Origin of the sequence: Mesorhizobium sp. M1348, from assembly GCF_040317925.1 — a bacterium.
Taxonomy (GTDB): domain Bacteria; phylum Pseudomonadota; class Alphaproteobacteria; order Rhizobiales; family Rhizobiaceae; genus Mesorhizobium.
In genome coordinates, this window is sequence record NZ_JAMYLH010000004.1 from 1 (window position 1) to 57,403 (window position 57,403).

Genomic DNA, 57,403 nt, shown 5'->3' on the forward strand with positions numbered 1-57,403 from the left:
CGGTGAAATCCGGCATCCCGGTTAGCAATATCGTTCCGGTCTATCAGGCCTTCGGCGGCGGTAACTGGGAGACTTCCGACGGCGGAAGACAGGTCATGCCCACTCCCGAACAGATGCAAATTATGATCGATCATTGGGCCGCACTGGTGCCGTCACCTGCCTTCGACTACACCTATAAATGGGGAACGCAGAACGGCGACACCGCGCTTGAAAGCTCCCCGGAACTGCAGGCCGTTTTCCGGGAGCACAACCTCGCTACCTCCGGGACCGAACCGCCTCCCGTCGACACAAGCGACACCTTGTACGGCACCAGCGGTGACGATGTGTTCCACGGCGCCGGCGGCCACACGATGATCGGCTATGGCGGCAATGACACTTATTATGTCGAGGATGTCCGCGATAAGGAGATTGAGGCGGCGGGCGGCGGTGCCGACAAAGTGTTCGCGTCAGTAAGTCATGCGCTTGCGGCCGGCTCCGAGATCGAGCTTCTCGCCACCAACAGCCCGTCCGGCACGACGGCGATCAACCTGACCGGCAATGCGTTCGCCCAGACCATCCAGGGCAATGCCGGCGCCAATGTCATCAACGGCCTCGGCGGCGCCGACATGATGAGCGGCTATGGTGGCAACGACACCTATTATGTTGACAATGCCGGAGACAAGGTGGTTGAGGCGGTGGGCGGCGGTACGGAGTGGGTGTTGGCTGCAGTGAGCCATACACTTTCCGCCGGCGCGGAGGTCGAGCTTCTCGCTACCACGAACAAGGCCGGCACCGCGGCAATTAATCTCACCGGCAATGAGTTCGCCCAGTCCATCGGGGGCAATGAAGGCGCCAATGTCATTAACGGCGGCAGTGGCGCCGATACGATGGCAGGCTATGGCGGCAATGACAAATACTTTGTCGACAATGCCGGAGACAGGGTGTTCGAGGCGGTAGGCGGCGGCACCGAATGGGTGTTCACTGCGGTGAGTCATGCTCTTTTGGCCGGCGCGGAGGTCGAGCTTCTCACTACCACAAACAATGCTGGTATGACGCCGATCAATCTAAGCGGCAATGAGTTCGTACAGTCCATCGGGGGCAATGCTGGCGCCAATGTCATCAACGGCGGTGGTGGTGCCGATACGATGGCAGGCTATGGCGGTAATGATACGTTCTTTGTCGACAATACCGGCGACAGGGTGTTTGAAGCGATAAGTGGTGGTACTGACAAAGTGTTAACTTCGGTGAGCCATGCCCTTTTGGCCGGATCGGAGATCGAACTTCTCGCGACCAACAACCAGTCCGGTACGACGGCGGTCAATCTCACAGGCAACGGCTTTGCCCAGACTATCCAAGGCAATGCCGGCGCTAACATCATCAATGGCGGCGGTGGCGCGGACGTCCTGACCGGTAACGGAGGCAACGACGCATTTGTGTTCAACAGCGCTCTTGGAGCCGGTAATATCGACAAGGTCATCGACTTCAACAAGGTCCAGGACAAGATTCACCTCGACGATGCCGTCTTTGCCGGGCTTAAACTGGGAGGCCTTTCATCCGACGCATACTTTGCTGGTACGGCCGCGCATGACAGCTCCGACCATATCATCTACAACAGCTCAACCGGGGCGCTGTCCTTCGACAGCGACGGGATCGGTGGCGCAGCTCAAATACAGTTCGCCACTCTCTCCCCAGGTCTGTCGCTTGCAGCAGGTTCGTTTCTCGTGATCTGAACGACCCGGAACGGCGGACCTTCTGCTCGAGCCGGGTCCGCTGCTCTAAAATTTTGCCCGACGCTTCCGCGGAGATACGTCGCAACGGCTATGCCGTTGCCCAATGTGACACCGGACAGGCCGTTCTAAGGCGTTTTCCGTTGCGAGTGCGGATGCGAGGCAAGCGATCTTACGAACTCTGCGAGCGCAGATCGGAGAGGCCCTGATCGCGACAGGGCTTCCCTTGGGCGCACCGCGTTAACGCGGATGGACCTCCGGATAAACCCGTTCCTTTTTCTTCTCGCAACCAGCCCATGCCATTGTGGCCAAGCCGTTTTCGAGTGGCTTTTCTTGATGTAAGATGTAAGTGCGCGCCTCGCCTGACCTACGATTGTCGAGGAACACAATCATCTCCAAGTCACTCGCGCGGGTACCAGCTGTATGGGTCAGACGTGTCGCCGGACTTTGGCAATCAGTGTAGGAACGATAAGGCACTTTTGCCGTGACACGTTGATGACCAGCCAGTTGACGATTGCCAGGGATCACCGAGGCGTTTTTGAAGGCCAACTGCTATAAAATGGATTGGGAGTGCGGCAACTGCGCCTATGCTTTCGAACAGACCAGCCAGCAACGGCTGCGCCGCCAGCAAACGAAATCAGCGCCTGCGGTGAAGTGGAACACAGGTGCGGTGCACAGTCATTTGTCTTGTTAAGCCAGTACCACCCTCAGGCCGCGCCGAGGCGGAGATCGCCGGTCTCGACGTGCTCTAGAAACCAGGCATAGGTCTGTTCCAATCCGCTGCGCAGCGAATAGCGCGGGCGCCAGCCGGTGGCGAACAGGCGCGATACGTCCATCAGCTTGCGCGGCGTGCCGTCCGGCTTTGTCGGATCGAATGTGATCGTGGCATCGGCGCCGGCGACCGACACGATGGTGCGGGCAAGGTCGGCAATGGTGATGTCTTCCCCAGAGCCGACATTGATGTGGCTGTCGCCGGCATAATTCTTCAACAGCCAGACCAGGGCGTCGGCGGCGTCGTCGACATGCAGGAATTCGCGCATCGGCGTGCCCGATCCCCACACCTCCAGGCTCTTGCGGCCGGCGCGCCTGGCCTCGTGCGCCTTGCGCATCAGAGCGGGCACGACATGGCTGGAATTGAGGTCGAAATTGTCGCCCGGGCCGTAGAGATTGGTCGGCATCGCCGAGATGTAGTCGACACCGTATTGGCGCCGGTAGGCCTGGCACAGTTTCAGTCCGGCGATCTTGGCGATCGCATACCATTCGTTGGTGGGTTCGAGCGGGCCGCTCAGCAAGGCGTCCTCGGAGATCGGCTGCGCCGCGAATTTGGGATAGATGCAGGATGAACCGAGAAACAGCAGCTTCTGCACCTCGTTACGGAAGGCGCTGTCGATGACATTGTTCTGCATGACGAGGTTGTCCTGCAGAAAATCGACCGGAAGCCTGTCGTTGGCCAGGATACCGCCGACCTTGGCCGCTGCCATCACCACTGCATCCGGCTTGCGGTCGGCCATCCAGCGCCGCACCCCGGCCTGGTCGAGAAGATCGAGCTCGGCGCGCGAGGCGGTCAGGACCTCGCAATCCTCGTCGGCCAATCTGCGCAGGATGGCCGAGCCGACCATGCCGCGATGTCCGGCCACGAAAACGCGCTTGCCCTGAACGTCGAAGGTCATCAGCTTACCCCAAATGCAGAACGGCAGCTTTGCCGGTTGGCCGGCGGAGCGCCGGATCGGCTTCTCTGTTGGACGCATACCGCATACAGATTTGCCCAGACAAGCCAAATCGGAATCGTTGAAGCCGTACGACGTATCAGGAAGCAGAGGGCTGCTCAACGGCGAAGAGCAAAAGCTACGCCGGGCGCTCAGTGCAGAAAGCTACCAGTAAGAATACGTTGATAGCTGTTCGTCATCGTCCGTCGTGCGCGATGAAGATGTATCTCCCTCAACAGGGCTTTGGTGCGCTGCTGCGGCATATCTGATGTTTGTCATCGCACCCTTTGGGAAATCGATTAAAGAGGTGAGTTGGCCTGCGAGGCAGCTTAGCCTATAGTCCTTGGGCGACTTGATGACGCCTTTTTCTCGCGATCGGGCAGTGTTGTCATGCCAGTGCATGAACGCGATCATCTTTCGATCGGCTTGGTATGGTACGCTTCGCAGATGAAAACTGGCGCGACACCGGACGTGAGCTGTTCCGCGCCCTCGGGTGCGGCGAGTTCGTAGCGTTCCAAATTCAGCCTCACGCAGTCGGCTAGCTTGCCATGGTCGCGCGATAGCGATCAAGCCAAATTGAGACGGCTATTTGTTCAAGTGAGACATACTTCGGCTATTTGCCTGGGGTGTTGTTCAGCGGATCGCTAAATAAGTGAGCCCTATCATCACCAACAATATCATAACGGCCACACCGGTGGCGACCGTCCGCTGGCTCAGTCCTAGAGGGCTTCTGTCGTTCTCGTCTTTTGTAATCATCGCGAAGTCTCAACCGAAATGATAGATACGGTGATCTGGGAAAGCCAGCCGGATTCTTCGATCTGGCGTTGGAAGCGAACTTTAAGATCGGCAAGCTGTTCTTTGGTAGTCGACAATCGCTGCGAAGATGACAAGTCAATCATCCCTGAGCAGGGCGCCCAAAATCAATCAGGCTATTCCGAGCGAGGAACCCAGCATCTCGTGCGCCTGTCCTGAACTGGGTCAAGGAGGGTTAGCGTGTGCGAGCGACGGAGCTCTGTCTTTCCGCAAAACGCCAGAAAATGGCTTCGTGCACGGCACAGCAAACCATAGCGAATGGGACTATGTGAACGGCGCAGTTCGCACAGCAACTCGAGAATCCTTCTCATCAAACGCTAAGCGTTCGATTTTGCGGGATTTGCGTTTGGTCCGAGGACCGGGTCATCCGTCTGGTGAATGCCCTCCAGGGCAAATACGCGACGGGTACGAGGATATTCCATCGCCATGCTCGCGGCGTCGACCCAACCCCGGCCGGCTAGCGCTTCCTGGAGCGTCTGCGCTCCGTGCTGCTCGAGCTCGACAACACACTCACTCTGGCCAGGTCCGGCAGGAAAGATGACCAACAAAAGCTTTCCATCGGCTCCAACGGGATCATCCTCGCCGGGCGAGCCTTGGATGCAATCAACTGAGGTCGCTCTGGGTGCCACCCAGGTCGACGTGGTCGTGACCTCCCCCTCCGGTTTACCGGCGGCGCGTTCGAATTGACGCTGTGGAAAGACACTCTGGCTGTTGTTCTTGCCTCAAATCATTCCCTCGCCAGCCGTTCCGTCATCGAGTGGCACGACTTGTACCAGGAGACGTTGCTGGTGCGCAGGGGCGAAGCGTTTCAGCTCGCCGACGCTGTTGGACGCGGCGTGGAGCTCCCTCCAATCGTCGAACATCACGTCAGTGCGCATCCTTTTGCACCTTGGCCTGTCGTAAGCTGCGGATCGGCGGCAAACCAATCCAGATCTCCAGTTTGGCCCGTTGGCGCCCCAACGCCAATCCGGCCCTGCCGACCTTCATCTCATTCCTGCGCGATCGGTATTCGTGCTGACAGTCATCCGACCGGCATGACACGAACAGTCACCCGGTCTCAGAGTGCGCCGGGCCTGGCAAACGCACTGTCAGTTGTTATAACCCGAGTCAGGATCGAGGAGCCGACTGTGCCGGGTCGGCGACTTGCGGCCTAGCAATTCAGCATAGGCGACGAGACCGCGACGAACGGCGCCGGGCACTTCGATCGTGGACCGGACGGTCATCGGGAATGGCGGAGAGTTTCAGCCGGGTTACGATGGATCTTTCGAGGCCACCCGGTCAGCACCGAATGCTTCGGCGATGCGCACTAGATCGCTGAACGCTGAGCGGATTTGTGGCCAAGGAAAGTCACAGCATTCCTCGCACGCTTCGCCCTCGAGCAACACTGCATCGAGCTTGCCCGCCACACCGGCAAGAGTCGTAGCAGGGGTGGTTGAGAAGGCTTCCAGAAGATTCTTCGCCCGCTCGCCAGCTTCGCGTTCGGCTCTGAGCGCAGCAGCGTAACCGGTCTTCTCGGCAGCCGCGTCCCAGCGTGCCTGATGCGCAGCAAACTCACTTTCGGCCTTCTCCCGGAGAGCGGCGGTATCCGGCCCGTTGCCGAGCACCTGATTGAGCGACTCGATCGAATAGACTGTCAATTCCTCGCCATTGGGCAGGCGGACGTCTACACAAGGAAAGCCGATATCTTCGACGAGTCTCGTCTCCAGGCGCTGCTGCCTGCGGCAAAGCCGCTCTGTCAATTTGTGGGCTCTCTGCCATTCTCGCTGAAGTGCCAAAGCTGGGTCAACGGGCACATTGGTTCCTGCGGACGCATTACCTTCAAGCGTCCACGCGGTAGTAGCCACCACTGTTCCCGCAAGCACTCGCCTGCGGGTGACGAATGGCAGACTCGTGATATTGTCGGAATCAGCCATGATCCGAGCTCCTCAGAAGCTTAGGGTTGTGGTCAGGCCGGGTAAGGTGTTGCACCACCTTATTCGGCCGTTTCGCGCGGGCCCGTCCTGCCGGGTCGAGTATTGTCGGAGAAAGCGAGCGCAGCATCCACTCTACGGTTTTAGGTGAAATCGTGGGCCTAGTCAAGACTTTTGGCATCAAATGATGCGGTAGGTATAATAATGATAACGAGTGAGCAGTTGCGAGCAGCCCGCGCCCTTTTGCAATGGGATCAAAAAACCCTCGCTGCGAAATCAAGGGTGTCAGTCGCGACCATCAAGCGGCTTGAGCCGCTCGCTGGCATATTGAAAGCCAACCAAGTGACGATCGAAGCACTGAAGCGTGCATTGGAAGCCGGTGGCGTCGACTTCATCCCCGAGAATGGCGGCGGGCCTGGCGTTCGGCTGGCACGCCCTCTGGAAAGCAAATGACTTGCAGCAAACGGCCGACAAAGGTCTTGATGACGGTTGCGTGGCTTCTCGCAACTTCAAAATCGAATTGGCAGCAGGCAAGCGATTGCAGAGAGCGGAAATCAGCCGGCCGCCCGGCTGCCTAACGGGTGGGTGGGCCCTCGCCCGTGCTCGACCACCAAGCCAAAATGCTGACCATCATATCGTCGATCAGCAGACCTGAGCGCTCCCGTTACGTTTCACTCGAAGGGCGTATGGATCAAACGCATCGCAGCCCGATCTCTTGCTGTAAGAAGTGGCTCGCTGCCGACTTTGGCAGTTCTGGCCGACGTTAGGACGCGATAGTGTGCTCATATGCATCCCCAATGACGGCCAGGAATGCCAGCCAATCTGGATCGCTGGTCAGGTGAGATGCAACTACCGAACAGATGCCACTTTCGAAACGAGTCTTCGTTCGCTCCCCAGGTGCGATCGACCGGTCTACCGCAATAATCTGCGGCTGCTCGCAGACCTCAGAAAAAGACCGGTGAAGTTCGCAACACGTTAAATTCTCGGCGACACGCAGAGGTTACAGCCCGCCTTTATGTACGCCGCAACGGCTCAGATCTGTCTGGGTTCGGTCCACTCGGCGCCCGAGAGGCGAAGATTTCGGGATCGAGGCGCTTGAGCCACTGCGCGCCAGACAGAGCGATCCGATCCGTGTCATACTGTCAGAGGCAAGACACTAGCAATTTGGGGGCGGCGGCAGATGAAGGAAGAGAACGACGTTCAGAAGCTGGTACGCACGCTGCGTGCTCGAGCACCTGATGACGCGGCTGAATTGCTGGCCCGAGAATCTCCCGAGTTCATCCGGGACACACTAAAGTTGTTGCCGGACAGGCACGCCCGTAAGGTGGCGGAGCATTTGCCGCCGCATATGCGGCCTGTCAAGCCTGATGCCGGTGGCAAGGACCTTGCGATCCCTGAGTCGCTCGTCGAACTGATGGACCCGATTCCCGCCAGCGTTCCTGTCGGCACGACGATAGCCGCCGCGGTGGAGGCCGTCAGACGCACCCAGGTGCCGACCGAGCTCACTTATCTCTACGTCACGGAGGGCGGCGATAAGCTGGTTGGCCTGGTGGTCCTGCGCGATCTGATGCTGAGCGAACCGGACGCGATGGTCGATCAGATCATGCTGCCCAGGCCGTTCGCCCTTAACGTCGATCTCTCTTTGAGCGACGCATGCAAGGCGGCGGTACGCCGTCACTACCCTGTCTATCCCGTGGTGGACGCGGAGAACCGGCTGCTCGGGCAGGTCCGCGGCTGGCGGCTGTTCGAGCAGCAAATCATTGAGATTTCCGCCCAGTCTGGCCAGATGGTGGGTGTCCAGAAGGAGGAGCGTTCTTTTACGCCGCTGATTTCAGCCTTCTTGAAGCGTCATCCGTGGCTGCAGCTGAACCTGCTGACGGCCTTCATGGCCGCTTTCGTGGTCAGTTCGTTCACAGGCACGATCGAAAAGATCGTCGCCTTGGCAGCGTTCCTCCCGGTCTTGGCCGGGCAGAGCGGAAACACCGGCTGCCAGGCACTGGCCATGACGCTGCGTGGCCTTGCCCTGGGCGATGTGGACAAACGACCGAAGCTGCACCTGGTGATGAGGGAGGGCGCGCTCGGGATCGCCAACGGCGTGCTCGTCGGTCTTGTGGCGGCTGCGGCGATGTGGTTCTACGCCTCGCGGCAACCGGAGTCGGCGGCCCAGGCGCCCATGCTGGCACTTGTGATCCTGCTCGCAATGTCTGGATCGTGCCTGATGTCCGGAATCTCCGGCGTGCTGATCCCGCTGGGCCTGCGCCGGGTCGGCGCCGATCCGGCGGTCGCTTCGGCGATTTTTCTCACCACCGTGACCGATATTGTAGGCATGGGCCTGATGCTGGGGCTGGCCACCATGCTCGTGCTGTAGCAAGGCGCGTCCGGTGGACGCGTCCCTGGACAGATGTAGTTCCTATAAGCTGACCTCGTCGCGTTCAACGAAATAGCAAGAGCCGTGCCGCATCGCGCGCGCGTCGTAAGAAGCACCTCGCGGCAACTCTCCGACCGCTTGCGCACTGCCACGGAAGACCTTTGGATGAGCCGTGGACGACCTTGATGGCTCATTCGGTGACCAGGTACCCGCAGAATCGCGCAAACAATATTGATCTTGTCGGCTGTGGGATCCACGACTGGTGATGATTTGAGTTAGTTGCCACCGGTGCCGAATACTTCACTTGCTACAGCAACGCCGAGAAGATGTTTTTACAACCAGCGCAGCCAAAATGCGAATGAACCCGATGGTTTGTTGCGCAGCTGCAACAGCTGCTGAGACTCGCATGATCTGGTATCCGTTCAGTCGCCTTTTTCTTGTAGTCGTGCTAAGTCCTTCGCACTAGTCGGGTTTGGGGTGGGTTCTCGGCATGCAATTCTCGTTTCGAACGATCGCCGGCTGCGCCGCAGCGCTGCTTTGTACCGGCGTATTGCCGGCCGGCGGGCAGGGTCTTTTTTCTGCCTATGACGATGCTTTTTCAGCCCGCATCGCCAGTCCGGCCGACAACGGAACGCTCGCCCAGTTCGTCACAGTTGCCGTCAACGCGGGACAATACGATCAGGCGATCTCGTCAATCGAGCAGTATCTGATCAAATACCCCCGCGATGCGCGCGCCCGGCTGGCGGCCAGCCGGTTGTACTATCATGTCGGCTCCTATGAATTGGCCCGGCGGCAGGTGCAGTACGGCATCGAAGTCGGTGGCTTGTCCGCAAGTGAGCAGCAGGAAGCTGCTCGCCTGCTCGCCCGCATCGATCGCGCGTTGCGCGGCGTCACCTGGGAACTCGCCCTGACCGGCGGCGTGTTCAGCGCATTTACCGATTTTGAGCCGGGCGGGGCGCAAGACGACGACAGCTTCGTCTCGCCCTATGGGCGGGCGGAAGGCTTTGTCCGGTGGGACCTCGGCACGCCAAGCGCCGACGCTCTCGTCCTTTCGGGGTCATTGACGGCGACACAGCGTTTTTTCACGGAAGACCTGTCGGTTCCGGGTAGCAAGGAGACCTTCATCCACGGCAACGCCGCGATCACCTGGGACAAGGGGCTGCCCAACAGTGGGATCGATTCGCTGCGCCTGCTGCTTTCCGCCTTCACAGTTACGGATCGCTTCGACAGCGATATCCAGGAAACCGGCGTCGGCGTCAGTGGGCGCTTTCTTGTACGCCCGACGGTCGAGACGACGCTCTTCGCCGGTGGCGGCTACATCGATCTAAGCGCCTCGCAAGGCATTTTCGCCGATAGCAGGGTTTTCTATGAGGCAGGCGGCAGCTACCGCTTCCGCAATGGCCAGGCGCTCGGACTGCGCTTTGTCGGCTCTAATGACTTCGCCTCCGGATCTGAAATCGGCCACAGCTACACGGGCGAGGTCCGCTATGGCGGCCTGTTGATGAACGTACCGGATCTTTTCGCATGGTCGCACCAGATCGCCTTTTCGGCCGGCCACAGCAACACTCCCGATCTGTCCGTCGGCATCGGCACAAATATCAAGAGCGACTTCTGGCGCATTGCCTCGGAAAGCGATTTTCAGCTGACGGAGGCGCAGAAGATCAGCGTCGATCTCGCCTATCGCGAAACCAACTTCGACATCGCCAACCGCGACCGAAAATCGTTCGAAATGCTCATGAGCTACACGTTGACGCTCAATTGAAAGAGGCCGCGATGAGGACCCCGTACCGTCAGATCGCCATTTTTGTCGCCTGCCTTGCCTTTGCGGCACCTTCCGCCGCTGACACGGTCGGGTCGATGACGGCCTACCAGACCAACATCGTCCGCAACAACGGCGGGACAATGAACGTCGGTGCGGGCGTCGAACTCGGCGACCAGCTGCGCAGCAATCCCACCGGTCTTGGAATGCTGGTGTTCCGGGACGAATCGAGCGCCAAGATTGGTCCGAACACCAGCCTGACGATCGATGAATTCGTCTACAATCCGGGATCCGGATCGGGAAAGATCGACATCGGGATGAACAGCGGCCTGGCCCGATTCTATGGCGGCCAGGTTTCGAAAGGCGGCGTCATGCAGGTTGCGACGCCGCACATGGTGCTCGGGGCCAGAGGCGGCATCATCGAAGTGCTGGTGGCAGCCGGCCAGACCGTCGGCATACTGCGCGCCGGCCGCATGACCTGCACGATGAATGGCAAACGGCTGGTCATCACAAACCCGGGCTTCGCCTGCACGTCGGAAAATGGCAAGCTGCTGACCGGCTACGGCGGAATCGACACCTTCCCGATATTGGACAGCATCGACCGGATTGCCGGCACCGGCCTGCCAGGCGCACCGGGTCCGGGATTGGACGTAAGCGCGCTTTGTGCGTCGGCACTCGGCGGCTCGCTCAAGGTCTGCGAGTCCAGCGATGGCGCATTGCCAGGAGTGGTCATGGAGTTCCCCGACAGCCCAACGCCACCTGCCGGTGGCGGGGTGAAGGATGAGGGCGATGGCGATGGCGAGGGCTGCGACTACTACTGCGATTAGGCCTGGCCGCACGACATGAGCCTTTTGGCCGGTTGGCGCTGGGCTGATTGGCGGCAAGCTGGCAGGCGCAAAATATCCGGCCTTGTGGTCGTGCTCCTGCTGCTCGCTTGCCATTTGGCTTTTGACGGGCCGTTGTCGCGCCTGCGTGAGCGGACGTACGACTTCTACCAGTTTCTCGCCCCACGCCAGGCGACGAGCAATCCTGTCGTGATCGTCTCGATAGACGACGCCAGCCTCAAGGCACATGGGCGATGGCCCTGGAACCGTGGCCTCTTGGCCGATCTGGTCGATGGCATCACCGCATCCGGCGCGGCGGTGGTCGGGCTTGCGCTGGTACTCCCCGAGGCCGACACCTCGCCTGAGGGCATCGGCGGAGACAAGCGCCTGGCAGCGGCGCTGGCCAAAAATCGAACGGCGCTTGCCGTCAGCCTAGGCAATGAGGCGACGGTTTCAGAAGCAGAACCCAAAGCCGGCTGGTCGATCGTCGGGCAGGTACCCGATACACTTCCCGGCTTCACCGGCCTGACCGGCTCGCTTGCCGAATTCTCGAACGCCGCCGCGGGCCTCGGCGTAATTCGCACCTTGCCCGATCCCGACGGCGTACTGCGCCATGTGCCGCTGCTGTGGCTTCGCAATACCGCTCAAGGCGTGCAGCTGTGGCCGTCCTTCGCGCTCGAGCTTCTGCGCCTTTACGCCGGGCAGGACGGCTACATAGCCCGGATGAATGCCGCCGGGTTCGACGCACTCAGGATGGCCGGCGCCATCGTGCCGCTCGAGCCGGAGGGGAGCATCCGCCTCTGGGAAACCGCCACGGATACGCCCCGCATATCTGCCAGCACTATCCTTTCGGGCGGCAGTGATCCGCGGCTGCGGGACGCCATCGCCATTGTCGATCTGTCGGCCGTGGGACTGACGCAGTACCTGCCCACCCCGACGCGTCCAGCGCGACCAGGCGCAGACATCCACGCCGATGCAATCGGCCAGATGCTTGCCGGGCGCTACCTTGCAGAGCCAACGCACGCGCGTACGCTCGAGCGGCTCTGGTTTGTCCTCAGTGCCGTCGTTTTCATCGGGCTTTCCGGAGTGCTCGCCGGGCGCGTCGTGCTTGGTGCCCTGGCTCTCGTGCTGCTGGCCGTCACGCCGTTCGTGTTCGGCGCTCTCGAATACAGCCTGCAGGGTGCACTCTATGACCCGCTGCAGCCGGCGCTTGCGACGATCCTGGTAGCCGGCTTCGAAGGCTATGTTCTCTACAGGCGCAGCGAGCAGCGCCGGTCCACCCTGGCACGGCAGTTCTCCCAGTATCTGTCGCCCTCCGTGGTGCAGCGCCTCGCAAGCTCGGACACCGAAGCGATCCTGTCCGGCGAGAAGCGCGAGATTACGATCCTGCTCAGCGACATACGCGGCTTCACGACGATGAGCGAACAACTCGATACCCAGGAAATCGCCAAGGTGGTCAATCACTTCCTCGGCATTGCGACCGATGAGATCCTCAAGCGCGACGGCACCATCGACAAGTTCATGGGCGATGCGGTGCTCGCCTTCTGGAACGCGCCGCTTGATCAGCCGGACCATCGCGAGCGCGCGCTCGACGCGGGGCTTGCCCTGATCGAACGGGTGAAGCGTGAAGACGCCGCCTTCACCGCGGACGGCCACCCCTCCATCGCAATCGGCGTCGCCATCGAGACCGGCATCTGCTCGGTAGGCAATTTCGGCTCCGAACGGCGCTTCGATTACACCGCGATCGGCTCCCCGGTGAACCGCACGGCACGGCTCGAGTCGACGACCAAGAAGCTGGGCATCCCCCTGGTGCTTGGTCCCGGCTTTGCGGCAGGAGCATCGATGCCGGTCGTCCAGGCAGGCGCTTTTGAGCTCCAGGGTTTCAAGGGCGAGGTGCCGGTTTTCACCGTTCCGGAGATGCAAGCTGCTCACCAAGGTATGAGCCGCGAAGTAGAGAGCCAACGTGGTGAGCAATCTGGCGCCCCTGCCGTGGTGGTTGGTTCGCCGCCATCCGTGCAAATGGCACCGCCTGATCTTGCACCCCGAACCCGAAGCACACGCTGACCGGATCCAGCGGATGGCAGGGGTGCCGACCTGCTTTGTGAACTAATACTGCTGGGGAGGCCTAGGTGTCATCAAACGGCCCTTTAATTGCGGGTGGCTGTCAATCCGGATCAGCGCGACAGCCGATGAGACGCGGATAGACGGCGAAGGGATCCGTCGAGGTAACCCCGGCAATGATTGTCGAGGCCGCCGAATTTTCGAGCGAGAAGATAGGCCGTGTTATCCAGTTCACCACGAATGGCAGCACGGCTTCGTTGAGTTCGCCGGCGCCATCATGTGGAGGCAGCGCGTGGTTCAGATTGTTTATCCTCGCCGCCGGATCATGCGCTCGGGATGTTCCCAAGAGCATCCAGCCGTAGCACTCCCCGAGCTGCCCTAACGAGAGAGTTCGCTGGGCCGGGATTATGGCCGTTATGAACCTGACGCAATCGATGCAGCTGGCGCTGGCCTCGTCGGGCGCGTGGGCGGTCTATCGACATCAATCGGTCGCCGCGGATGTTGGGATGCGCAGGCGTCGGCGTACGTAGCGCCGATGCGCCTTGGGCATGTGGGCGTTGACAGTGACATGGCCGCAGCGACGTGTTTCAGACGCCGAGCAATTCCAAGGACTGAACCGAACCTTCCGACGGATTTTCGCGAGCTGCATTCCTCCCTCCCCTCCTTATCAAAACCGCCGCTCGCGAATTCGCTGGCCAGTATATCTGCGATATGATATACATATATCACTCAGAGGATATACAAATGCCGCTCTTCATTCGCGATCCCGACGTCGATGCCATGGCCGTCGAGCTGCAGCAGATTACCAACGCGCGCAGCAAGACCGAGGCCGTCAGAACCGCCTTGCGCCATGAGATCGAGCGCAACCGCGGCAGCGTCCCGCTGCGCGAGAGACTTGCCAAAGTCAAGGAAATGGCGCGGCGGATCGGGCCGGCCAACCCTGATTTCGATATGAAGAAATTCACCGACCAAATGTGGAGCGACGACTGATGTTCGTCGATGCCTCGGTGATCGTTGCCATCCTGAACGAGGAACCTGGCGCGGAAGAACTGGAAAAGCGGCTCGCGGCCGCGACCAAGCCGCTGTATATCTCCCCGCTCGTCCGGTTCGAGGCAGTCCAGGGTCTCGCGCGAGCATCGGCCGAAGCCATCAAAAAGAACGCCAAGCCCACGGCCGACATACTGGCGCAAGCCCGTGATACCGTCGACGCCTTTTTGATCGAGATCGCCGGCAAGGAAATCATGATATCCGGCGACATCGGCGACCGGGCGATCGAAGCCAGCATGAAATACGGCAAAGCAGTCGGGCACAAAGCCGATCTCAATTTCGGCGATTGTTTTGCCTACGCTTGCGCGAAGGCTCACCGGCTTGCCCTGCTTTACAAGGGCGATGACTTTTCACAAACTGATCTGGCGTAAGGCTTTCCTGGCCTTGCATCGCGGCGCGAGAGCCGATGGGCCCTTTTGCATGCTTTGGGCGAATCGTTGTCTTTCATGGTTAAACGCAATATTACGAGGAATGTTCGCTGCAGCACTGGTTTTCTTCGGCACGATCACCGTCCAGGCACAGCGGGCAGACGGCATCTTCTGGGTGCTGCGATCGGGTGCGCCATGCCGCGATCTTCCAGGGGGCGATACGGCCCACGCACCACCTGCTACAATCGCTTCGTTCGATGGCGGAAAGCAGGTGTGTGGGACCGCCTCATGCATGGCATCACCAAAGCCCACGATGCAACGGTGCAGATGATCGATACCTCCATTGTTCGCGTCCATCAGCAAGGCGCGACAGCAAAAAGGGGGATCGAGATTATTGTCTCGGTCGTTCCCGATGCGGGCTGACGACCAAAATCCATGCTCTTGTCGACGCCGAAGGCAGGCCGATCAAGCTGACGCTCACGGCAGGTTAAATGAGTGACATCGCCTACACAGCGGACTTGATCAAGGATTTGCCCGAGGGTGCCATGCTGCTCGCCGACAAGGGCTATGATGCCAACGCCTTGCGCAATGCCGTCACCGAGCAAAAGGCATGGGCCAACATCCCGCCCAAGGCCAACCGCAAGGACCCGATGTGCTTCAGCCCCTTTCTCTACAAGGCCCGCAACCTCGTCGAACGTTCTTCAACAAGGCCAAGCAGTTCCGTCGCATCGCAACTCGATATGACAAGCTGGCAGAAAACTACCTTGCTGCCCTGAAACTCGTGTCAACTCGCATCTGGCTACGCGGTGATGAGTCTACGTCCTAGCGTTTTGCGTGCCCTGCCCGGTTGTCATTCGCCGCGCATGGTCGCCTGGAACGTCGGCAGGTGCTTCTTCTGCGCCTCGAGCATTTTCTCGCGATAGACGCCATAGATGACGTCGGTGTCGTGCAGTGTGACGCCGGCAATTGTCGGCGAGGCAAAAACCGGCAGTTCGATGCCGCGTTTCGAAAGCGCCTCGGCGGTGCGCGCGATCAGCTCATGCGCCAGGATCATGGCAAGCACGGTCGACGAACCGGAGACCGGCCGGCTCCAGCCCTCGACCGGCACGATGGCATCCTCGATCGGCGAGCAGGTGTCGATGACAAGGTCGGCGGCATCGGCAAGCCGTTTGCCGGAAGAGTGCGTCGCCGGCTTGTCGAGATTGTTCTTGCTAGTTATCGCAACGACGAAGATGCCGCGTTTTTTCGCATAAAGCGCGGTGTCGATGCCGGACGAATTGCGGCCGCTGTGGCCAAAGATGATGATCGAATCGCCTTTGTTCAGCGGCTGGTGGTCGAGGAATTTCTCGGCGTATTTCTCGGTCCGCTCCAGCCACAGAAGTTCGCGCACGCCGCCGGCGCCGAGCACGTTATGCCACATGACACGCGGGTCGGTCAGCGGATTGAAGCCGACATAGCTGCCGTAGCGCGGAAACACTTCCTGGACCGGCAACACCGAGTGGCCCGAGCCGTAAAGATGAACCAACCCGCCGCTCTCGAGCGTGTCGGCAAAGCGGCTGGCCGCTTCGCCAAAGGCTTCGGCATTGGCTTTCGAGGCCTGTTCGATGAGGGCGGCAAGGCGGGGTATGTAAAGATCGGACACGTCGGTACTCCTGTTATGGGTCGGCTTGGGTATGGCTCAGCTTCTTGCGGTTGGCGCGGCGCGACCGGCACGCAGCGTCGAGCGGATTTCGTAGCGGTCGCCACGCATCACGGAGACGGTGAATTCGAACGGGCCGCGCTCGTCGGTGGTGATGCGCTCGACCACGAAAGCGGGACTTCCGGTGGGCAGATCGAGCAACTCGGCATCCGCCGCCCCGACAGCGCCGACACGGTAGTTTTCGCGCGCCGCGACCGGCACGATGCCGTAATGGCGTTCCAGCGCTTCGTAGAGCGAGCCCTGCAGGAGGCCGGCATCGAGAAAGCCGGGCACGCGCGCGGACGAGAGCTGCGCCGTCTGAATACCGATCGGCTCGTTGTTGCCGAGCCTGAGCCGCCGGATGCGCACCACCGGGTCGCCCTCCTCGATCTCCAGCGCCCCGGCCGCGGCGGCATTGGCGGTGGTCAGGCTGCAGTCGAGCAAGCGCGAGCCGGCGACCACGCCCATATTGCCCATTTCCTGCGTGAAGCTGGTGAGTTCGCGGGTGCCGGCGACCAGCGTGGTGGAGCGCACGAAGGTGCCGCGGCCATGTTCGCGCCTGAGCAGCCCGTGCTCCTCAAGATTGCGGAGTGCGTGACGCAGCGTGATACGGCTCACCCCGAACAGTGCGCACAGTCTGTCTTCGGCCGGAATCTGGTCGCCGGTCGCCCACTCGCCGCTCTTGACGATGGCGCGGATGGCCTCTTCCACCTGATACCACAGCGGCTCGGGCCTTCGGCGGTCGGGCTGCTGAAAGCTCGGCTCGCTCATCTTATCTGCCTCCACTGCGCTCCGGCGAGGCCGGCCAGCGAGGCGCCGACGAGACCGGCGCGGGAACCGAATTCGCCGGAACGCAGAACGATGTCGCGCAGATGCGGCGGCAGCTGACGCCGCAAAGCCGAAAGCAGCGGCGGCCCTACCACGTCCAGCGCATCGGCAAGGCCGCCGGAAATCAGGATCGCGTGCGGATCGAGCAGCGCGACCGCACCCGCAAGGGCGGTGCCCAGCCGGCGCGCCGGCAGCTCCAAGGCGTCAAGTGCGGCCGTCTTGCCAGCCCGGGCGGCCTCGACGAGCCTGCCGCCATTGGCCAGCCCGATCTGGCGCGCCGCGGCGTCGAACGCCCGCCCGGAAGCGAAGCGCTCCAGCCAGCCGCTCCGGTCTTCGCCTTCATCTTCGACGTCGGCGCAAGCCCAGCCGAATGAGCAGGCGCCGCCATGTGCACCGGCGACGATGCGGTTATTGGCCAGAACGGCGGAGCCGATGCCGGTGCCGATCGCCAGCAGGATCGCGTCGGACATGCCTTTTGCAGCACCTTCGACCGCCTCGGCCAGCATGGCGATCTGCGCGTCATTGCCAATGGCAACAGGCAGACGAGGAAACAAGGCCGCCACATCGATACCGTCGAGATAGGGCAGGTTGGGAACCCAGCGGCAGACCGAGCCTTCGACTAGCCCCGGCACCGCCAGGCCGAGTGCCTCGACCGGGCCGGCCTCGGCGCGCAAGGCGTCGATACGAGCAACGAAGGCATCAAGGCTTGCCGGCGCAGGCTCGCGGCTCAGCATCTCCAGCCAGCGAACATCGCCGGTATGGATAGCGGCGCGCAAATTGGTGCCGCCAAGATCGATGGCGAGAACGCGTGTCATCGAGAGCGGCTCCGATTGGCAGCCGGCGCGAACAACCCGCTGCCGGCATGCCAGGATTGCGAAGCCGCCACAAAACCCTGCGCGTAGCGCGTGCCGCGCAGGCACCCGCGCAGCCGATAAAGTGCGCTGTAATAATCGACGTAGGGAAAACTGCTCAGGCCACGTGCCAGTTCGTATTCCTGCACCGCCTCACTCCAGATGTCGAAGCCGTCACTGACATCGACGAGGTGCTCGGTGCGAAAGCCTTCGTCATCCTCCCAATTTTCGCCGAACAGCAGCAGTTGCGGCGTGTGTGCGGCGTGGTCGCGCTTCAACGTCGGCAATGCCGCAAAGAAAATGCCGGCCTGCGTCAGTCGGCCCGCGGCGCGATGGTCCTTGTGCCAGCTGCCATGCCAATGGGTGATGACGATTTCCGGCTTCAAATCGCGGACAACATCGCAAACCTTGAGCGCCGTCTCGTCGTCGCAAGGCACAAAGGCGTCGTGCAGCCCGAGACTGCGCATGGTAACCCCGAGCCTCGCTGCCGCCTTTGCCGCCTCCTCCTCCTTCTGGACGCGATAGCGCTCGGGGATGAGGCTTGGATGGCCCCGCTCGCCCATGCTGAGATGCAGGAAGGTGACTTCGGCGCCACCTTGCACTGCCGCCGCCGCCAGTGGACCAGCAATCACCTCGGCATCGAAGGCATGCGCCCCGACGACCAGGATCGTACGTGCGGCATAGACCTTGTCCTCGATCATTTCGCGCCTCCCCCGGAGCCGACGCCTTCGCGAATCTGGCGGGCAAGCAGACAGTACATGATCAGGATGGGCGTCATGGAGATGGCAAGCGAGGCGAACGCAAGGCCCCAATCCGTGCGGAACTGGCCGACAAACACGCTGATGGCCAGCGGCACGGTCTTGTAGCGGTCGTCGAAAATGAAGATCAGCGGGAAGAAGAAGTCGTTCCAGACGGCGATGGCGGTGAAGATGGCAACGATCGATATAGCGGGCTTCACCATCGGCAGCACGATTTGGAACAGGATGCGCGCCTCACCGGCCCCGTCCATGCGCGCCGCCTCGTCGATCTCGGACGGCAGGACCCGCATGAAGTTTGCGAAGATGAAGACGGCGAAGGGAATGCGGATCGCCGAATAGACGAGGATCAGGCCAGTCAGCGAATCGAGCAGGCCAAGGTTGCGCATCAACGTGAACAGCTCCACCGAGGCAAGCCGGATCGGCAGCATGATGCCGGCCAGGAACAGGCCGAGCATGATGCCGTTCCATCCCAGCCGGTAGCGGCTCAGCGGATAGGCGGCCATTGCCGACACGACAATCGTCAGGAGCACCGCACCAGCGGTGACGATCAGGCTGTTGAGAAAATTCTGGCCGAGATCGGCGCGCGTCCAGGCAGCGGCGAAATTGTCAAAAACCCAGCTTTGCGGCAGGCCGAGCCTATTGTCGTAGATTTCCGCCGTGGTCTTGAAACACGAGACGACGAGAATGTAGAGCGGCAACAGCACCGCTGCGGTCCATACAACCAGCGCCGTCCAGCCGGGCAGCCGTGCAAGCTGTTGAGGGATGGCGAGCATATTCACATTTGCACCGTGCGACGGTCGAAGAAGCGCAACATTAAAAGCGTGCCGACGCTCAGGATCAGGAACAGCAGCGTGCCGAGCGCAAGCGCCAGGCCTATATCGGTGATACCGACTGCGCCTTCGGCGCCGAAAGCGAGCCGGTAGAAATAGGTCACCAGCGTGTCTGTGGAATAGCTTGGGTTGCCCTGCACGCCTTGCATGACATAGACGATGTCGAACTGGTTGAAGGTGTTGATGAACGACAGCGTCGTCAACGTGCCGATGGCCGGCATCAGCAAAGGCACGGCAACCGAGACCAGCATGCGGCCGCTGCCAGCGCCGTCCAGCCTGGCAGCCTCGAATATCTGGGCCGAAATCTGCCTGAGGCCGGCGGTGTAGATCAGCACCGGCAGGCCCATCCAGTTCCAGGCGTCGACGGCGATCAGCATCACTAGTGCCGTATGGCTGTTGCCGAGGACGGTCAGGCTGCCTTGATGCAGGCCAAGGCCGTTGAGCATCCATTCGATGGTGCCGCCGGGAGCCAGCAGCAGCCGCCACAGGGCGCCGACGATGACGGGGCTCAGCACCGCCGGGAAGAAGAATACCGACTGGAAGAAGGCAGCGCCCTTGTCGCGCAGGAACAGCAGCCAGGCAAACAGCAGACCAAGGCCGTTCTGGAACAGCATGATGCCGAAGAACCAGGCGACGTTGTGCCAGAGCGCCCCATAGAGCCGTCCACCGCTCGGGAAAACGAACAGGCGGGTAAAATTCGAGACGCCGGCGAACTCCAGCATGCGCAGGCCCCTCCAGACGAAGAAGCTGCCCCACAGCGACATCACCAGGGGATAAAGGACGAACAGCGCATAAACGGCCAGTGCCGGCACGATGAACAGCACGGCCATGCGCTGCTGGGTGCGCTGAAGGCTGCTTTTGCGGCGACGGGCGATCATGTGCTGTTTCGCGCAGGGTGTGACGGCCTACTGCTTCGGCTTGAACCAGCTGCTGACAGCGGCCTGCATATCCGCCGCCAGCTTCTGCGGCGTAATGTTGCCTTCGACCATGTCGATGATCTCGGACTGCAGGATCGAGGAGGCCGTCGGCGTCTGCCAGCGGAAGCCGACAAGCGTCAGATAGGGTGTGGAATTCTTCGACATCTCCATCATCGTGGCGAGTACCGGGTCTTTCACGGTGACGTCGGTACGGGCCGGCGGCCAGCCCAACTCGTCGGCGAAGAGCTGCGCGAACTCGGCCGAAGCCATGAAGTTGAGCACCTTGATCGCTGCCTCCTTGTTGGTGCTTTCAGAGACGAGACCATAGGAGCCGTCCGAAAAGGCCGAGGTGTAGAGCTTGGTGGCAGGATCGTCGGCGGGGAATGGGAAAATCGAGAATTTCAGCTTCGGGTTCTGCGCCTTGAAGCTGCCGTTCTCGAACGAGCCGCCGAAGAACATCGCCGCCTTGCCGCCGATGAATTGCTGTGTCGAAGTGGTGTAATCGACACCGGCAAAGCCGTCGGAGAAATACGGCTTCAACTCGGCATAGCGTTTCAGGGCAGCCACGTAGCGCGGATCCTCGAAGGTCGCCTTGCCGCTCATCATTTCGTCGTAGAAGCCCGGGCCATAGATAGTCGGGCCGACAACACCGACGCCGATCTCCAGCGCCCAGGCGGAGCCGTTGGCACCGCCGGCGGCTATTGGCGTTATCCCCGCCCCTTTCAGCTTCTCGCAGGCGGCGACGAAATCTTTGTAGGTCTTGGGAATCTCGATGCCCTGGGCGGCGAAGATGTCTTGATTGTAGAAGACCCCCATCATCGGCACCGAATAGGGCACGCCATAGATCTTGCCGTCGGCACGGCCACGAGCGCCGCCCAGCGCGCTATCGGGCATGTTCTTCAGCTCCGGCACGCTGTCGTCGAGCGCGTCGAGATACCCCCCCTCGATGAACGGTTGCAGTTCGCCGTAAGCCTTGAGCTGAGCGATATCAGGCCCGCGGCCGCCACGCAGCGCCGTGCTCAGCCGGTTCTGGTAGTCGGCGTCGGGGGTGAACTGGATGTTGACCTTAATGCCGGGAGTCTTGGCCTCGAAGGCGTCGAAGATGCGGCGCATCGCAGCCTCGTCCTCGGTGCGCCAGCTCCACAGGGTCACGGTGTCGTCGGCCTTGGCCGGCAGTGCGGTGAAGACCCCGGCGCAGACTGCGGCAAAGCCGCCGATCAGGCCGAGTGCAGCGCGTCGATGAATTGAAAACATGCTCAGTCTCCCATTCTTGTCGATATTGTGATCCCTACGACGGTTCAAAAGCCGCAAAGGCAGTCATAGCTTTTCTCATCTCATTATAACGACATGACTTCGATCGCAAGGGCCTTTGCGGTAGGTGGGGCATGGCCGGCAGGGAGAAACAGCTCGAGCGATTTCAGCTAATTACCTGTTTTCAAAACGTGATCTCGCGCCTTTATGGGCCACAGTAAGAAAACGCCGCAGTTCCGGCAGGAGCTCTCCACGAAGATAGCGCTTGCATCGCTGCTTCATGTTGTCATAACGTCATTGACATCGCTGTGCGGCTGTGCGGAGGGTCTGGATGTCTTTGGCTTGGATTTCGAAACTGGCACTGGCTGCAGGGTTGTTGACATCGCCCACCGTCGGCTGGGCTCAGTCGGTCAACATCTCCTATCTGACCCACTGGTCGCCGGAGACGGTGGCCTTGCTGGACGCCGCGGCCAAGGACTACGCCAAGACCAATCCAGATGTGACCGTCGCCATTCGCGCCGTTCCCTTCGGCGACCTCCTGACGACACTGCGTTCCCAGGGCGGCAGTTCCGATGGGCCGACAATCGGCGGCATCTATGATTTGTGGCTGCCCGAACTGGCGCGAGACAAGCTGGTCGCGCCGGCCCCCGATGTGGTTGCCGGCGAGGTCAAAAGTGCGTGGCCGGCCGGTGTCGTCAGCGCAGCCTCCGTTGGTGGCACGCTCTACGGCATTCCGAACGAGATCGACGTCTATGCGCTGAACTACAATAAGGAGCTGTTCAAACAGGCAGGCATTACGGCCGCGCCGAAGACCTGGTCCGAGTTGAAGGATGCGGCCGAGAAGCTGACCAGGAAAGATGCCGGCCAGCAAGGTTTCGGCATGATCAATTCCTGGGCGGCGGGCGTCGTCCATCCCTTCGCCTCGCTGCTGGTCTCCAATGGCGGCGAGCTGGTCAAGGACGGCAAACCGATGCTCGACAGTCCTCAAGCCGGTGAGACTTTCCAGCTCTACGAGGATCTGATCAAATCCGGCGTCAGCGATCCGGCGATGGCCACCGCCGACGCCAACACAACCGGTCCCTTCCTCGACAATTTCGTCTCCGGCAAGACCGGCATGATCATCATGGCCAACTGGTGGGAAAGCGCATTGAAGACCGGCATGGGCGACAAGTTCTCCAATATCGCCACCGCACCCATCCCGGTCGGTCCGAGCGGCGACAAGCCGCACTCGATCTCCTATTCATGGATGACCGTCGTCAACGCCAATGCCGGTCAGGCCGAACAAAAAGCGGCATGGGATTTCCTGGCATGGCTGAACAGTCCGAAGTCCGGCAAGAACGGCGCCTCGGCAATGTCGGATATTCTGATGTCGATGGGCATCCTGCCGACGCGGACCTCCGACATCGAAGCCCATAAGGACAAGCTCGGCTCCGAGTTCCTATCCGGCTATGTCAGCGTGCTCGCCGACGCCAAGCCCTTCCCCGTCGTGCCGGGCGGCCAGGAGTTCAGCGAATCGCTGCAGCAGACGCTCGAGGCGTTGCAGTATGGTCAGCTCTCGGCCAAGGATGCGCAGGCGAACGCGCAGGCCGATGCCGTCTCGATCCTGGAGCGTGCCGCCAAATAGCGAAGGCGCTGTTTCGAGAGCCCAACGCTTTGGAAGCAGAGCGATGATCAAGACCTATCGTGCCTCGGCGGGCATCATGCTGGCGCCCGCCGTGACATTGATCGGCATTTTCATCCTGTTGCCGATGCTGCTCACCATCTGGCTGTCATTCCAGGACTGGTCGGCGCAGACACCTTTTTCCAATGCGAGCTTCATTGGCTTCGACAATTTTCGCGAAATATTCGGCCCGACCTCGGTCGGGCGGGATTTCAAGCGAGCGCTGCTCAACACCGCCATCTACACGGCATTGTCGGTGATGCTTATCCTGCCCCTTTCGGTAGCGTTCGGCTTGATGGTCTACCAGCGCGATGTCGCAGGCGGCACGGCGCTGCGGACCGTGTTGTTTTCCACCTACATGGTGCCGATGATCGCCGTGACGCTGGTCTGGTCGAAGCTTTATTCGCCGAGCGAAGGGCCGCTCAACCAGATGCTCGGCCTCGCCGGCATCGGCCCGCAACCCTGGCTGTCTTCGCCAAGATCGGCGTTGATCTCAATCGTCGTGCTCAATGTCTGGCAGCAGATCGGCTATTTTACGGTGCTGGCGGTTGCCGGGCTGACCCAGATCCCGGGCAGTCTTTACGAGGCGGCGACGCTGGACGGCGCCAACCGACGCGAACAGTTCCGCTTCATCACCTTGCCGCTAATGCGCCGCACGCTCCTGTTCAGCGCCGTCATCGCCATCATCAACGCCGTGCAGGTATTCGAGCCGGTGGCGCTGATCACCCAAGGCGGGCCGGTCGGCTCGACCAACGTGCTGACCTACCATATCCGCCGAGTCGGCATCGAGCGCGCGCAAGGCGGGTTGGGCTCGGCCATGGCAGTGATGCTGATGCTGGCGCTGATCGTCGTTGTGTGCGCGCTGTTCGCCTATGCCAACCGGAAGGATGACGAATGAGCGCGCCGGGCCGCTCAGGATCGCGCCGGCTGGCGCGCAAGCGCCTGGCAGGCCGCAGAACGCTGCTCGCCACGCTGATGCTGCTGGTTGCCGTCGCCTCCGCCTTTCCGCTGTTGTGGATGGTGCTCTCCAGTCTGAAGACGACGGCCGAAACCATGCAGGTGCCGCCGGTCTGGATACCGCGCACGCCGAGCATTGAAGCGTATGAGAAAGTGTCCGGCGTCATCAATGTCGGCCGCTCGATGTGGAATTCGCTGGTGATCGCCACGATCACCACCGCCGGCATTCTGGTCACCAGCATGATGGCTGGCTATGCCTTCGCCAAGCATCACTTTCCCGGCCGCTCACTGCTGTTTTCGGTGCTGATCGCCACCATGTTCCTGCCGCCGATCGTCACCCTGATCCCGCTGTACCGTCTCGTCGGATCAATCGGCCTGAATGCCAGCCTTGCCGGCATTATCGTACCCAACCTCGCCAATGCGTTCGGCATTTTCCTGATGCGCCAGTTCATAGCCGGCGTGCCGGACGATCTGATCGACGCCGCGCGGATGGACGGGGCGTCGGAACTCCTGATCCTGTTCAAGATCGTCGCGCCGAGCGTGGCGCCGGCAATCGCGGCACTGGCGCTGTTTGCCTTCGTCTACCACTGGAACAGCTATCTATGGCCGCTGACGGTTCTACAGGGCAATGCACACGACTATCCTATCGTTATCAGCCTGAGCCGCCTGCTCAGCTACAACAGAGGCGCCCTCAATACGGGACTGGTGATGGCTGGGGCCACACTTGCTGTGCTGCCGCCGTTGGTGCTCTTCGTCTTTCTGCAGCGCTTCTTCGTGGATTCAATCATCGGCTCAGCGGTCAAGGGGTAGCCTCGACGGCACAGCCGCCATGGTCCTGGCTATGATGGGGACGGGCACAGAGCTACGCAGATAGCGGCGCTGTGAAAGCTAACACCCAGAAGGGGCTTGATGATGCTCATTATGGTCGTACGCATGTAATCACGCTCTTCACATGGAGGGGGATGTCATCGCACCTCCCACCGAAACGCCGAAGGAGGCTGGGGACCAACTTGTCGCCTAGCGGCGAAGCCGGTCATAGCACTCAGGTTTGAGCATGGGAGTGAGCCAGCCGTGCGCCTAGCGGACTCGCTAGTCAGCATCGCGCCTCTGGGTTCGCACCATCGTGATGAGCCACGCGAAGCGATAAGCTCACTGATCGAGGCCCTGGTCCCGTGCGTGCGTCGTGCAGCGAAGGCCGTTCAGCGCAGGTAGTTCCATGGCGTAACGGCGTCGATATCGCTGTATAGCCGGCCACTGGCGGTGCGCTCGAGGGGCGGGGTGGGCCAGGCGTGCGGGTCGACCTGATTCATTTGGCGGTGGTCACAGACGTTTTCTAAGAAGCCCCTGTTCCGTTGCCGCCGCCTTGAAGGCACCGAATGCAGCATATTGGCTGCAATGGCCGGCCATGCATTCTTTGATCATCCGCATCGCTTTGAGCCGTCCTGGCTTGGCCGTATGTGGCCATGGTTGTTCAAGCGCCTTAGCGGCGTCTGCTATCGTTTTGACCACCGTCGCGTTGCCATTGAGGTATATCGTAATCGGAATGAACGTTGGCATTCTTGTCGCTCCGCGCGTTTGGACGCGGCTAAACGCCAAGACACGGCGGAGGTTGCATTAACCAATACCGTTCCGGTCGCAACGGGCATGGAGGGCGATTGACTGGCCAGGCGCCCACGCTGCTTTGGCCAGCCGCAGCGTTCGTCAGCGCCAGATCGTGCCTGGTAGCTGTGATGCGGGGATGCGCGAACTCGCCTGAGGCAAGGACGGCCTGCACCGTTGGGAGGCCGATGAGCTCCCCGTTGATGTTCCGATAGATCACCCATCATTCACTTGAATGATTATGTATAGAACCTCTTGCACCGTACGCGTCGCGTACCAGCGTTCATCGACGAGCAGTTCGCGGTCGGCGCGCCGGCGCGGCTGGCGCTCGCGTCGCCGAGGGCTCATTCAGGCGCTGTTTTGGCAGGATGCGCATTGGTCATTAGGCCCATCGCGCGTTTTTTGCGGCCGCAATGACGGCCGGGCCATATTGGCACCGCTCATCACTGATAGAGGAACTGCGACACCCCGTTTCGCCCGACATCAGGGAACGATGTCGGCCCCCATGTGTTAGAAATCCATGGACACTATGGAACCCAAGGGCCACGGGATGGCGGCCGATATTTTGACATCGGAAGTTGCCAATGCCAGGCAGCGCATCCGCCGGACCGAGGTCGCGCTTAAACGCACCGAAGAAATGCTGGCCGAGAATCTCGCGCTGTCCAGCAGGATACGAACTGCGGTCGAGGCCGCAGACCGCTTGGTGAAGATCGATCCCCTCAGCGTTGAAGGACGTCGCGTGGGTTGAACTGGGCCGGCGTTTCATTCGTCGCGACCTTCAGGCCACCTGCGCCATCACTCTCGCTCTAGAATTGTGCCAGCCACATCGACCGTCTGGGCTGCACGCTTGCGAACAGCCGGAACCAACGGCGACCACAAGCGGTTTACCAATCGAAGGGACCGCAATGGATTCGGAATAATGGAACTTTTGGAGATGGAACTGGCGAGAGCCCGACAGCGGCTTAACCGGGCCGAGCGCTCCCTCGAACGTGCGAATGAAATGCTGGATGAAGGCTGCGGTGTCGGCATCAATATCGCGCTGTGCAGCAGGATCCGGGCTGCGCAACGACGCGTGGCCGAGGCGAGATTGCGGTTGACGAAGATCGAGCCTGGTCAGCCTGCCCGCACGGACCAGCTCACAAGGTTTGAGCCTATTGGCCGAAAGCCGCACAGCGATTTAGCAGCAGAGCGATAGGCCTTGCTCATGCGAAGCGAATGCGGCGTGGGCTGAACCGGCCTGCAGCTCGTGCGCATGGCGATCGAGCTGACCTGCCCGGCCGGCGTGCTGCCGAGCGAGAGACGGTCAACTTGCTCTATGGACCGTTGCCGTTGCATGAGGGCGAGGCGCTTGCAAAGGCCATCATTGAGACTGCTTGTGGATCTCCACACCGGCCCGCCTCAGTCGCAGCTCGTGCAGAAGACAAGCGCCCCTTTACCGTGCTGAACAGAGCGCCTTCGCCCTGCCGGCGAACGAGCGTTGGTGCATGCCCGGCCATCGGACGCGCAGCTAGTGTCGGCCTGCCTCCGCTCGCGATAGCCCTCCCATTCGCAATCCGCTCAGGTGCGATGCCTGAACGTGCCGGCTTGCTCCTCGGGCGGCAGCGCGTCCGCGGGCGAGACGCCAACCTACCTCTTTTGATGAAGCGAGAGCGAGAGCGCCTGATCGATCGCTGACCGTTCCGCCAGATCAAGAAACTCGCTGGACGTGAAAGCGCTGCCGCGGGCGCGCCTCAAAATCCGATCAGGAAACTGAAGAAACGACCGTCTTGATGTGTCAGAAAATAGCATATTTTTTTACTGACATTCAAAGTGCCGAAAAATAGGCCTCCCGGTCGGGGTTGCCAATTCTCTCAATAGGGCGAGAGAGCCCATCCAAGCGCCGCTGACTCAGTTGGCGGGCCGCAGCGACGAGGTACGCGGAGAAGGCTTGTCCCGGCGAGCCTGTTGAAACGAATTCGGGCGCGAGGATCATGCCGGCCGCCGGCCACGCCCGTCGGATGGCAGGCTGCTAGAGACTGAGTATTGCGGAAAGCTGCCGAGACGATGAACGCCATAAAGCAACAGCTTGATGCCGAGCTTCACGCAGCAAATCTTGGCTCCGGAACTCCCGTTACACCGAGGCCGGTAATGGCAAAAAGGCTGCCGCGTAAAACTCCGTCGCCCGGAAAGCGCGGCAGCGGCGGCTTGGCCATCGACGTGACGTACAGGGTATCAAGCTTCGGCCCGCCGAACATGACGCTGGTGATCTTCTTGACGGGCATGTCGATGATGCGATCAACGCTGCCGTCGGGCGCGTAACGCACCAGCCTGCCGTCATAGACCAGTGCGTTCCAGAGGAATCCTTCCGCATCGACTGTCGAGCCGTCGGCCGCCCCTCCCCGGCTGGTATCGACGCGCGTGAAAGTGCGCCTGTTGGTGGCGGCACCGGTTTCGATATCATAGTCGTAGGCCCAGATCTCGCCGGTCCAGGTGTCGGCGAAATAGAAGGTGCGGTCGTCGGGACTCCAGCATGGGCCGTTGGAGCAGATGATGCCGGAATCGATCCTGGTCACGGAGAAATCGGGATCGAGCCGGTAGAGCCCGCCGGAGGGTCCCTCTTCCATCGTGTCCATTGAGCCGGCGAAGAAGCGGCCGCGCCGATCGACCTTGCCGTCATTGAGCCGGTTCATCGGCCTGTCCGGCTCTGGATCGTGGATCAGCGTCACCTCGCCGGTGGCGAAATCAAGCAGATGGAAACCGCGCTGTAGCGACACCACTGCGCCACCGCCGTCCTTGCGCAATGCCATCGAACCGATCTTCATCGGCACGTCCCAGCAACGGATCTCGCGGCCGTCGGCGGTCGCCCGAAACACACGCCCGTCGAAACTGTCTATCCAGTAGAGGCGCTCCTGTTCAACGTCCCACAGCGGTCCCTCGCCCAGCGTGGTCTTCACGTCCACCACGACCTCGATCTTCATGCCGTCCTCCTCTGTTCGAACCTTGCAGAAACCGGTCAGAACGCGACCTGGTCGCCGCCCTTCAATGACAGGATTTCGCGGGCCTCGTCGGGCGTTGCCACTTCCATGCCGAGGCCTTCGATGATCTTGCGGGCAAGCACCACCTGCTCGGCATTTGACTTGGCAAGCTTGCCCTTACCGGCCCAAAGACTGTCTTCAAGCCCAACGCGGATATTGCCGCCAAGCGCTGCCGATTGCGCGGCAATGCGCAACTGGCTCGCGCCGGCACCCAGCACCGACCAGCGGTACTGCAAGCCGAACAGGCGATCGGCGGTGCGCTTCATATGGGCGACGTCTTCGGGATGCGTACCGATGCCGCCGAGCAGGCCGAATACGGACTGCACGAAGAACGGTGGTTTCACCAGCCCGCGATCTGCGAAATGGGAGAGGTTATAGAGATGGGCGATGTCGTAGCACTCGAACTCGAAGCGCGTGCCGTTGTCGTAACAGGTCTCCAGTATGTACTCGATGTCCTTGAACGAGTTGCGGAAGACCAGGTCACGCGTCGCTTCCAGGTGCGGCCTTTCCCAGTCGAACTTGAACGTTTCGTATTTGTCTACGAGGTGATAGAGCCCGAAATTGATCGACCCCATGTTGAGCGAGGCGACTTCCGGCTTGAACTGGGCGGCGGGGCGCACACGCTCCTCCACCTTCATGTAAGGACTGCCGCCGGTGGTGATGTTGATGGCGGCATTGGTGCCTTGCTTGACGCGCGGCAGGAAACGCGCGAACGCCTCCGGCGTCTGGTCGGGCTTGCCGGTCTCAGGGTCGCGGGCATGCAGATGCAGGATCGCCGCACCAGCCTCCGCCGCCGCGATCGCCTGCGAGGCGATCTGGTCCGGCGTGATCGGCAGATAGGGCGACATGGTCGGCGTATGGATTGCCCCCGTCACCGCACAGGTGATGATGACCTTGCCCTTGGCCTGCGGGGCGCCGGGCTTGCGGCTTGCTTCCGTCATCGTCCAAACTCCTGATCCGATTTTTTCTTGTGCGCCGCCAGCGCCATCAGCCGGCGGTCGCGCCAGACCTGCCGATCGCCGAGTTCTTCCCGCGGCAGGCGCTTGCGGCGCTCGGCCTCGACCGTTTCCATGACCTCGCCCGCCCAGTCGACCCGACGCAGCATCTGCGGGAAGATGTTGGAATAGATCGTCTGGTAGCGCTCTACATAGTCGCGCACACCACCAGGTGCGTTGAGGTCGATCGTTTCGAACGGACCCATGAACGACCAGCGCAGCGCCAGCCCCTCGCGCAGGCCCGTATCGACGTCCTCGACGCTGGCATAGCCGTCGGCGACGAGCCGGAACGCCTCCTCCAACAGCGCGCCCTGCAAGCGATTCATGATGAAGCCGTCGAGTTCGCGCTTCATCACCAGCGGCGCGTGGCCCGCTTCGACAAGAAAGGCGCGGGTCCTTTCCACCGTTTCGGCGGAGGTCCATGGCGCCGGCACGACTTCCGCTGCCGGGATGAGATAGGGCGGATTGATCGGGTGTACGACGAGGCAGCGATGGCGCCCCTGCAGATGATCGGTGAATTTCGACAGCAACAGCGCCGAGGTGGAACTGGCGAGCACCGCCTGCGGACCCGCAAGGACGTCGATCCGGGAGAACACGTCACGCTTCACCTCGAGGTTTTCCGGTGTGTTCTCCTGGACGTGGACGGCATCGGCCAGGGCCTCGCCAAGCTCCGCCACAATGGTGATGCGGCCGAGCACTGCATCAACCGCCTGTCCCCGCAGCAAATCGTTGGCGGCGAGGTCGCCGAGCACGCCGGCGATATAGTCGCGCGCACCGCTGGTCGCGGCAGGCGCCTGGTCCCACATGCGCACATCGTGCCCGGCACGAGCGAAGCTGATCGCCCACGCCCGCCCGATGAAGCCGCTTCCGACAATTGCTACCTTCGCCATGCTCGCCCTCCTCAGAGTGTCTCGACGTTGCCGTCGACGCCGAGCGATTGGCCGGAAATGTTGACGCCCGCATCGGAAAGCAGGAAAGCCACCATCGCAGCGACATCGTATGGGCTGGTCATACGGCGCAGCGAGATGTTCTGCAGATAGCGTTGTGTCATCTCCTCGTTTGAAATGCCTAATTGCTTTGCTCGGTCGGCAATGACCTTGTCGATGCGCGGCCCTTCGATGATGCCGGGCAAGATGGCATTGACCCTGATGCCATGCGGTCCGAGTTCCTTGGCAAGACTCTGGGTCAGGCCGACGACGCCGAACTTGGCAGCCGAATAGGGGGTGCGGAACGCGTAGCCATGGCGGCCGGCGGCCGAAGACATCGAGACGATCGAGCCGCCTCCCGCCGCCTTGATCAGCGGCACGGCACGGCGCGCGCACAGGAACTGGCCGGTCAGGCAGATATCTATGCAACGCCGCCAGTCTGCCGGATCGATCTCGTCGACGCCGCCGGTCGGGCCGGCAATACCAGCATTGTTGATCAGGGCGTCGAGCCCGCCGAGCTTCTCCTTGACAGTCTCGAACAGCCGGTCGACATCGTCGTCGCGCGAAACGTCGGCTTTGACTGCGGCGGCGAGCGTAATCCTCTCTGGAGCGGCAGCCAGCGCCTCGTCGGAAATATCGCAGATCACGACACGCGCGCCGAGCCGCGATAGCGTCTCTGCAATGGCAAAGCCGATGCCGCCAGCGCCCGCCGTGACCAGCACGCGCTGGCCTTTGAGCCCGGTCAGGAATTCGTCCGCGGATGCCGGTGCGCTTGAGCTCATTGTTCCATTCCTTTCACTGAATCCGCCTTTCGCGCAGTGCCATGACGGCACCGAGCACCACCAGCCCGAACAGGATCGCCCGCGTCGCATAAGGCAGCGTCGTGCCGGCGAGGAGCATCTGCAACGCGGTCAGGAGCAGCACCCCACCCAGCATGCCGAGGTAATGGCCGCGCCCGCCGGTGATCAGCGCACCGCCGACTACGACGACGGCGATGGAGGGCAGCAGATAGTCGTCGCCCATGCCGAGGCTGGCCTGGCCGGAAAAGCCGGTCAGCATGATGCCGACCAGTGCCGCGCAGCCCGCCGACAGCACATAGACGAGGATGAGCGTGCGACCGACCGCTATGCCGGAGAGCTGGGCTGCGCGCAGGCTGTTGCCGATGCCGTAGACGCGGCGGCCGAAAGCGGTGCGGCCGAGCAGTAGCACGGCAAAGACGACGAAGGCGATCATGAACAGCACCACCGGCGTGATGGCGAATACCTTGCCAGTCATGAACCAGCGCAGCATCGGCGAGGAGAAGCCGGCCGGCGTGCCTTGCGAGTAGAGCAAAGCGAAACCTTGCAGAATGCCGTTGGTGGCCAGCGTCATAACGATCGGCGAGATGCCGAGGAAGACGATACCGATGCCGTTGGCGAGTCCGATGAGGCAAGCGACGGCGAGCACCGCCGGCAGCGCATAGGCCAGTGCAGCGTCGGATCCGTTGACCATACCGGCAAGCAGGATTCCCGACAGGCCGATCGTCCACGGCACTGACAGGTCAAGCCCGCCGGTAAGAATCACGCTGCCTTGCCCAAGCGCCAGGATGGCGAGGAAGCTCGACAGCACGAACAGCGAATTCCAGTAGCCAAAATTGACGATAGCGCGTCCGAGCCAGATCTGGGTGACGATCACGACGATGGCAAGACAGACATAGGCCGGCAGCGCATAGCGCAGCGTCTCGGCATTACGGACATGGAAGGCAGGTTGCGGCGCCTGCTGCTCGCCGGCGCTGCCCCGGGCAATTCTCAGTCGCCGGTCGGTGCGATCGATCTGCGAGGGCAGCATTCCGGCGCGCCGCGCGGCCAGGCGAGCCCGCAGAGCACGCAGTTGGCGGGCAAGCACGGAGCCATGCGACAGCGAGCCTGCAAGCACGGCAAGGATCAGGATCGTGCCCTCGGCGATCGTCGAGTAATAGGCCGAGACGTTGAGCACGAGCAGGATGTTGACGACCATCATCAGGATGTAGGCGCCGAAGACGGTGCCCACCGGCCCACCTTGACCGCCGCCCAGCCTTGTACCGCCGACCACGACCGCCGCGAACATCGACAGCAACAACGGGTTGCCAACCAGCGGATCGCCGCTGCCGGTCTGGGCGCTGATGAAAACGCCGGCAAGCCCATAGCAGCCTCCGGCAATGACATAGACCAGGAAGCGCACAAGAACGACGCGCACGCCGACCGAGGCGGCGGCATCCGGATCGCTGCCGACCGCATAGAGCGCCGTCCCGAAGCGTGTGCCCTTGAGCCAAAACCAGCCGAGCAGGACGACGCCGATGACCACCAGCGGCATCGGTATCCAGCCTGCGATAGCATCACCGAGATAGAAGGTGCCAAGATCGGGCGAGACGAAGCCGCCGGGCTTGTCCATGACCAGCAGCGTTACCCCCTGCAGGATGAACATGGTCGACAGCGTGACGACGATAGGCTGCATACGCAGGACCGCAATGAAGAAGCCGTTGAAGGCGCCGATCAGCATGCCGACCCCAATTCCTGCCAAAGTCCACAGCGCAACGCTCGTGCCGGTCGCCATCGGATCCATGCCGTTTGCCAGGACGACATTGACCAGTGAGATCACCGCGCCGGCGGACAGGTCGAAACCGCCGGACAGAATGACCAGGGTCTGGCCGATCGCCGCCAGTGCCGAAGTGGCGCCGCCGCTCGACAGGAACGAAATGTCGAAATAAGTGAGCCGCCCGGCACTGACCAGATCGACGATCAGCAGGAGCACCGCAAAGACGATCGCCGCGATGATCGCGCCGCGATGCCGCGCGAGGAACCGCGACAATGTCGCAGCAGGTGCCGCGGCGGCCAAGCTCGTCACGCTCATTCCGCCGCCTCCCGGACCACGTTCCGATGGCCAAGCGCCGGCCGCATGATCGCGCCTTCAGTGATCTCGTCGCCGGTAAGCTCCGCCACCAGATGGCCGTCATAGAGGACGAGCACCCGGTCGCATTGATGGACCAGCTCGGGAATTTCGGTTGAATGCAGGAGGATCGAGCCGCCGGCCGCCACATAGTCGCGCATCATCACGTAGAGCTCGTGCTTGGTGCCGACATCGATGCCCCGGGTTGGATCGAAAAGCAGCAGGATCCGGCTTTCGGCGACGAGCCATTTGGCAATGGCTATCTTTTGCTGGTTGCCGCCAGAGAACGCCCCTGCCCTCGTCCACAAGGCACTGCTATCGACCTCCACGGTCGAGAAGGCGGACTGTACGGCCTTTGCCTCCTCGTCTGTTCTGATCAGGCCAAACCGGGTGAAGCGTGCGACGACCGGCAGCGATGCATTCTGCCGGCCCGAGAGCTTCAGGAACAGGCCTTCGGTCTTGCGGTCCTCCGGCACCAGCCCGATTGCCATATTGGGCTTGAGCGCATCGGCGGGCGAGCCGAGCCACACATTGCGCCCGTCGACCAGGATGTGGCCGCGCTCGATCTCGGCCATGCCGAAACAGGCGAGGAACAGGTCGAGCTGACCCATGCCCTGCAATCCGGCAATGCCGAGGATCTCGCCCTTGCGCAGGTCGAAACGAACGCCGTCGAGCTTCCTCCCGGCTTTGAGATCGCGTACGCCGAGCACCGGCGGACCAAAGGCGGCCGCGCTTTCTGGTTTCGGCGGGAAGGTCTGGGCGATGCTGCGGCCGATGATCTTTTCGATCACCTCACCATCCGAAACGTCGGCAACCGGCGCGGTCACGATGTGGCGGCCGTTCCTGAGAATGGTCAGCGTGTCGCAGAAAGCTCGCACCTCGCGCATGCGATGGGTGATGAACATGACCGTGGTACCGGCCGCTTTCAACTGCGCGATGATGGCGCCCAGCCACTCGACGTCGCCACCTGACAGTGTCGAAGTCGGCTCGTCGAGCAGAAGGATCCGCGGCTTGCGATAGAGCGCGCGCGCGATTTCGATCTTCTGGCGGACGGCGAGATCGAGCGTCGCTACCTCGGCATCGAGATCGACCGAAAACCCCAGATCGGAGATGTGCTTGCGGACTGCCTTGCGCGCGCTCAACCGCCTGATCAGGCCGATCGGGCCAACGGGCGCGTAAGGCAGCAAAATATTGTCGAGAACGCTGAGATCGCGTACCAGCGTCATTTCCTGGAAGGCTGTCTGCACGCCTTTGGCGTGCGCGGCGCGCGGCGAACCGAGTGGCGCCGGTTCGCCTGACAGGGTGATTTGTCCGTCGTCGGGCCGTACCAGCCCCGACAGCAGCTTGACGAGCGTGGACTTGCCCGCACCGTTCTCGCCAAGCAAGGCATGCACGCTGCCGGAAGCGATCTCGAAGGAAACGCCATCGAGGGCGACTGTTGCGCCAAACGCCTTGCGGACGCCCTCTATGCCGACAGCTGTCGAATGCGCTGACATCATGATCCCAGTCCCGGCCTGCATGAAAGGCGCGTGGAGCGCCTCGAAAGCACCCCACGCCCACTTTCCGAGTGCCTACTCCTCGGGCTGGCCTACAAGGGCGGCTGCGAGACCGATTTCAGGTGTCTGATCGGAGAAGATCGAGGCGAACCAGCCTGGGTTCGAGACCAGCGACGGTTTGAACGCGTTGCAACCAGCCTTCATCTCCGCCCAGGTGCCCTCGTCGCAAAGCTTTATCGTCTCGTTGGTGACGACAGGCAGCGGCAGGATCGTCTTCTTGGCAACGTCCTTGCCTTCAAGCGCCTCGACGGCAAGCTTGAGAGCGAGTGCCCCGGAATAAGGCGGCGAGGCATAGGAAATGCGCGCCGCGCCGAGCGGCGCATAGGGAGACGTCGCGCCCTCGACCTCCGTGCCCTCCGGCAGCATCTGGATACGCCCGCCATTGGAACCCTCGCCGGCGCAAGGCAGGAGTTCGCTGGTCTTCTTGCCGGCCTCGAGCTGCATGGAATTGGCGGTGAAGCAGCCGACCTGCATCCATAGCCCGTTGATGTCGTCCCAGCTGCGCGTCGCCAATATCTTGGAAAGTTCGGTACGGGCCACCGCCTGGCTCCACATGCCGACCGCCTCGCCGACGATCTTGATGTCGGGATGCTTGGCAAACACCTCCTTCGCCGCTTTCGTGCGCAGGTCATCGACCGAGGTGCCGGGGACGCCGGTCACCGCAATGATGTTGCCCTTACCATTAAGCTTCTTGACCAGCCACTCCGCCGTAACGCGGCCAGCCTCTTCCTGGTCGATATGGACATTGTAGGCGCAGGGCTCCGTGATCTCGGCATCATAGGCAAACACCTTCACGCCCTTATCGCAGGCGTTCTTCACCACCTGGTTGAGCGCCGTCGGCGAGATCGGGAAGATAACGATGGCCTCGGCGCCGGCCTGGACCATAGCATTGATCTGCTGGATCTGGCGCTGTGCGTTCGGCCCCGCCACCTGGACCTGGAGGTCCACCTTGTCGGCCATGCTCTTGTGCGACGCCATCGCCTTGACCATGTTGGCGGCCTCGGCCTGCCAATCATTGCCGATGAAGCTCATGCTGAGAAATATCTTGTGCTTTCCAGCCGCTTCGGCGGCGGACATCCCAAAAGCGCAAACAGCCATGCCGGCAAGCAGCGCAAGCCGCCGGGCCTTCGATCCGATACCCATACGAAACTCCTCCCAGTTCAGACGAACGAATGCCTCCCAAGGGCACGAAAACGCACACCTTGTCATTCGATGCGCCTGACCGTATCATGATTTGATCAAAGATCAATGATGAAATGGCCGAGAGGCAAAAGCCGGAAACGCGGGCGCTTGACGCGGCAATCCGAACCTTGCATTCCGGGCACAGGCGCCGGGTATGACCAGAGCGTCGCCCGAATGGGGGAAGGTTGGCAGAAATGGCTGGGGCGGCATTCAGGAAGCCGGGAGTGGAGATCACGCCGCTGTCCAGGGAAACCCTGCAGGACAGGGTTTACCGGCACGTTACCGAGTTGATTCTCGACGGCAGCATCGTTCCAGGTGAGATGGTGACGGTCCAGAGCCTCGCCGACGCTTTCGGCGTCAGCCCGATGCCGGTTCGCGAGGCACTGCGGCGTCTGAGCGCCGCCAACGCCTTGATGGTGGTTTCCGGCCGTTCGATCGGTATCCCGGCATTAAGTCGTGCGCGGCTTATCGATCTCAGGAACGTCAGGTTCGAAATCGAGGCGATCGCCGCCGCATGGGCCGCAGAACGCATTGACGATCACGGCGTGATGCTGCTGGGCCAGCATCTGGAGGCACTCGAGCAGGCCAATGCCGCCGGCGACGTCAAATCCTATCTCAGGGCCAATTACGCCTTTCACTTTTCCATCTACCGGGCCGCGGGCTCGGAAAACATGCTCAGCATCATCGAGAACCTGTGGCTGCAGATCAGCCCCTATTTCAACATGCTGCACGATTCTGGAAACTATTCGACCGCCAACCAGCACCATCAGCAGATGTTTGCAGCGCTGCGAGACCGCAATGCGGAAGCGGTCGGGGCCGCGGTTCGCGCCGACATCGACGCGGCTTTCACAGTGCTGATCAAACTGCTGAAGTAAGATTCCTCCAATTGCGCCGATACGGCGGCGAGTCGCCGCTAGGCACGAACATGTCCGTCAGCGTATAGCGCCCGCCCGTCTGCCCCCTGAGATCAAGACGGTATAGATTCCTGCTCCATTTCAGAGGCTTCGACCGCCGCGATCTCGTTCGTGCCGAGCTCCGCTGTCAGCTCGACTCGCCGGTCGCGCTTCGACAGCCGGACAAAATCCTCGTAGGCCAGCAGCACCGTGCGCGGGCGACCGTTCTTGGTGATGATGACCGGGGCGCGGACCGCGGCATCCTGATAGGCGCCAAAATTTTTCGAGACGGCGGCGGCGGGGACGGTGGTGGTCATCGCGAGACTCCTTTATTCCGGAATATACGGGCTTTCCGCAAGTGTCGGGCGCCCGCCAGATGGAAACGAGGCAGTGACAGGGCAACTCCCAAAGACCCGGAATGGTAGAATCGTCGCGAGACGGCCGAAACCCTCGACGCACGCGATTCCGTGCTGCCCTTCGACCGCGGCGATTTTTTTCTGGTCCTCGGACAGGGTGACGATGGTCACGCCTGCGAAACTCAGGCCCTTGAAGACGCCTGCCACGTCCTCCTGATCGCGACTGATGCGATCCAGCGCCTCTGACAGAATCATGCCGAAACGGCCCGCCTGAGCATCGGCAAGAAGCGACTGAATACAAGGATGCTCCGGAGATGGCCCGTGTCGGACTAGTTCTCTACCACGCTCCATCCCCCGCGCGCGGCGCGCTCACGGCACTGGCGCAACTGGTCCTCGGTGGAGGCGTCGCGCTGGTTGCCGGAAGAATAACGGGCGTAAAGGGCGATACGGGTCATGCGGCTGGCTCCTATCGTTACGGGCCGGGGGCGCGTTCGCTACAGCGTGTATGGTTCGCGTATCCCCGGATCGTCAGGTGGAAAGTCTTTGGTATTGCGGGTCACAAGCAAGCGCCCGGCGGTCTGCGCCGTAGCCCAGATCACCGCGTCGGGCAGCTTGATGCGATGTGCTCGCCGCAGCGCTACTGCACGGTTGGCGATCTCGTCGTCCAGAGCGATGACTTTGAAGCCTTCGAGGAAAAGCCGGGTCGGCTCGACCAGATCGGGGTCTGCGCCAACCATCACTTCCATCCAGGTGATGATACTGACGGCACGGCTTACGAAGCGCTCGATTTCCTCGCGGGCCTGGGGGACGGCGTTCAGATGGTCGACGAGGATATTGGTGTCGAAGAGCGCGCCTACCATTCGCGGCGCACCTTCTCCTGATAAGCCAGCCCATCAACCTTGCGCTTACCCCACAGGCCGAAGCCATCCTCGACCTGTTCGCGATTATGGCGGTCGAGATAATCGTCTATTGCCGCGCGGATCAGGGCCGCACGGGATTGGCGCGCCCGTTTGGCAAGCCGGTCGAGGGCTTCAACCTGGGCATCGTTCATGTCGATAAGGGCTCGCATCGCGCATTCCAATGATATGCCTTATACATATCATATGCTACGATACAGCGGAAGGGAAAGATCGTCTTGGGAGCAAGTCTGGAGGCAATCTCTTCACTCCCGTCGGTCTCGTTTTCCATGGTCGGGGTGTTCAGGGGTTTGTTGTCGTTCGCTGCGGTGCGCGACGCCGCGAAGTCCTGGGCAACAATCTAAAGCTCATCGTTCGGGCAGCCATCCCATATTATCGACCGGTCGCCGACGCGGCGCTCAACTTTAGCCGAGCAAGGTCGCACCAGCCTCAGGCGGCTGATCACGGCCAACAACATGACGCAGAAGGAAAACGCAGGGTCGAGGCGCAACGTGCAATCGCGTGCCGTGCGAGCCGGCCGGGCTCTGTCGGGCAAAGCCTAACGCCAAACCTGATAGTCTCGGGCCGCAGGGGCAAGCGCGGTTTGTGAGGCGACTAGTCCCGCTTTGGCACAACCGGATTGGCATCTGAGTTGCCTAGCAAGACTCGCTGGCGTGTAGCCGCAGGGCTCACTCAGGAGGTGGAAATGGTTTTGGCCCAAGATTTGTCTGATGTTGCGTTCACGTTCGACTGTCCGAATTGCTCGCATCCGATGGTAAGGAAGGGCTCTGCGATAAGAACGATCGCCCACTTCATATGCGACGGGTGCAGAGCCAACGTGCCGCTCACTTATCCGCAGAAGCTGGCAATCTTCGAACTGCACAAGGGACTGGCCGAGCAGTCGCGAAAGCACGAGCTGAGAGATCGTGCGCTGGCCACCGCGGCTGTATTGCCGGCGACAAGATGACCCAGTAAGAAACGGCCAAAGTTGACGCGCGGATCGGTCGCGCCATGACGTGCGCCGGAGAGACGCTCTTTTCTCGAGGATCGTCGGGCGAGCAAAACTATGCGACGCGATGTAGTGGACTTGAGTCTGGTCGTGGTCAGCTCAAGACGAAACCCGCCAATAGGACCGTAAGGAGCAGTGACAGCGGAACGGCCAGGAGACAGCACATTTCAAAAGTGTTGTTTTGGCGCCCATCCATCGTGCTGATCCCACTTTTCTGCTTAGTCATTTTGACAGCAACGGGCAGTAGCAGCTAGCGGTTCCATACCAATCCGTTCATGAAGCGCTTGCCGTGGTGTATATTAGCAACACCTTGACTACCACCAAGGCCGCTCCACCCTCATTCCCTGGCGCGGCTCAGCATTGGAGATGAGGTGGCAATAACCGCTACAGTTCGGCGTCGGATTATAGAGGATCGCGTAAGCGTCTCTATCCCGGGCTACAAATTCCCGCATTCCATCAAGGACAGTGCCTCGAACGAAAAGCGAGGCCAGCAAATCGAGCTTAGGGGAGAAGTCACCCGGATCGATGAGGAGAAGGTGACGATTGATCTTGGACCGCTGGTGACAGTTGATCTGGACAATGTCCGCCTGGTGGAGAAATACCGTCCACAGCAGCGCAGAACGCACCTATACGACAAGACACACTAGGCCTACTCGCCATCGACTGGCCTTTGCGTCCTTCGTTTGCATGCTTCGCTTCCATTAGCATGAGCTCATACTTCGATAGCCGGCGCTGCCCCTCTAACCCCGCCGGTCAGGCCCGGCATCCTGCTGACAGTCCCGCCGGGTGGGTGCCGGGCCGCACCCGTCCGCGATCGCCACGAAAGATGCTTGACGCGCAGCCTTCTCACACCAGGTTTGACCCACTGGATTGCCGGCTGCTTCTTTGGGGCGCCTGGCGGTGGCACAGAAGATGATTCCGAGGCTCGGCAACGAAAGTTGCTTGCCAGCGGTGCCGTTGATCCAAAGCTGAAGGAGCACCAGGATGGCTGACGACCACAGCAAGCTGGATGTTCGAGATCGCACCCACTTATCGGCGCACGAAGTCCATGAGGTGGAATATTTCGCCGAGCAGAATGGCCTGACGCCAGACCAGGTTCGGCAGCTCGTCAGGACCCACGGCAATGACCGGACCCGTTGAGGGAAGCTGCCAAGGCGCAGATGGCGCGTGGACTTCGGAGGGCAAGCTCGCGCGGTGCGTCCAGCTTTTCCACCGCAAATTTCGCCCGTTCTCAAATTTTTTTCCTCCATTTCGCGCGACTCAATTAGCATCTGCTGATGGAACGTCGTCACGCCCTCCGAAGAGTCACGAACGGGTTTTGGGAGGTGTATGATATAGATGACGACGAGGTTGTCTTCACAGACGGGGTAGCTCTGACAAAGTTGCAGGGGGAAGAGGCACTTGACGCTCTGGAGCTACTGAAGGGCGGATTCCTGATCCCGAGCAAGCGAAGGCGTTCCCGATACTGACCCGCGTGAACTGCTTTCCGACAAGGTGCAGCATGGAATTATCGCGCATTACAGATGCGCGATAATTCCTATCGGCGCTCAGGTGGTAAGCTTTTTCGCGCATCTAAATGCGCGATATAGTTGCGCAGAGATCAGGCTGGGCGTAGTCCGCTCCCTTCGGAGATCGCGACAGCCAACACTGCTCGGATGCATTCTTACGCTGCTAGGAGGAGCCGCCTGCTGTGCGCTTCGCCAAAGCAAGTCTTGCTAAACTTCTGCCAGGCCATTTCAGGGGAATGGAAGCCGTGCCTATTGCCCTGTGGACGTTGCGACATAGCAGCGATTGGGGCACATTCCAGGCCATGTGCAATCTCTACAACATCACGACCAGCCAGGAGGCCATTCGCCAGTGGACCCGCGCCTTGCATGACATCCTCGGCAATCTCGAACCCTCCATCGACATCTATCCCAACCAGCCGGTGGTGCGCAATGCGCTGGACGGCGAACGCGAACTGGCCAATCTGCTGTGGGGCATGCCGACGCCACTGGAGCGGGTCAAGGGCAAGGCCGACTACGGCACCACCAATATCCGCAATCCGCAATACGGCCATTGGCAGCAATATCTCGGCATCGAGAACCGCTGCGTGGTGCCCGTCACCAGCTTCGCCGAACCCAGTCCGACGCCCGGCGACACGGAGCCCGAGACCGGGATCCAGCGCAACTACTGGTTTGCATTCGGCAAGGACCGCCCGCTGTTCTTCTTCGCTGGCCTGTGGACGCATTGGCAGGGCACTCGCAAGGTCAAGGACGGCCCCGCCGATCACCAGGTCTATGGCTAGCGCGACGGCGCGACAGGCCGGTTCGCTTAAGGGCGGAGCGAGTGTTGACTCACACCTAAAACAGCGACCCTTGCGCCGGCGCCTGTTCAGGCGCTGCCGCGAACTTAATCTGTGTCGCCGGCTTGTCGACGATCACCAGCGCGTCATCGGGCGCCGTGCGCTGCAGGTGTCTTGCCTCCGACCATGGCGCCGTCAGCTAGGTCTCGGTTTCTTCCGGCCTTTGGCGCCCCCCGTATGATCTCATGAATTAGCTGTGGTCGGCTGTTCGTGAATATGCTTCCATGCAGTTGGCATACATCACGCAACCAGTTCCCATGTATCGAGAACCGCTTGCAGTAGATTTTCGGCAGAGCACCAACTGGGATGTCCGTCATAGTGGCCGTAAATTCAAGGAAGTTCCTGCCATTTCCGAAGTGCAGGAACTTTTAATTGTTCGCCGGTTCAAGTACGCTTATTCGGTTGCCACGCGGAACGCGCGGCCAGGGAGGAGGAAGGCATGCTTCGGATTGCCACTCTTGCGACTTTCAGCATCGGCTTTGCCGTTTTCGTCACCATGTCGCCGCCGCAGTCCCAAGCCGCACCTTGCGGTATTGTGCACAAGCAGGCCCGCCAGCCGCTGAATGACCAAAATTTCTGGCTGCTCGCTGAACATGGCGGCAGGGCCTTCGTTGACCAACGCACTTGCCTCGTCGCCAGGATAGACAGGCTTGATCAGCCTGCCACGCTGAGCGATGCGATGGGGTATTGCGCTACGCTCGGACAAGGCGGGCCGTACGGCGACATGGGCTGGCAACTTCCGACGATGGCGGAATTGACGAGCCTCGATTCGGCGGACTGGCCAAGGCAGCGTGAAGCGTTCGCGCAATACAAGCTGCCACCGCTCGCGCGTAGCGAAACCGAATACTGGACCCGCACTGAATGGCCAGGGCTGGCAGGATCCTTCGCGGTCGTCACATTCAGTGCACCCACGACTCTGGTGCGTCCGCTTGAAGCGACCAAGAAGGCAAGCGTATGGTGCGTTTTTGGGGTGCCGGCCACAGGCGTGGACTAGCTACTGGCGTGACCTATTGAGCACGATATCGCTCTTACGCGAGCTAATATTTCCGCGATCGCGGAAGACAATCATAGAGTCGTTACGAATTTGCCAAATTGGCGATCGCCAGGCGATCGCTGGACGTTGCTCTGCTCTTCCTCAGCGCAGTTCTTCGGCTTCTCAGGCCAGATCGTCACCTTCCGCACTCGAACGGTGGGCGCCGAACGACGCTTGGACGAGGCCAAAGCAAGCGGAAAAGACAATTCTTTACGATATGTTAACTGCCTCGGCACTTAGGCCGGGTTTTCCGGGATGGAATGCAAAAAGCCAGGTGTATTGACAGACAAACTGTTTTAACTTACTTTATTGAGGCATTTTATAGCGAATGTGAGGTTGAATTGGCCACGCCTTTGGCGGCCAATTTTCGCTGTAACGAGCAAATACCAAAAGTAGCCTGCTAGATATTGCCAGTAAAAAAGCAATGGGGCCGCCGCTTCGGCGGGAGGGGAGGCTTTTGTGCATTTTCCTTTGGTCGTTATGTTGAAGAGATGCGTCTTCAATACAGCGATCATCTTGGCCGCGGTTCTTGTGCTCGGCGGAGGGGTTGACCTCGCGGCAGCCCAGCAAATGTGCGGCTCCGCGCTATCGCAGTGCGACCTGCAGACCGACCCCGCATGTCTTGAACGCACCTATGCGTGCGGCGAATATGATACCGTTATCCAGTCGCTCTTCGTTGAGCGGTTCGAACCGACGCCCGACCAGAAATACTTCGTCGGCGCATCGTTCTACGGACGCCATATTCGCGAACGCGCCGCCGGCGTGCAGTGCGAGATGGTGAAGTTCGCGCGCGAATACCTGACCGACTATCTGTCCGGCGTCGAGGCTGAGTTCACCACCAGCGGCTCGTTCGGCACCATGCGACAGATGGATCAAATCTATCATGCCGCGCAGATTCTGATTGACCTCGGCGACGTCACCGGCTGTCCTGAATCGGCGCTGACACGCGCTACCGTCGAGGACATCGCCCGTAGCGAGGCGGTACGTTATGCGCGCTCGGTATTCCTGCAGCCGCCGCCGGAAGCCCGTTCCTCGTTCGACACGCTGCAACTGGCGCTGAGAAGCTTCGTCAGTCGAGCGTCCGATCTCGAAACAGGCATCGCTCTGCGCCGCGTCGAGATCAAATCGGCCGATACGCACTTGAAGGCGATCCGCGCCATTTTTGCAGAGATCTTCGGACCGGTGAGCGGTGTGGGCGCGACGCTGGTCGCCAACACCTCGATCCTCGATGGGCTGGCGGCGAAGACAACGCAGATGCTGCGCTCCGTCGAAGTCTCGGAGGGAGAGTTCAAGCGGGCGCTCGGCGACGTCACGCCTGAGCAATACGCAAATCTCAATCGCAACACTGTTGCAAGCGCCGAGGACTTTCTCAAAATCTCTGCCTTCCACATCAACATGATCGGAGTGCTGCTGCCGACCGATCCGGCAAAGCCCTTCTGGCGACTGGACGCCGAGGTTCATGCCGACAATGCGGCACAGGGCGCATTCAACGATCTCGCCAAAATAAAGGCTGACTGGAAGGCGCACGGCGCTGCGACGGGAATCTGCGCCCAGGCTGGCGCGGCCGACAGAGTGTGGTACTGCCGATGACAAGCATCCGAGACATTGCGCTGTTTCTAATCGTCAGTTGCGTCTTGGCCGGCGAAGCCGGCGCCGCATCGATCCTGGAGCGCGCTTACACGTCGGAGAAGCTCGACAGTTTCTGGAACGCGACGCTCTCTAGCGCGACGCCCGAGACGACCCGGTTCAGCCTGCTCGCCCCCGGTCCCGCCGCCGTCGAACCGAGTCACGAGGCGACGCAGCCCGATTTCGGCCTGCCCTTCGCCGGCGAGGTAATCGGCGAGGCATCGGCCCCTTCCGGCGGCAGCCGCAGCGTCGGTTTTCCGGTCATCCCGCTTTCGGCCGACGATGCCTCGGTGCTGTTGCGACGCCTTGCCTGGGCGGAGATTTATCTCAGCCGCTACCGCTTCTTCGCCCCAGTTTCGACCGATAGCGCCGAAGAGCTCGCCGCCCTCGTCGGCCGACAATACGCAGCCGCCATCGAGGCTTATCTGGTCACCGGGCGGCTTTACTTCTCGGGGGCCGACTTGCCGGCGAAATGCCGGCATCTGACGAGAATGAACGAAATCGATGCCGGGCCTTTGTCGGGCGCAAGCGCGGATGCGCTGCCTGCCGCCTGGCGTCCGCTATTCCCGATCGTCGAGGCCGTGCGCGCACGGCTCGGCTCGGACGCGCTGGCGAAGCTGGTCTGTTCGGCCAAGCCAGTGCGCGGGCGCGCCGAAACGACCGAGCTGATCGAGACGCGGGTGCGCGGCCAGATCGTCAAGGCAGTCAGGACGAAGGTCGACGATACGCTCAACCTGATGAACGCCGCTTCGACCGAATACCAGTCGCTGGTCAACGAGATGGACGTGTCGATCAAGTCGGCCGAGGTTATGGAGTTGGAGCGTGTGCTCGGCAACGCGCAGGCCAACATGGTGCTCGTCAAGGCGGATCAGCTGAAGGCAGCCGAGACGATCGCCACGCTGCAAGCGGTCGATCTCTCCAGCCTCAACCAGCCGGATTCGCTGAAGGAGTTCGAAGACGGGAAGGCAAGGATGGCGCAGATCGTCGGGCAGATCGAAGGGGTGATGACGGCTCTGTCGGGCCTCACGCATGTTGTCGACGATCCTGCGATCACGGCTGAGCTTTCTTCCTGCGCAGGACTGGGTGGAGCGTATTCAGCGCTCGACCTCACGCTCGACACTGGCGCGCTGACCGCGAAAATCAGCAGCCCCTACGAGGACTGCATCAACCATGCCCGCGCGGTCGTCGGACGGTTCCAGAATCCGTCGCTTTCCAAGGCGCAGATGGCCGAACTTGCCCGGCATGTGCGCCAGATTTCCGAGGTCTTTCTGACGGCGGGGCAGCCATGAGGCGGTTCTTCCTGCTTTGCGGACTGGTCCTCAGCATCATCTTTGCGGCTGCGGGAATGGCGCGCGCGCAAGATTGCATGGCGCTCGACGTCGACGCGGCCGCCGGCCATGCCGGCGAGCTGACGACGCTGCTCAAGATCGCCAATTTCCGAGCCGACGTGAAATACATGGGTGAAGTCGCAACCGAACTCGAACAGTTCCTGACGACCTGCGGCGACGAGACGACCGGACGGCTGGCGATCGTGTGCGATTTCGACTGCCACCTGCAACTCGGGCGCTATCGCCTGTTCCTCGCCGCCGACATGCCCTTCCTGTCTTCGGCGAGCGGCGTCAGCCGCAACGATACGCCGGTTTCGCCGCAGGCCGCGCAGGAATTCGGCCGGCAAGGGATCGAGATCGTCGACCGGGGCCTTCGCATTCTCGCCCGACAACAAGGCGGTGACCATGGCACCACGGCGGGAGAGGATGCGAGCTACCGCACCTTCGTGCGGCAGCTGACGGCGCTGTCCTCGCTGAAGATCCAGCTGCTGATGAATACCGGCGACGTATGGTACCAGACCCTTTCGGAGGCTCGCGTCAAGGCGCTCGACTTCCTGGTCAGCGATACACTGGGCGCCGTTGGAGGCGCTGGTCTCGACAGCCAACCCAACCTCTCCAAGGCCTACACCAACTACGAAGCCGCGATGTGGGTGCTGGTCGAGACGCAAATGGATATTCCGGGCGAGTCCACCTACGACGACCTGCGAGCCGACCTGCTGCTGCAGCAGAGCGACCTGAACGCACGCATGGACAGTGTGCGCAAGGGTTTCCTGTTCCTCAATATCGACCCGATGCAGTTCACGACGATCCCGTTCGAGGAACTGCAGCAGGCACTGACCGAGAGCGAACAGCGGCTGACCGATGTTGAACGCAATGTCGAGACGTTGGTTGACCGATGGTACGCCAACAAGGAGGGCGAAGCGACGCGGGCGATCGACGAGGAGCGGACGATCCGTAGTCAAGAAGTCAACCTGATCGCCCACAAGATCGGCAAGCTGGAACACGAGGCGCAGACTTTCGCCACCACTGTCCAGCAAGAGATCAACGCGGTCGATGCCGAGAAGGACACGTTCGGCTATCGCCAGCAGATCAGGTCGCTGGAGATCGAGCTCGCCACCAAGATCGCCGAATTCGAGAACCAGCGCCGTCAGATCAACGACAGGCAGGAACTCGACCTGATCGTCCTCTCCAAGGAGGCCGAAATCGAGCGACGCAACGAACTGCGCTGGCTGCTGAACTGGGAAATGACGCAGATGAACCTCGATCTGCAGATTTCCTCGCTCGAAAGCCAGATCACCGAATATGCCCGCCAGACCGAGCGCAACGCCAACCAGCTCGAACAGGCGGTTCGCCAGCGGCAGATCCTCCAAACGCAAATCACCAACAACCAGGGTGCGATCGCTCGCGCGAACGGAGCAATCACTGAACTGCAACTGCGCCAGACCGATCTCTATCAGCGCCGCCGGGCCGTCGACCGCGAGCAGCTTTGCGGCATCGAGAGCCAGCTTGCCTTGATCGGAGAGGCGCCGGCCCATCCGTTCACCCCACTGCTGGCGGGTGAACAGCCGTGCCAGACAGTAACGCCGGCCTTCACGCGTAACCAGTACGTGGCCCAGATGTGCGGCCCGGACGGACAATCAGGCCTCAGGGCTCAGCTCCTGACCACGCAGACCCAGGCCAGGGCTTTCCTAATGAAGTGCGTCATCGGTGACGCCGATTTCGCCGACGTCGAGCCGCTGATGTCCGATCAGCAGATGATCACGTCGAACATCTCGCTGCCGCAGGAACTGGCGAACGTCAGTTGCGGCTCGTTCACGCAGACGGAAACCAACTTCGCCAAGAAACTCTACCAAGCCGAGCGTGACGTCTACGCTAAGAGGAAGGCAGACCTCGAGGAGGCGCGTGACCAGGTCGACGGCCAGCTCACCGAGGTGATCGCCTGGTTCGCCGCGTTCAACGGCACGACGCAGGCCGCGCAGATCACACTCACCGCCATCCAGGCCGCCTACGCCATCTCCGCGGCGATACCCGAGGTCAATGTCTGCGCCTGCGGGCTCGCCAGCGGCGCGGCGACCAAGATCGACACCTCCAAGGTCGTCAAGGCATCGCTCGAAGCAGCGCAGTCGATCCTGTCGACGATCATCGCGACCGGCCGGGTGACGCAGGAGAACATCAACCAGATCAATGGCCTGAAGCAGCGGATCACGCAGCTTCGCCAGGCGAACGAGGAACTCGACCTCGACAAGGCGCTCAAAGCCCGGGCACTCATCGACACCCACTTCCAGCTCGCCGGTCGGCTGGCGCAGGGAGCCGAGGAGATCAAGGAACTGACGCTGCAGGGCTCGATGGCGGCGGTCGACTGCCAGAGCCAGGATCTCGGCATCGACGAGCAGGTGGCGCGACTCACGTCCGACCATGCACGCATACTCGCCGGGCTCGATCTTCAGGCGCGCGAAAACGACATGCTCAGTTTCCAGATCGCCGACCAGCAACGCACGATCGACCGGCTGACCAACGAGATCGCTATCCTCAATCTCGAACTCGACAAGCTGTCCCTGTCGGAAGCTCAGCTCAACGAGGACAATGCACGTGTCGCCGAACTGGTCGCCGCAACCAATGGCCGCATCGACCGCGTCCGCGCTGCGCAGACGACAGTGACTGGCCTCGCCGAAGAATCAAATGCCTCTACCAACCTGATCAACGAACTGCGCGACCGGCAGAAGGACAAGATGCTGGCGCTGAGCGAAGCCGAGCTCGCCTTCGTCGAGCAGCGCATTACACAGTCGCGCGGCAACACCGAGGAACTCGTCGCAGGCCTGAACCAGGCCAAGGAACTCGGTCTCAAGAGCCGCGCGCTGCAGGACAGCATCTTGAAATTCCAGAGCAACGTTCAGGCCGAGGTGACGAAGCAGCAGGAGGACATGACGAAGCTGGTCACCCAGATTGACGATCCGGCGAGAAGCAAGAATCTGTTCATCGCAACCCAGGACACCGTCGCCGACCTGATGAAGGGCATCCCCGAATATCTGGTGACCAAGCGGCGCGTGCTCGAGACCGCCAACCGGCTGATGCATCTGATGCGCCGCCGCTTTGAAGTGGTGCAGGCCTTCACCGGCGAGGCGGCGACTGTGCCCGTAGTTTATGTGCGTAACGCAACTCAGCTCCAGGCGATGATAGACGACATTGTTGCCAAGCGCTTCTTCGATGAGCGGCAGATCAATATCGATGTCGCCCAGATCGTCGTGCCCGCCAATTCCGGTTTCGCCCGCAAGCTAGCGCTCGACGAGAATGTCGAGTTCGAGGTTTCGCCCTTCGCGTCGACCGACGCGCTGATGAAGGCAAACGGCTATTTCGCGCTGTGGGCGCCCAACAAATTCCGTGAGCGCAAGAACCTGACCCTGATCGATGTCTTCGTCGGCACCGACTACCAGTGCACTGGCGCACAGTGGAACCGCTTCGCGTTGCAACACCGCGGCAGCGGCTTCGTCCTCAAGCCGCTGACAAAGGGGTCGAGCGAGGTCCGCGCAGACATTTCGGTCGGGCCCGAGCGGGTCGCTTTGCAGACCTTTTTCAACCAGGCCGACAGCGGCGACGAGATCAGCCGGATCATCCGCTACTGGGTGCAGGATCGCTACCAGGCACGCAAGTTCCCGCGCGCGCCCGGACCATCGAACGACACCAGCCTGATCCTGCCCTATCTCGGTGCGCCGCTGATCGGCTCGTACCGGCTGTCGCTGCAGCCGAGCGACTGCCCCTTCGACGGCGCTGTGTTCACCCTCTATTTCATCTTCGCGAGCGCTCCGTGAGAGCCATGGTCGCCACAGCAGCGCTCGGTCTGGCGCTTTGCGCGACGGGAGCGGCTGCGCGCGACCTGTTTGTCGACAATCTCGCCGGCTATACGATCGAATCGCGCGTTCTCGACGCTCCCAACTGCGAGGGGCCGGCCATTTCGGACGGCACGCTGAAGACCTTCGAGCAAGGCCTCTGCGTCTTCCACCGCCCGGCCCGCAGCCCCGACGACAGCCAACGCGCTGCCAATCTGATGCGCGAGGCGCAGACACGCGGACTGCCGCCTGTGCACCAGCAGCTCGCAGCTCTGATTTCAGGCTTGGCCAACTGTGCCGAGGCGACGCGTCATCTCGACGCCTACCGCGCTTCGGGCAACCAGAGCCGGATGGAACAGACGCTGTTCTGCCGCGACCGGCGGCACAGCCAGGCTGACTTGAATGCGATCGAATGGAACCATGCGCTGTTCGAGTATGCCGACCGACTCGGTTCGAACCGAACGCTCGACCAGAGGCTGGCCGAGATGAGCACCTGCCAGGCCGGCCCCTTGAGCGCCGATTTCGACGCCCAGTGCGGCCTGATCTCCAATCTGTCCGACACCGAGATCGATGCCTTCTCCGACGGGGCGGCCGGCAAGGTGATCGAGAGCTACTTCGCCAGCGTTGAGAGCCCGATCACGGCGATGTTTTCCCGCAAGCTGAAGCGCGCCGAGGGCCTGATGCAGAGTTCGCGCGCCGGCATCGACGACATCAAGGCCGGTGCCGATGCAGTGAACAAGGAGTATGCCGCGCTGAACCAGGTCTACGAGGCGGCGCGCGACACCAAGATGGGGCCGATCTACAGCGCCTACCGCGAGGCGATCCTCAGGGCGACCTCGATCCTTGACGAGTTCGACCGCTGGAAGGGCGGGCTGTTCATAACCTCGGAAAACATCAACCTGATGCCGAAGATCACCGAACGGTCGGGTGAGATCACGGGCGAGAAGACCCGCGTCGAAGGCCTCGCCTTCGAAGCCAAGGCGGGCGCGCTGGTCGCAGACATCAAGCGCATCATCAATGCCGACGTCGAGAACCGCGCCACTGTCGCCGCGCTCTGCCGTATCTACTTCTGCGAACTGACCAATCGCCGCGCGATGGCCGACGTCATCCGCACCTGCCGTCGGCCGGCGCTGGCCAACAATCCGCTCTGCGTCGGCCAGAACGGGCAGATCACCAGCGGAAATCTTACGGTCGACTTCCAGGGGCCGCACTCGATCTCGGTCAAGGAGTTGTGCCAGTCGGCCGGCCTCGATCCGTTGATGACCGAGGTCAACATGGATCCCGTCCGCGCAGCAAGCTGCCTGAGCGAATTGCGATGAGACAGGCGCCCGCCTTGCTCGCCCTGTTTCTCGCGGGCGCTTCGGTGGCCAGCGCCGAGCCGCAGCTTGCCGCTTTCGTGACCGACCAGAATAAGGACGTCTATATCGCGCTTTTCGAGGGCAAGGCGGTGGAACTCGCCGGCTGCGCCAGCCCAGGCCAGGCGAAGCGGCTACTGCACCTGCCCGACACCGCCACGGTCTCGCAGACGACGCTCGCCAAGGTTCAAGCTGAAAACGGCTTTGGGGCGCAGCCGCGGCTGCCATGCCTTGGCACCGCATTCGACATCGACTGGCCGGCGACAACCGCGATCTGGGCCGATGTCGAGGCATCGGGCAATTATTATCTCCCCTCCCCCTCGGGCAGCGGCTATTTTGCCGTGCCCACCGCCTGCGCGGAGATCAAGGCGGCGCTCGCCATCCGCGAGCGACTGCAACTGCCGGGGGTGCTCCAGGGCTTCGTCACGCCGCCCAGCGTTGGGACACCGTTCGTACTCGATTGCGGGCGCGGCGATCTCGTCGGCCCGTTGGACCTAGCAGTGCCGAGCGTCGCCCGCTGGAGCCTGCACCGGTTTGAAACCTTCCTCAGCGCCGACAGCATCGGCGACACGGTCTATGTCGTGCGCTACACGCCGCCCGGCGAAGGCGCGCAGCCCTCCTACCTGCCCATTGTGCGCCTCGACGGCAGGGCGACGCGCGACATCATCGTCGATGCGGCTGCGGCGGAAGCGGTAGAGAAGAAATTGCGAGCATTCTTCGGAATCGCCGAGGCCGAGGCCGTAACCCTGCTCGGCGCCGACGCGGTGTCCGCGCTTCGTTCGGCGCCCTTCGTCGACCTGTGTCTGTCGAATTGCGACGGCTATCAGCGCGAGCACGCGGCCTTCGCGCAGCCGGGCATCGACCTCGGCCTGTCGCCGCTGCCAGCCGGCCCGTCCATCAGCTCGCTTGACCCCCTCGGCAATGCGCGGCTGGACTGGACCTTCGCGGAAGGGCGAAGCCTGTCCTTCACGGGCTGCCCGCTTCTCACCTCGGCGCTCGGCCTGTCTGCCCCCGGCATTGGCGACTGGATGGGCGAGACCGATCGCGCGCTGACAGCCGCTCCGCCGCCGGCTACCGGTTTCGATTGTCGCGGCTCGGCCAGCGATACGTGTGTTCGCCGCATTAATGATGGCGGCACGCTGACGCTGACGCAATTCTCCGCCGAGGGCGATTGCGCCGGGCGGGTCAATCTCAGGCTCGAACTGCCTGCAGCGGTCCAGGTGCCGCAGACACTGGTCCTGAAGGGATTGCAGTTCCAGACGGTGCACATGGCGCCTGCCCCCGGCGTCGCCCGCACGCGGCTCGTCGGCAACGCCAACCGCGTGCCGGCCGGAACCTCATCATGCATCCTGTCCGCGACTGGCGTCATTATCGTCGCGGATGGATTGCCGCGGCTCGAGCTCGAGCGGATCGATCTAGCACGGGCAGCCGATCAAACGACCGACGAGGTCGTCGCCGTGATCGCGCAGAACGGCACTGTCGCGCTCGACAATGTGACGATCGGCACCGTGGCGGACGGATTGTCGCCGGTGGCGCGTGGCGTGTCTCTGTGCCTGGCCGATCTTTACGCGCGCGGCCTCAGGGTGGAAGCAGACATGCTGGCGATCCAAGGCGTAAGGGCACGGCTGCTGATCTCGGCCCAGGCGCCCGCCCGGTCCACTATTGTCCGCGCGCGCTTCGGCGCGGTGCTCACCTCCGAGAGCCTGATGCGGGTGGACTTTACCGATGTCGCCGCCGCCAATCCGCTGGTTCTGCGCGGGGCGATCGTGGCGGGCCGCTCGGATAGCTTCGCGGCGACGGCCACTGGCCTTGCGATCGGCTCCGCCATCCAGCTCGAGCGCGGTTCGTCGGCGAATTTCACCACCTCGACGGTATCCGGCTTCCGCTGCGCGGTCAGTTTCGCAGACAGCGGCTCAAGCGCCAGTTTCCTGCTGCCGGGCAACGACATCGCACGCGACAATACGAGCCGGGCTTGCGGGCCAGGCCGCTTCAGCCTGGTCGAATAGAGCGGAAAGGAGAAACCAGATGAACCGCATCGCTTGCTCGCTGCTCCTTCTGCTGACGCTGCTCCTGGCGGTCGATGCCGGTCCGGCCCGCGCCGAGGAGCCGAAGGTCGTCCTGTTGGAGGACCCGACGCTGAATGCCAGCCGCTTGCACTATCCCCTGCTCATCTCCGAAGGACGCGGCTATCGCATCCGCTGCAACGACCAGGCTGACGAAGAGGCGGTGATCCGTGGACTGGGCTTCGCCACCGTTCCGTCGCAAGTGCTGACCGCCGTCGACAATGCGGTCATCGCGGCCGACCCCGCCGCCAATCCGCTGTTGTGTCCGTCCGACGAGAACTACCCGATCAAGATCTTTGCGCACGACGGCGGCAGTGGGGTCGTCTACTACCTGCAGTTCCCGACCGATTTCGGGTCAACATCCTTCTCCGACCAACTCTATATTCCCGGCTGCGCCCCCCTAGTCGCGGAACTGAAACTCAATCTCAATCAGGCGATTGACGCCGATCCCACCGCATTCTTCGCCGGAAAGGTTCATACCATTGCATGCGTCGCCGGCGCGCCACTTGTCGGCCGGCCGACGACCTTTGCCAGCTGGTGCTTCAAGGATGACCTTGATCCCGCCCAGCAGACGACGGTCGAGGAGCTGCTTGCCCTGACACCCGGCGGTGCCTCTGCGCTGGGCAATCCGGCCGCGTGCGCAAGCGCGCAGGATTTTCTCGCGTCTAGCACGACGCTCGACCTCGCCGGGCGACGGCTGACCAACCTTGAGCCGCTGGCGACACTCACCCATCTGACGAGCCTGACCTTGTCCGGCAATGAAATTGCCGACACGCGCGATCTCGAAAAGCTCACCGAGCTGACGTTCCTCGATCTGTCGCGAAACAGGATCAGCAACATCAACGTGGCGGCCGTGATGAAGAAGCTGGCCGACGCCGACCTCAGTTCCAACCAGATCGCCGACCTGCGACCGCTCGCCTCGGCGCGGGCTTTGATGCGGCTGGTTCTGGCCAACAACAAGATCACGGACGTGTCGCCGCTGCGCTTTCTGCAAGAACTCACGGTGCTCGACCTGTCGAAGAACCGGATCGCGGATGCGCGCGCCTTGACGGGCTTGACCAAACTTACCGCTCTGAACCTGCGCGCCAACCGCCTGGCCACGGTGCAGTCCGTCAGCGCCATCCTGCCATTCAACCCTTCCCTGGACGGCAATCCGGTCTGCATCAGTCGACCGGAGCATTCAACCGTCGCCTCCGGCAAGATTTTCGAAGCCTGCATCACGGCAATCAAGGAGGCCGACGTGGTGCTGGCAAACATGCAGACCGGCAAATGCCTGGCCGTTGCCGAGGGGCGCCTCGACAACAACGCGCCGGCCGTACAGTTCAACTGCGACGGCGACCAGTGGCGCCGCTGGAAGCTGGTCGAGACGGACGACGGTTTTCAGCTGCAGAACGTGCGGTCCGGAAAATGCCTGACCATTGCCGGCGGGATCAGCACGGACAACAATATCCCGGCCCTCCAATTCAACTGCGATCGGGACCCGTCGCGACGCTGGAAGCTGACCGCGACCGGCGACGGCTTTCAGGCTGAAAACGTGCAGACGAAAAAATGCCTGACGATTGCCGGCGGGGTGAGCCCCGACGACGACATCCCTGCCCTCCAGTTCAACTGCGACCGCGATCCGGCACGGTTCTGGAGTATACGGGCGGCCGACCCCGAGGTCGTGCTGGTGAACCGGCAAACCGAAAAGTGCCTGTCGGTCGCGCAAGGAAGAACCGACAATAACGCGCCGACGGTGCAATTCGACTGCGACAATAGTCAATGGCAGCGCTGGAGGCTGGTCGAAACAGGCGACGGCTTCCAGGTGGCGAACGTCCAGACAGGCAAGTGCCTGACGATTGCCGGCGGAGTCAGCACCGAAAACAATATCCCGGCCCTGCAGTTCAACTGTGACGGCGATCCTTCACGCCGCTGGAATCTAATCGAGACGCGCGACGGAGTTCAGGCGGAGAACGTCCAGACAGGCAAGTGCCTGACGATTGCCGGCGGGATTAGCAACTTGAACAACATCCCGGCCCTTCAGTTCGCCTGCGATCGCGATCCGTCGAGCTATTGGACCGTCAAGGCCGCGGACGCGAGGTAGCGTCGCTAATGGTTCGGGCTGATTGACCTGCATCGATCAGCCTGGAGCCTCGAAAGGAGAAGCCAGATGAAACGCATCGCCCGATCGCTGCTCCTCGGTCTGGTCCTGCTCGTGACCGCCGGCGCCGGCCTGACCCGCGCGGACGAACCGAAGGTTGTGTTGTTCGAGGATCCGTCTCTGGAGGCGAACCGACTGCACTATCCGCTGCTTATCTCCGACGGGCGCGGTTATCGCATCCGTTGCAAGGACCAGGCTGACGAGGAAGCAGTGATTCGCGGACTTGGCTTCGCGACGGTTCCCTCGGAGGTGCTAACCGCCGTCGACAGCGCGATCGTCGCCGCGGATCCCGCTGCCAACCCGCTGCTGTGCCCGTCGGGCGAGACATATCCGATCAAGGTGTTCGCGCACGATAATGGCAGCGGCCTCGTCTATTACCTGCAATTCCCCTCCGATTTCGGCGCGACGACATTTTCCGACCGGATCTACATTCCCAGCTGCGCGCCGCTGGTCACCGAGCTGAAGCTGAAGCTCGACCAGGCTCTGAACGCGGATCCCACGCCGTTCTTCGTCGGCAAGATCCACACCATCGCGTGCCTCTCCGGCGCGCCGCTGGTCGATAAGCCGACGACCTTCGCGAAATGGTGCGTCAAGGGCGACCGCACGCCGGCTGAAACGGCAACCGTGATGGCGGTGCTCGATTCAACGCCCGGCGGGGTCTCTGCGCTCGGCAACCCGGCCGCCTGCGCCACCGCCCAGACCTTCTTGGAATCGATCGCGACGCTGAACTTGAACGGCAAGGGCGTGCAATCGCTCGAGCCGATTACAGTGCTGACGAACCTCACCAGCCTGTCGATCGCCAACAATTCGATCGCCGAGCCCGCTCCGCTGGCCAAGCTCAAGACGCTGACCTTCCTCGACATTTCCGGCAATCACATCAGCAACATCAACGCGCTGGCGCCACTGACCGCGCTGACCCGGGCCGATCTCTCCGACAACGACATCACCGACATCCGCGCGCTGTCAGCGCTGGCGTTACTTACGAACCTTACACTCGACAACAACAAGATCGCCAGCCTTGAGCCGCTGCAATTCCTGCAGGCGCTCTCGATACTTTCCATTGGCAACAATGGACTCACAGGTGACGTGCTCGAACCGCTCAGCGCGCTCGGCGGGCTGACCAGCCTCAACCTTGCCAACAACAAGATCGATACCTTCGCCAATCTCGGAAGCTTCCCCTCGACGCTAGCCATCAACCTCAGCGGCAACCCAATCGTAGCGGGCGGCGGGCAGAGCTTCGTTGACCTTTGCGTGCTGCACCGCGACGCCGCGACCCCGCTTGGGCAGACCATTCGCGCCATGGTCGAATTGGAGGGCGGCGGAACATGTTCGGCGGTCGGCAACAAGCTGCTGGCGACCACGGCGCTCGACCTGTCGTCCAAGATCGTCAGCGACCTGCGTCCGCTCGCCACCTTGCCGCAACTCACCTCGCTCAACCTCTCGAGCAATGACATCACCGACGTCGCGCCGCTCGCCGGCCTGACCAATCTCGGCATACTCAACCTGTCAAAGAATTCGATCGCTAATGTCAGGCCGCTGGCGGCGCTGTCGGGCCTGATCAATCTCGATCTTTCAGACAATCCTGTGCAAGCGACTGATTTCCTGTCGGCATGCCTGATGCGCAACCAGACCGACTTTCTGACCCCCGCGCAAGCCGCAGAAGTGAACGCGCTGTTGTCCATCTCAGGCAAGACTGTCTGCGGCAGAGCCTATGACGATCTCAGCTCACGCCAGTTCGCCGATGCGAAGAACCGTGGGTTGACCAGCGTCTCGCTCTTCCAGGTGATGGGCAATCTGACCTCCATCGACCTGTCCGACAACCAGCTGTCCGACGTCTCGGCGCTGTCGGCAGTACCGGGGCTGACAAAACTTTGGATTCGCAACAACCAGATCCCCTCGATTCAAGGGGTATTGCAACTGCGCCGCCTTGAACAACTGAACGTCGACGGCAATCCACTGTCGAACCTGATCGGCATCGGGCTGCTCAACAAGCTCACCAAGCTCTATTTCTCGAACACCCAGGTGCAATCCGTTATGCCGTTGGCGGACCTGCCGTTGCTCGACGACG

Annotated in this window: 49 protein-coding genes and 3 pseudogenes (1 of these 52 cut by a window edge); 28 read left to right on the plus strand and 24 right to left on the minus strand. The window is 61.7% G+C overall.

What is annotated here, in order from left to right; all coding sequences use genetic code 11:
• Positions 1–1,709 (plus strand): autotransporter outer membrane beta-barrel domain-containing protein (locus tag NKH13_RS08895; protein WP_352912229.1); only part of this gene is annotated, 1,709 nt, incomplete at its 5' end.
• Between the two features lie 704 nt (positions 1,710–2,413).
• Here NKH13_RS08895 and fcl read toward each other — a convergent pair.
• Entirely contained in the window at positions 2,414–3,376 is a 963-nt protein-coding gene (gene fcl, locus NKH13_RS08900) for a GDP-L-fucose synthase (protein WP_352912231.1), read from the minus strand.
• 1,334 nt (positions 3,377–4,710) lie between these two features.
• Between fcl and NKH13_RS08905 the strand changes: the two genes are divergently transcribed.
• The gene (locus tag NKH13_RS08905) at positions 4,711–4,836 is read left to right on the plus strand and encodes a hypothetical protein (protein WP_352912233.1); all 126 of its coding nucleotides are present in this window, start codon (positions 4,711–4,713) and stop codon (positions 4,834–4,836) included.
• A gap of 639 nt (positions 4,837–5,475) precedes the next feature.
• Here the strand turns inward: NKH13_RS08905 and NKH13_RS08910 are convergent.
• Positions 5,476–6,138: a hypothetical protein gene (locus NKH13_RS08910; protein ID WP_352912235.1), complete on the minus strand. Its 663-nt coding sequence runs from the start codon at positions 6,136–6,138 to the stop codon at positions 5,476–5,478.
• Positions 6,139–6,417: 279 nt separating this feature from the next.
• Between NKH13_RS08910 and NKH13_RS08915 the strand changes: the two genes are divergently transcribed.
• The 5 genes from NKH13_RS08915 (at position 6,418) to NKH13_RS08935 (ending at position 13,150) form a co-directional block, all read left to right on the plus strand.
• Entirely contained in the window at positions 6,418–6,588 is a 171-nt protein-coding gene (locus tag NKH13_RS08915; RefSeq protein WP_352912237.1) for a transcriptional regulator, read from the plus strand.
• Between the two features lie 727 nt (positions 6,589–7,315).
• Positions 7,316–8,503 carry a magnesium transporter gene (locus NKH13_RS08920; protein ID WP_352885160.1) on the plus strand — a complete coding sequence of 396 codons (1,188 nt, stop codon included), beginning with the start codon at positions 7,316–7,318 and terminating at the stop codon, positions 8,501–8,503.
• 490 nt (positions 8,504–8,993) lie between these two features.
• Positions 8,994–10,265, plus strand: coding sequence for a tetratricopeptide repeat protein (locus NKH13_RS08925; RefSeq protein WP_352912239.1), 1,272 nt, complete (start codon positions 8,994–8,996; stop codon positions 10,263–10,265).
• An 11-nt stretch (positions 10,266–10,276) separates the two neighbouring features.
• Positions 10,277–11,089: a FecR family protein gene (locus NKH13_RS08930; protein WP_352912241.1), complete on the plus strand. Its 813-nt coding sequence runs from the start codon at positions 10,277–10,279 to the stop codon at positions 11,087–11,089.
• A 15-nt stretch (positions 11,090–11,104) separates the two neighbouring features.
• Positions 11,105–13,150 (plus strand): CHASE2 domain-containing protein, encoded by a 2,046-nt coding sequence (locus tag NKH13_RS08935; protein WP_352912243.1) that lies wholly within the window; start codon positions 11,105–11,107, stop codon positions 13,148–13,150.
• A 100-nt stretch (positions 13,151–13,250) separates the two neighbouring features.
• On the opposite strand, the gene NKH13_RS08940 is transcribed toward NKH13_RS08935, so the two are convergent.
• Positions 13,251–13,499: a hypothetical protein gene (locus tag NKH13_RS08940; RefSeq protein WP_352699633.1), complete on the minus strand. Its 249-nt coding sequence runs from the start codon at positions 13,497–13,499 to the stop codon at positions 13,251–13,253.
• 392 nt (positions 13,500–13,891) lie between these two features.
• On the opposite strand from NKH13_RS08940, the gene NKH13_RS08945 reads away from it, so the two are divergent.
• The 3 genes and pseudogenes from NKH13_RS08945 to NKH13_RS08955 form a co-directional block, all read left to right on the plus strand.
• Positions 13,892–14,137 (plus strand): type II toxin-antitoxin system VapB family antitoxin, encoded by a 246-nt coding sequence (locus tag NKH13_RS08945; RefSeq protein WP_023722247.1) that lies wholly within the window; start codon positions 13,892–13,894, stop codon positions 14,135–14,137.
• Positions 14,137–14,565 carry a type II toxin-antitoxin system VapC family toxin gene (locus NKH13_RS08950; protein ID WP_352912246.1) on the plus strand — a complete coding sequence of 143 codons (429 nt, stop codon included), beginning with the start codon at positions 14,137–14,139 and terminating at the stop codon, positions 14,563–14,565. The genes NKH13_RS08945 and NKH13_RS08950 overlap by 1 nt, the downstream gene beginning before the upstream one ends.
• Before the next feature lie 157 nt (positions 14,566–14,722).
• Positions 14,723–15,388: pseudogene (locus NKH13_RS08955) on the plus strand (IS5 family transposase); the annotation flags it as partial.
• 24 nt (positions 15,389–15,412) lie between these two features.
• Here the strand turns inward: NKH13_RS08955 and NKH13_RS08960 are convergent.
• The 7 genes from NKH13_RS08960 to NKH13_RS08990 are packed head-to-tail and all read right to left on the minus strand — an operon-like array spanning position 15,413 to position 21,678.
• Positions 15,413–16,204, minus strand: a complete 792-nt coding sequence (locus NKH13_RS08960) for a sugar isomerase domain-containing protein (RefSeq protein WP_023722251.1) — start codon at positions 16,202–16,204, stop codon at positions 15,413–15,415.
• Positions 16,205–16,240: 36 nt separating this feature from the next.
• Entirely contained in the window at positions 16,241–17,011 is a 771-nt protein-coding gene (locus NKH13_RS08965) for a GntR family transcriptional regulator (protein ID WP_352912248.1), read from the minus strand.
• On the minus strand, positions 17,008–17,883 hold the full coding sequence (locus NKH13_RS08970) for an ROK family protein (RefSeq protein WP_352912250.1): 876 nt from the start codon (positions 17,881–17,883) through the stop codon (positions 17,008–17,010). Before NKH13_RS08970 ends, NKH13_RS08965 begins: the two co-directional genes overlap by 4 nt.
• Positions 17,880–18,620 carry a PIG-L deacetylase family protein gene (locus NKH13_RS08975; RefSeq protein ID WP_352720083.1) on the minus strand — a complete coding sequence of 247 codons (741 nt, stop codon included), beginning with the start codon at positions 18,618–18,620 and terminating at the stop codon, positions 17,880–17,882. The genes NKH13_RS08970 and NKH13_RS08975 overlap by 4 nt, the downstream gene beginning before the upstream one ends.
• Entirely contained in the window at positions 18,617–19,450 is an 834-nt protein-coding gene (locus tag NKH13_RS08980; protein WP_352912252.1) for a carbohydrate ABC transporter permease, read from the minus strand. Before NKH13_RS08980 ends, NKH13_RS08975 begins: the two co-directional genes overlap by 4 nt.
• A gap of 2 nt (positions 19,451–19,452) precedes the next feature.
• Entirely contained in the window at positions 19,453–20,385 is a 933-nt protein-coding gene (locus NKH13_RS08985) for a carbohydrate ABC transporter permease (RefSeq protein WP_352720086.1), read from the minus strand.
• A gap of 27 nt (positions 20,386–20,412) precedes the next feature.
• Complete coding sequence (locus tag NKH13_RS08990) at positions 20,413–21,678, minus strand: extracellular solute-binding protein (RefSeq protein ID WP_352720088.1); 1,266 nt, start codon at positions 21,676–21,678, stop codon at positions 20,413–20,415.
• Positions 21,679–22,006: 328 nt separating this feature from the next.
• On the opposite strand from NKH13_RS08990, the gene NKH13_RS08995 reads away from it, so the two are divergent.
• The 3 genes from NKH13_RS08995 to NKH13_RS09005 are packed head-to-tail and all read left to right on the plus strand — an operon-like array spanning position 22,007 to position 25,102.
• Positions 22,007–23,299 carry an ABC transporter substrate-binding protein gene (locus NKH13_RS08995; RefSeq protein WP_352720089.1) on the plus strand — a complete coding sequence of 431 codons (1,293 nt, stop codon included), beginning with the start codon at positions 22,007–22,009 and terminating at the stop codon, positions 23,297–23,299.
• A gap of 43 nt (positions 23,300–23,342) precedes the next feature.
• The gene (locus tag NKH13_RS09000) at positions 23,343–24,233 is read left to right on the plus strand and encodes a carbohydrate ABC transporter permease (protein ID WP_352720091.1); all 891 of its coding nucleotides are present in this window, start codon (positions 23,343–23,345) and stop codon (positions 24,231–24,233) included.
• A complete protein-coding gene (locus NKH13_RS09005) occupies positions 24,230–25,102 on the plus strand; it encodes a carbohydrate ABC transporter permease (RefSeq protein WP_352912256.1) in 873 nt (290 codons plus the stop codon). Before NKH13_RS09000 ends, NKH13_RS09005 begins: the two co-directional genes overlap by 4 nt.
• A 510-nt stretch (positions 25,103–25,612) precedes the next feature.
• Here NKH13_RS09005 and NKH13_RS09010 read toward each other — a convergent pair.
• The gene (locus NKH13_RS09010; protein WP_352912258.1) at positions 25,613–25,849 is read right to left on the minus strand and encodes a DUF982 domain-containing protein; all 237 of its coding nucleotides are present in this window, start codon (positions 25,847–25,849) and stop codon (positions 25,613–25,615) included.
• A 571-nt stretch (positions 25,850–26,420) separates the two neighbouring features.
• On the opposite strand from NKH13_RS09010, the gene NKH13_RS09015 reads away from it, so the two are divergent.
• Together NKH13_RS09015 and NKH13_RS09020 are read left to right on the plus strand one after the other, a co-directional pair.
• On the plus strand, positions 26,421–26,639 hold the full coding sequence (locus NKH13_RS09015; protein WP_352912260.1) for a hypothetical protein: 219 nt from the start codon (positions 26,421–26,423) through the stop codon (positions 26,637–26,639).
• Positions 26,640–26,810: 171 nt separating this feature from the next.
• Positions 26,811–27,086 carry a hypothetical protein gene (locus NKH13_RS09020; protein WP_352716743.1) on the plus strand — a complete coding sequence of 92 codons (276 nt, stop codon included), beginning with the start codon at positions 26,811–26,813 and terminating at the stop codon, positions 27,084–27,086.
• A gap of 883 nt (positions 27,087–27,969) precedes the next feature.
• On the opposite strand, the gene NKH13_RS09025 is transcribed toward NKH13_RS09020, so the two are convergent.
• The 7 genes from NKH13_RS09025 to NKH13_RS09055 all read right to left on the minus strand — a co-directional run bounded on the left by NKH13_RS09025 (position 27,970) and on the right by NKH13_RS09055 (position 36,429).
• Positions 27,970–28,848 carry an SMP-30/gluconolactonase/LRE family protein gene (locus NKH13_RS09025; protein WP_352716741.1) on the minus strand — a complete coding sequence of 293 codons (879 nt, stop codon included), beginning with the start codon at positions 28,846–28,848 and terminating at the stop codon, positions 27,970–27,972.
• Between the two features lie 35 nt (positions 28,849–28,883).
• On the minus strand, positions 28,884–29,846 hold the full coding sequence (gene kce / locus NKH13_RS09030) for a 3,5-dioxohexanoate:acetyl-CoA acetone transferase (protein WP_352716739.1): 963 nt from the start codon (positions 29,844–29,846) through the stop codon (positions 28,884–28,886).
• A complete protein-coding gene (locus NKH13_RS09035; RefSeq protein WP_352716738.1) occupies positions 29,843–30,790 on the minus strand; it encodes a 3-hydroxyacyl-CoA dehydrogenase in 948 nt (315 codons plus the stop codon). Before NKH13_RS09035 ends, kce begins: the two co-directional genes overlap by 4 nt.
• Positions 30,791–30,801: 11 nt before the next feature.
• Positions 30,802–31,608, minus strand: coding sequence for an SDR family oxidoreductase (locus tag NKH13_RS09040; protein ID WP_352716736.1), 807 nt, complete (start codon positions 31,606–31,608; stop codon positions 30,802–30,804).
• A 13-nt stretch (positions 31,609–31,621) separates the two neighbouring features.
• Entirely contained in the window at positions 31,622–33,694 is a 2,073-nt protein-coding gene (locus NKH13_RS09045; protein WP_352716734.1) for an ABC transporter permease, read from the minus strand.
• Entirely contained in the window at positions 33,691–35,229 is a 1,539-nt protein-coding gene (locus NKH13_RS09050) for a sugar ABC transporter ATP-binding protein (RefSeq protein ID WP_502914559.1), read from the minus strand. Before NKH13_RS09050 ends, NKH13_RS09045 begins: the two co-directional genes overlap by 4 nt.
• A gap of 72 nt (positions 35,230–35,301) precedes the next feature.
• Positions 35,302–36,429: a sugar ABC transporter substrate-binding protein gene (locus NKH13_RS09055; RefSeq protein ID WP_352716732.1), complete on the minus strand. Its 1,128-nt coding sequence runs from the start codon at positions 36,427–36,429 to the stop codon at positions 35,302–35,304.
• A 233-nt stretch (positions 36,430–36,662) separates the two neighbouring features.
• Here NKH13_RS09055 and NKH13_RS09060 point away from each other — a divergent pair, with 233 nt between their 5' ends.
• The gene (locus tag NKH13_RS09060; protein ID WP_352716731.1) at positions 36,663–37,343 is read left to right on the plus strand and encodes a GntR family transcriptional regulator; all 681 of its coding nucleotides are present in this window, start codon (positions 36,663–36,665) and stop codon (positions 37,341–37,343) included.
• A gap of 92 nt (positions 37,344–37,435) precedes the next feature.
• On the opposite strand, the gene NKH13_RS09065 is transcribed toward NKH13_RS09060, so the two are convergent.
• From NKH13_RS09065 to NKH13_RS09085, 5 genes are all read right to left on the minus strand, one after another.
• On the minus strand, positions 37,436–37,678 hold the full coding sequence (locus tag NKH13_RS09065; RefSeq protein WP_352716729.1) for a type II toxin-antitoxin system Phd/YefM family antitoxin: 243 nt from the start codon (positions 37,676–37,678) through the stop codon (positions 37,436–37,438).
• A 12-nt stretch (positions 37,679–37,690) separates the two neighbouring features.
• On the minus strand, positions 37,691–37,972 hold the full coding sequence (locus NKH13_RS09070) for a recombinase family protein (RefSeq protein WP_352716728.1): 282 nt from the start codon (positions 37,970–37,972) through the stop codon (positions 37,691–37,693).
• A gap of 74 nt (positions 37,973–38,046) precedes the next feature.
• A complete protein-coding gene (locus tag NKH13_RS09075; RefSeq protein ID WP_352716727.1) occupies positions 38,047–38,172 on the minus strand; it encodes a recombinase family protein in 126 nt (41 codons plus the stop codon).
• Between the two features lie 39 nt (positions 38,173–38,211).
• Entirely contained in the window at positions 38,212–38,577 is a 366-nt protein-coding gene (locus NKH13_RS09080; protein WP_352716725.1) for a type II toxin-antitoxin system VapC family toxin, read from the minus strand.
• Positions 38,571–38,786, minus strand: coding sequence for a ribbon-helix-helix protein, CopG family (locus NKH13_RS09085; protein WP_352716723.1), 216 nt, complete (start codon positions 38,784–38,786; stop codon positions 38,571–38,573). Before NKH13_RS09085 ends, NKH13_RS09080 begins: the two co-directional genes overlap by 7 nt.
• A gap of 533 nt (positions 38,787–39,319) precedes the next feature.
• Between NKH13_RS09085 and NKH13_RS09090 the strand changes: the two genes are divergently transcribed.
• The 4 genes and pseudogenes from NKH13_RS09090 to NKH13_RS09105 all read left to right on the plus strand — a co-directional run.
• Complete coding sequence (locus tag NKH13_RS09090) at positions 39,320–39,580, plus strand: hypothetical protein (protein WP_352912264.1); 261 nt, start codon at positions 39,320–39,322, stop codon at positions 39,578–39,580.
• 413 nt (positions 39,581–39,993) lie between these two features.
• Complete coding sequence (locus tag NKH13_RS09095; RefSeq protein ID WP_352716719.1) at positions 39,994–40,269, plus strand: hypothetical protein; 276 nt, start codon at positions 39,994–39,996, stop codon at positions 40,267–40,269.
• A 337-nt stretch (positions 40,270–40,606) separates the two neighbouring features.
• Positions 40,607–40,762, plus strand: coding sequence for a DUF3606 domain-containing protein (locus tag NKH13_RS09100; RefSeq protein ID WP_352716718.1), 156 nt, complete (start codon positions 40,607–40,609; stop codon positions 40,760–40,762).
• Between the two features lie 670 nt (positions 40,763–41,432).
• A pseudogene (locus NKH13_RS09105) lies at positions 41,433–41,906 on the plus strand (SOS response-associated peptidase family protein); the annotation flags it as partial.
• A 58-nt stretch (positions 41,907–41,964) separates the two neighbouring features.
• Here NKH13_RS09105 and NKH13_RS09110 read toward each other — a convergent pair.
• Positions 41,965–42,105, minus strand: a pseudogene (locus NKH13_RS09110) (SOS response-associated peptidase); the annotation flags it as partial.
• Between the two features lie 300 nt (positions 42,106–42,405).
• On the opposite strand from NKH13_RS09110, the gene NKH13_RS09115 reads away from it, so the two are divergent.
• The 8 genes from NKH13_RS09115 to NKH13_RS09150 form a co-directional block, all read left to right on the plus strand.
• Entirely contained in the window at positions 42,406–42,960 is a 555-nt protein-coding gene (locus NKH13_RS09115) for an Lcl domain-containing protein (protein WP_352716716.1), read from the plus strand.
• A gap of 555 nt (positions 42,961–43,515) precedes the next feature.
• Positions 43,516–44,589: a hypothetical protein gene (locus tag NKH13_RS09120; RefSeq protein WP_352716715.1), complete on the plus strand. Its 1,074-nt coding sequence runs from the start codon at positions 43,516–43,518 to the stop codon at positions 44,587–44,589.
• Positions 44,586–45,914: a hypothetical protein gene (locus tag NKH13_RS09125; RefSeq protein ID WP_352912265.1), complete on the plus strand. Its 1,329-nt coding sequence runs from the start codon at positions 44,586–44,588 to the stop codon at positions 45,912–45,914. Before NKH13_RS09120 ends, NKH13_RS09125 begins: the two co-directional genes overlap by 4 nt.
• Complete coding sequence (locus NKH13_RS09130; RefSeq protein WP_352716711.1) at positions 45,911–49,759, plus strand: hypothetical protein; 3,849 nt, start codon at positions 45,911–45,913, stop codon at positions 49,757–49,759. Before NKH13_RS09125 ends, NKH13_RS09130 begins: the two co-directional genes overlap by 4 nt.
• A gap of 5 nt (positions 49,760–49,764) precedes the next feature.
• A complete protein-coding gene (locus NKH13_RS09135) occupies positions 49,765–51,096 on the plus strand; it encodes a hypothetical protein (RefSeq protein ID WP_352912267.1) in 1,332 nt (443 codons plus the stop codon).
• Positions 51,093–53,138, plus strand: coding sequence for a hypothetical protein (locus tag NKH13_RS09140; protein WP_352716707.1), 2,046 nt, complete (start codon positions 51,093–51,095; stop codon positions 53,136–53,138). The genes NKH13_RS09135 and NKH13_RS09140 overlap by 4 nt, the downstream gene beginning before the upstream one ends.
• A 19-nt stretch (positions 53,139–53,157) precedes the next feature.
• A complete protein-coding gene (locus NKH13_RS09145; protein WP_352912269.1) occupies positions 53,158–55,278 on the plus strand; it encodes an RICIN domain-containing protein in 2,121 nt (706 codons plus the stop codon).
• A 66-nt stretch (positions 55,279–55,344) separates the two neighbouring features.
• Positions 55,345–57,403, plus strand: partial view of a leucine-rich repeat domain-containing protein gene (locus NKH13_RS09150; protein WP_352716704.1) — the 5' portion only. Its footprint extends 776 nt past the window's final position; 2,059 of the gene's 2,835 nt are visible here — the first part of the coding sequence; it begins with the start codon at positions 55,345–55,347; the stop codon falls past the right edge of the window.

What these genes read in the sequence shown, in the direction of transcription:
- fcl (WP_352912231.1), bottom strand. Translation starts at nt 3,376, where the DNA reads ATGACCTTCGACGTTCAGGGCAAGCGCGTTTTCGTGGCCGGACATCGC.
- NKH13_RS08910 (WP_352912235.1), bottom strand. Translation starts at nt 6,138, where the DNA reads ATGGCTGATTCCGACAATATCACGAGTCTGCCATTCGTCACCCGCAGG.
- NKH13_RS08920 (WP_352885160.1), top strand. Translation starts at nt 7,316, where the DNA reads ATGAAGGAAGAGAACGACGTTCAGAAGCTGGTACGCACGCTGCGTGCT.
- NKH13_RS08925 (WP_352912239.1), top strand. Translation starts at nt 8,994, where the DNA reads ATGCAATTCTCGTTTCGAACGATCGCCGGCTGCGCCGCAGCGCTGCTT.
- NKH13_RS08930 (WP_352912241.1), top strand. Translation starts at nt 10,277, where the DNA reads ATGAGGACCCCGTACCGTCAGATCGCCATTTTTGTCGCCTGCCTTGCC.
- NKH13_RS08935 (WP_352912243.1), top strand. Translation starts at nt 11,105, where the DNA reads ATGAGCCTTTTGGCCGGTTGGCGCTGGGCTGATTGGCGGCAAGCTGGC.
- NKH13_RS08940 (WP_352699633.1), bottom strand. Translation starts at nt 13,499, where the DNA reads ATGCTCTTGGGAACATCCCGAGCGCATGATCCGGCGGCGAGGATAAAC.
- NKH13_RS08945 (WP_023722247.1), top strand. Translation starts at nt 13,892, where the DNA reads ATGCCGCTCTTCATTCGCGATCCCGACGTCGATGCCATGGCCGTCGAG.
- NKH13_RS08950 (WP_352912246.1), top strand. Translation starts at nt 14,137, where the DNA reads ATGTTCGTCGATGCCTCGGTGATCGTTGCCATCCTGAACGAGGAACCT.
- NKH13_RS08965 (WP_352912248.1), bottom strand. Translation starts at nt 17,011, where the DNA reads ATGAGCGAGCCGAGCTTTCAGCAGCCCGACCGCCGAAGGCCCGAGCCG.
- NKH13_RS08970 (WP_352912250.1), bottom strand. Translation starts at nt 17,883, where the DNA reads ATGACACGCGTTCTCGCCATCGATCTTGGCGGCACCAATTTGCGCGCC.
- NKH13_RS08975 (WP_352720083.1), bottom strand. Translation starts at nt 18,620, where the DNA reads ATGATCGAGGACAAGGTCTATGCCGCACGTACGATCCTGGTCGTCGGG.
- NKH13_RS08980 (WP_352912252.1), bottom strand. Translation starts at nt 19,450, where the DNA reads ATGCTCGCCATCCCTCAACAGCTTGCACGGCTGCCCGGCTGGACGGCG.
- NKH13_RS08985 (WP_352720086.1), bottom strand. Translation starts at nt 20,385, where the DNA reads ATGATCGCCCGTCGCCGCAAAAGCAGCCTTCAGCGCACCCAGCAGCGC.
- NKH13_RS08990 (WP_352720088.1), bottom strand. Translation starts at nt 21,678, where the DNA reads ATGTTTTCAATTCATCGACGCGCTGCACTCGGCCTGATCGGCGGCTTT.
- NKH13_RS08995 (WP_352720089.1), top strand. Translation starts at nt 22,007, where the DNA reads ATGTCTTTGGCTTGGATTTCGAAACTGGCACTGGCTGCAGGGTTGTTG.
- NKH13_RS09000 (WP_352720091.1), top strand. Translation starts at nt 23,343, where the DNA reads ATGATCAAGACCTATCGTGCCTCGGCGGGCATCATGCTGGCGCCCGCC.
- NKH13_RS09005 (WP_352912256.1), top strand. Translation starts at nt 24,230, where the DNA reads ATGAGCGCGCCGGGCCGCTCAGGATCGCGCCGGCTGGCGCGCAAGCGC.
- NKH13_RS09010 (WP_352912258.1), bottom strand. Translation starts at nt 25,849, where the DNA reads ATGCCAACGTTCATTCCGATTACGATATACCTCAATGGCAACGCGACG.
- NKH13_RS09015 (WP_352912260.1), top strand. Translation starts at nt 26,421, where the DNA reads ATGGAACCCAAGGGCCACGGGATGGCGGCCGATATTTTGACATCGGAA.
- NKH13_RS09020 (WP_352716743.1), top strand. Translation starts at nt 26,811, where the DNA reads ATGGAACTTTTGGAGATGGAACTGGCGAGAGCCCGACAGCGGCTTAAC.
- NKH13_RS09025 (WP_352716741.1), bottom strand. Translation starts at nt 28,848, where the DNA reads ATGAAGATCGAGGTCGTGGTGGACGTGAAGACCACGCTGGGCGAGGGA.
- kce (WP_352716739.1), bottom strand. Translation starts at nt 29,846, where the DNA reads ATGACGGAAGCAAGCCGCAAGCCCGGCGCCCCGCAGGCCAAGGGCAAG.
- NKH13_RS09035 (WP_352716738.1), bottom strand. Translation starts at nt 30,790, where the DNA reads ATGGCGAAGGTAGCAATTGTCGGAAGCGGCTTCATCGGGCGGGCGTGG.
- NKH13_RS09040 (WP_352716736.1), bottom strand. Translation starts at nt 31,608, where the DNA reads ATGAGCTCAAGCGCACCGGCATCCGCGGACGAATTCCTGACCGGGCTC.
- NKH13_RS09045 (WP_352716734.1), bottom strand. Translation starts at nt 33,694, where the DNA reads ATGAGCGTGACGAGCTTGGCCGCCGCGGCACCTGCTGCGACATTGTCG.
- NKH13_RS09050 (WP_502914559.1), bottom strand. Translation starts at nt 35,229, where the DNA reads ATGATGTCAGCGCATTCGACAGCTGTCGGCATAGAGGGCGTCCGCAAG.
- NKH13_RS09055 (WP_352716732.1), bottom strand. Translation starts at nt 36,429, where the DNA reads ATGGGTATCGGATCGAAGGCCCGGCGGCTTGCGCTGCTTGCCGGCATG.
- NKH13_RS09060 (WP_352716731.1), top strand. Translation starts at nt 36,663, where the DNA reads ATGGCTGGGGCGGCATTCAGGAAGCCGGGAGTGGAGATCACGCCGCTG.
- NKH13_RS09065 (WP_352716729.1), bottom strand. Translation starts at nt 37,678, where the DNA reads ATGACCACCACCGTCCCCGCCGCCGCCGTCTCGAAAAATTTTGGCGCC.
- NKH13_RS09070 (WP_352716728.1), bottom strand. Translation starts at nt 37,972, where the DNA reads ATGATTCTGTCAGAGGCGCTGGATCGCATCAGTCGCGATCAGGAGGAC.
- NKH13_RS09075 (WP_352716727.1), bottom strand. Translation starts at nt 38,172, where the DNA reads ATGACCCGTATCGCCCTTTACGCCCGTTATTCTTCCGGCAACCAGCGC.
- NKH13_RS09080 (WP_352716725.1), bottom strand. Translation starts at nt 38,577, where the DNA reads ATGGTAGGCGCGCTCTTCGACACCAATATCCTCGTCGACCATCTGAAC.
- NKH13_RS09085 (WP_352716723.1), bottom strand. Translation starts at nt 38,786, where the DNA reads ATGCGAGCCCTTATCGACATGAACGATGCCCAGGTTGAAGCCCTCGAC.
- NKH13_RS09090 (WP_352912264.1), top strand. Translation starts at nt 39,320, where the DNA reads ATGGTTTTGGCCCAAGATTTGTCTGATGTTGCGTTCACGTTCGACTGT.
- NKH13_RS09100 (WP_352716718.1), top strand. Translation starts at nt 40,607, where the DNA reads ATGGCTGACGACCACAGCAAGCTGGATGTTCGAGATCGCACCCACTTA.
- NKH13_RS09115 (WP_352716716.1), top strand. Translation starts at nt 42,406, where the DNA reads ATGCTTCGGATTGCCACTCTTGCGACTTTCAGCATCGGCTTTGCCGTT.
- NKH13_RS09125 (WP_352912265.1), top strand. Translation starts at nt 44,586, where the DNA reads ATGACAAGCATCCGAGACATTGCGCTGTTTCTAATCGTCAGTTGCGTC.
- NKH13_RS09130 (WP_352716711.1), top strand. Translation starts at nt 45,911, where the DNA reads ATGAGGCGGTTCTTCCTGCTTTGCGGACTGGTCCTCAGCATCATCTTT.
- NKH13_RS09135 (WP_352912267.1), top strand. Translation starts at nt 49,765, where the DNA reads ATGGTCGCCACAGCAGCGCTCGGTCTGGCGCTTTGCGCGACGGGAGCG.
- NKH13_RS09140 (WP_352716707.1), top strand. Translation starts at nt 51,093, where the DNA reads ATGAGACAGGCGCCCGCCTTGCTCGCCCTGTTTCTCGCGGGCGCTTCG.
- NKH13_RS09145 (WP_352912269.1), top strand. Translation starts at nt 53,158, where the DNA reads ATGAACCGCATCGCTTGCTCGCTGCTCCTTCTGCTGACGCTGCTCCTG.